The sequence below is a fragment of the Clostridium sp. genome, from assembly GCF_036781005.1.
Classification (GTDB): domain Bacteria; phylum Bacillota; class Clostridia; order Clostridiales; family Clostridiaceae; genus Clostridium_B.
Map to the genome: position 1 here is coordinate 1 of NZ_DAIQBT010000017.1, position 57,671 is coordinate 57,671.

Annotated in this window: 44 protein-coding genes, 1 pseudogene, 1 riboswitch and 2 other annotated features (1 of these 48 running past the window's edge); of the genes and pseudogenes, 29 read left to right on the top strand and 16 right to left on the bottom strand. The window is 32.5% G+C overall.

Going from position 1 to position 57,671, the window contains the following annotated elements:
- Window positions 1-324 precede the first annotated feature (324 nt).
- The 7 genes and pseudogenes from V7Q02_RS08535 to V7Q02_RS08565 all read left to right on the top strand — a co-directional run.
- Window positions 325-917 (top strand): annotated as a pseudogene (locus tag V7Q02_RS08535) (amino acid permease); the annotation flags it as partial.
- Between the two features lie 180 nt (window positions 918-1,097).
- Window positions 1,098-1,297, top strand: a binding site (T-box leader).
- 108 nt (window positions 1,298-1,405) lie between these two features.
- Entirely contained in the window at window positions 1,406-2,407 is a 1,002-nt protein-coding gene (gene ilvC / locus V7Q02_RS08540; RefSeq protein ID WP_333860589.1) for a ketol-acid reductoisomerase, read from the top strand.
- 58 nt (window positions 2,408-2,465) lie between these two features.
- Window positions 2,466-4,115 carry a biosynthetic-type acetolactate synthase large subunit gene (gene ilvB, locus V7Q02_RS08545; protein ID WP_333860590.1) on the top strand — a complete coding sequence of 550 codons (1,650 nt, stop codon included), beginning with the start codon at window positions 2,466-2,468 and terminating at the stop codon, window positions 4,113-4,115.
- Between the two features lie 168 nt (window positions 4,116-4,283).
- Window positions 4,284-4,655 carry a metal-dependent transcriptional regulator gene (locus V7Q02_RS08550; protein ID WP_333860591.1) on the top strand — a complete coding sequence of 124 codons (372 nt, stop codon included), beginning with the start codon at window positions 4,284-4,286 and terminating at the stop codon, window positions 4,653-4,655.
- Window positions 4,656-4,921: 266 nt separating this feature from the next.
- On the top strand, window positions 4,922-5,578 hold the full coding sequence (locus V7Q02_RS08555) for a cell wall-binding repeat-containing protein (protein WP_333860637.1): 657 nt from the start codon (window positions 4,922-4,924) through the stop codon (window positions 5,576-5,578).
- Window positions 5,579-5,651: 73 nt separating this feature from the next.
- A complete protein-coding gene (locus V7Q02_RS08560) occupies window positions 5,652-7,100 on the top strand; it encodes a GLUG motif-containing protein (RefSeq protein WP_333860638.1) in 1,449 nt (482 codons plus the stop codon).
- A 135-nt stretch (window positions 7,101-7,235) separates the two neighbouring features.
- On the top strand, window positions 7,236-7,376 hold the full coding sequence (locus V7Q02_RS08565; RefSeq protein WP_333860592.1) for a hypothetical protein: 141 nt from the start codon (window positions 7,236-7,238) through the stop codon (window positions 7,374-7,376).
- A 333-nt stretch (window positions 7,377-7,709) separates the two neighbouring features.
- Here the strand turns inward: V7Q02_RS08565 and V7Q02_RS08570 are convergent, their stop codons facing one another.
- Together V7Q02_RS08570 and V7Q02_RS08575 are read right to left on the bottom strand one after the other, a co-directional pair.
- Window positions 7,710-8,672: an AraC family transcriptional regulator gene (locus V7Q02_RS08570; protein ID WP_333860593.1), complete on the bottom strand. Its 963-nt coding sequence runs from the start codon at window positions 8,670-8,672 to the stop codon at window positions 7,710-7,712.
- Window positions 8,673-8,886: 214 nt separating this feature from the next.
- Window positions 8,887-9,108, bottom strand: a complete 222-nt coding sequence (locus tag V7Q02_RS08575; protein WP_333860594.1) for a hypothetical protein — start codon at window positions 9,106-9,108, stop codon at window positions 8,887-8,889.
- Window positions 9,109-9,477: 369 nt separating this feature from the next.
- Between V7Q02_RS08575 and nifS the strand changes: the two genes are divergently transcribed.
- The 4 genes from nifS to V7Q02_RS08595 all read left to right on the top strand — a co-directional run bounded on the left by nifS (window position 9,478) and on the right by V7Q02_RS08595 (window position 15,873).
- Entirely contained in the window at window positions 9,478-10,647 is a 1,170-nt protein-coding gene (nifS, locus tag V7Q02_RS08580; protein WP_333860595.1) for a cysteine desulfurase NifS, read from the top strand.
- A gap of 18 nt (window positions 10,648-10,665) precedes the next feature.
- Window positions 10,666-11,736, top strand: a complete 1,071-nt coding sequence (gene mnmA, locus V7Q02_RS08585; protein ID WP_333860596.1) for a tRNA 2-thiouridine(34) synthase MnmA — start codon at window positions 10,666-10,668, stop codon at window positions 11,734-11,736.
- 96 nt (window positions 11,737-11,832) lie between these two features.
- Window positions 11,833-12,030, top strand: a binding site (T-box leader).
- Window positions 12,031-12,087: 57 nt separating this feature from the next.
- On the top strand, window positions 12,088-13,089 hold the full coding sequence (gene ilvC / locus V7Q02_RS08590) for a ketol-acid reductoisomerase (protein ID WP_333860589.1): 1,002 nt from the start codon (window positions 12,088-12,090) through the stop codon (window positions 13,087-13,089).
- Window positions 13,090-13,452: 363 nt separating this feature from the next.
- The gene (locus V7Q02_RS08595; RefSeq protein ID WP_333860597.1) at window positions 13,453-15,873 is read left to right on the top strand and encodes a VIT and vWA domain-containing protein; all 2,421 of its coding nucleotides are present in this window, start codon (window positions 13,453-13,455) and stop codon (window positions 15,871-15,873) included.
- 77 nt (window positions 15,874-15,950) lie between these two features.
- Here the strand turns inward: V7Q02_RS08595 and V7Q02_RS08600 are convergent, their stop codons facing one another.
- The 5 genes from V7Q02_RS08600 to V7Q02_RS08620 all read right to left on the bottom strand — a co-directional run bounded on the left by V7Q02_RS08600 (window position 15,951) and on the right by V7Q02_RS08620 (window position 23,646).
- Window positions 15,951-17,228: an efflux RND transporter periplasmic adaptor subunit gene (locus V7Q02_RS08600; RefSeq protein ID WP_333860598.1), complete on the bottom strand. Its 1,278-nt coding sequence runs from the start codon at window positions 17,226-17,228 to the stop codon at window positions 15,951-15,953.
- A 2-nt stretch (window positions 17,229-17,230) separates the two neighbouring features.
- Complete coding sequence (locus tag V7Q02_RS08605; RefSeq protein ID WP_333860599.1) at window positions 17,231-20,365, bottom strand: efflux RND transporter permease subunit; 3,135 nt, start codon at window positions 20,363-20,365, stop codon at window positions 17,231-17,233.
- Window positions 20,362-20,853: a MarR family winged helix-turn-helix transcriptional regulator gene (locus V7Q02_RS08610; protein ID WP_333860600.1), complete on the bottom strand. Its 492-nt coding sequence runs from the start codon at window positions 20,851-20,853 to the stop codon at window positions 20,362-20,364. Before V7Q02_RS08610 ends, V7Q02_RS08605 begins: the two co-directional genes overlap by 4 nt.
- 261 nt (window positions 20,854-21,114) lie before the next feature.
- Window positions 21,115-22,455 (bottom strand): D-glucuronyl C5-epimerase family protein, encoded by a 1,341-nt coding sequence (locus tag V7Q02_RS08615; protein WP_333860601.1) that lies wholly within the window; start codon window positions 22,453-22,455, stop codon window positions 21,115-21,117.
- A gap of 195 nt (window positions 22,456-22,650) precedes the next feature.
- On the bottom strand, window positions 22,651-23,646 hold the full coding sequence (locus V7Q02_RS08620) for a 3D domain-containing protein (RefSeq protein ID WP_333860602.1): 996 nt from the start codon (window positions 23,644-23,646) through the stop codon (window positions 22,651-22,653).
- Window positions 23,647-23,900: 254 nt separating this feature from the next.
- Between V7Q02_RS08620 and V7Q02_RS08625 the strand changes: the two genes are divergently transcribed.
- From V7Q02_RS08625 to V7Q02_RS08655, 7 genes are all read left to right on the top strand, one after another.
- Window positions 23,901-24,083, top strand: coding sequence for a hypothetical protein (locus tag V7Q02_RS08625; RefSeq protein ID WP_333860604.1), 183 nt, complete (start codon window positions 23,901-23,903; stop codon window positions 24,081-24,083).
- A 39-nt stretch (window positions 24,084-24,122) separates the two neighbouring features.
- A complete protein-coding gene (locus V7Q02_RS08630; protein ID WP_333860605.1) occupies window positions 24,123-25,178 on the top strand; it encodes a glycosyltransferase in 1,056 nt (351 codons plus the stop codon).
- A 216-nt stretch (window positions 25,179-25,394) separates the two neighbouring features.
- The gene (locus V7Q02_RS08635; RefSeq protein ID WP_333860606.1) at window positions 25,395-28,148 is read left to right on the top strand and encodes a cell wall-binding repeat-containing protein; all 2,754 of its coding nucleotides are present in this window, start codon (window positions 25,395-25,397) and stop codon (window positions 28,146-28,148) included.
- Between the two features lie 23 nt (window positions 28,149-28,171).
- Entirely contained in the window at window positions 28,172-30,418 is a 2,247-nt protein-coding gene (locus V7Q02_RS08640; RefSeq protein ID WP_333860607.1) for a cell wall-binding repeat-containing protein, read from the top strand.
- 186 nt (window positions 30,419-30,604) lie between these two features.
- Window positions 30,605-35,431, top strand: coding sequence for a DUF5050 domain-containing protein (locus V7Q02_RS08645; RefSeq protein ID WP_333860608.1), 4,827 nt, complete (start codon window positions 30,605-30,607; stop codon window positions 35,429-35,431).
- Window positions 35,432-35,523: 92 nt separating this feature from the next.
- Window positions 35,524-36,204 carry an Ig-like domain-containing protein gene (locus V7Q02_RS08650; protein ID WP_333860609.1) on the top strand — a complete coding sequence of 227 codons (681 nt, stop codon included), beginning with the start codon at window positions 35,524-35,526 and terminating at the stop codon, window positions 36,202-36,204.
- Between the two features lie 213 nt (window positions 36,205-36,417).
- Window positions 36,418-37,719 (top strand): homoserine dehydrogenase, encoded by a 1,302-nt coding sequence (locus V7Q02_RS08655; RefSeq protein ID WP_333860610.1) that lies wholly within the window; start codon window positions 36,418-36,420, stop codon window positions 37,717-37,719.
- Between the two features lie 62 nt (window positions 37,720-37,781).
- On the opposite strand, the gene pflA is transcribed toward V7Q02_RS08655, so the two are convergent.
- From pflA to V7Q02_RS08675, 4 genes are all read right to left on the bottom strand, one after another.
- Entirely contained in the window at window positions 37,782-38,516 is a 735-nt protein-coding gene (pflA, locus tag V7Q02_RS08660) for a pyruvate formate-lyase-activating protein (RefSeq protein WP_333860611.1), read from the bottom strand.
- A gap of 11 nt (window positions 38,517-38,527) precedes the next feature.
- Window positions 38,528-40,762 (bottom strand): formate C-acetyltransferase, encoded by a 2,235-nt coding sequence (gene pflB / locus V7Q02_RS08665; protein WP_333860612.1) that lies wholly within the window; start codon window positions 40,760-40,762, stop codon window positions 38,528-38,530.
- 94 nt (window positions 40,763-40,856) lie between these two features.
- A riboswitch (ZMP/ZTP riboswitch) is annotated at window positions 40,857-40,936 on the bottom strand.
- A gap of 526 nt (window positions 40,937-41,462) precedes the next feature.
- Window positions 41,463-41,981 carry an ATP-binding protein gene (locus V7Q02_RS08670; RefSeq protein WP_333860639.1) on the bottom strand — a complete coding sequence of 173 codons (519 nt, stop codon included), beginning with the start codon at window positions 41,979-41,981 and terminating at the stop codon, window positions 41,463-41,465.
- 92 nt (window positions 41,982-42,073) lie between these two features.
- Complete coding sequence (locus V7Q02_RS08675; protein WP_333860614.1) at window positions 42,074-42,382, bottom strand: PAS domain S-box protein; 309 nt, start codon at window positions 42,380-42,382, stop codon at window positions 42,074-42,076.
- Window positions 42,383-42,719: 337 nt separating this feature from the next.
- On the opposite strand from V7Q02_RS08675, the gene V7Q02_RS08680 reads away from it, so the two are divergent.
- The 6 genes from V7Q02_RS08680 (at window position 42,720) to V7Q02_RS08705 (ending at window position 49,359) form a co-directional block, all read left to right on the top strand.
- The gene (locus tag V7Q02_RS08680) at window positions 42,720-43,472 is read left to right on the top strand and encodes a prepilin peptidase (protein ID WP_333860615.1); all 753 of its coding nucleotides are present in this window, start codon (window positions 42,720-42,722) and stop codon (window positions 43,470-43,472) included.
- A gap of 293 nt (window positions 43,473-43,765) precedes the next feature.
- The gene (locus V7Q02_RS08685) at window positions 43,766-44,635 is read left to right on the top strand and encodes a radical SAM protein (protein WP_333860617.1); all 870 of its coding nucleotides are present in this window, start codon (window positions 43,766-43,768) and stop codon (window positions 44,633-44,635) included.
- A gap of 214 nt (window positions 44,636-44,849) precedes the next feature.
- Window positions 44,850-45,212, top strand: coding sequence for a response regulator (locus V7Q02_RS08690; protein WP_333860618.1), 363 nt, complete (start codon window positions 44,850-44,852; stop codon window positions 45,210-45,212).
- Between the two features lie 24 nt (window positions 45,213-45,236).
- Complete coding sequence (locus V7Q02_RS08695) at window positions 45,237-47,237, top strand: chemotaxis protein CheA (RefSeq protein ID WP_333860619.1); 2,001 nt, start codon at window positions 45,237-45,239, stop codon at window positions 47,235-47,237.
- Between the two features lie 61 nt (window positions 47,238-47,298).
- Window positions 47,299-47,793: a chemotaxis protein CheW gene (locus V7Q02_RS08700; RefSeq protein WP_333860620.1), complete on the top strand. Its 495-nt coding sequence runs from the start codon at window positions 47,299-47,301 to the stop codon at window positions 47,791-47,793.
- An 18-nt stretch (window positions 47,794-47,811) separates the two neighbouring features.
- Window positions 47,812-49,359, top strand: coding sequence for a methyl-accepting chemotaxis protein (locus V7Q02_RS08705; protein ID WP_333860621.1), 1,548 nt, complete (start codon window positions 47,812-47,814; stop codon window positions 49,357-49,359).
- 98 nt (window positions 49,360-49,457) lie between these two features.
- Here V7Q02_RS08705 and V7Q02_RS08710 read toward each other — a convergent pair whose 3' ends face one another.
- From V7Q02_RS08710 to V7Q02_RS08720, 3 genes are all read right to left on the bottom strand, one after another.
- Window positions 49,458-49,871 (bottom strand): universal stress protein, encoded by a 414-nt coding sequence (locus V7Q02_RS08710; RefSeq protein WP_333860622.1) that lies wholly within the window; start codon window positions 49,869-49,871, stop codon window positions 49,458-49,460.
- 99 nt (window positions 49,872-49,970) lie between these two features.
- A complete protein-coding gene (locus tag V7Q02_RS08715) occupies window positions 49,971-50,381 on the bottom strand; it encodes a universal stress protein (RefSeq protein ID WP_333860623.1) in 411 nt (136 codons plus the stop codon).
- 162 nt (window positions 50,382-50,543) lie between these two features.
- The gene (locus V7Q02_RS08720) at window positions 50,544-51,008 is read right to left on the bottom strand and encodes a DUF441 domain-containing protein (RefSeq protein WP_333860624.1); all 465 of its coding nucleotides are present in this window, start codon (window positions 51,006-51,008) and stop codon (window positions 50,544-50,546) included.
- Window positions 51,009-51,321: 313 nt separating this feature from the next.
- Between V7Q02_RS08720 and V7Q02_RS08725 the strand changes: the two genes are divergently transcribed.
- Window positions 51,322-51,888, top strand: coding sequence for a DUF3867 domain-containing protein (locus tag V7Q02_RS08725; protein WP_333860625.1), 567 nt, complete (start codon window positions 51,322-51,324; stop codon window positions 51,886-51,888).
- Between the two features lie 192 nt (window positions 51,889-52,080).
- On the opposite strand, the gene V7Q02_RS08730 is transcribed toward V7Q02_RS08725, so the two are convergent.
- The gene (locus V7Q02_RS08730) at window positions 52,081-52,338 is read right to left on the bottom strand and encodes a TIGR04076 family protein (protein ID WP_333860626.1); all 258 of its coding nucleotides are present in this window, start codon (window positions 52,336-52,338) and stop codon (window positions 52,081-52,083) included.
- Between the two features lie 439 nt (window positions 52,339-52,777).
- On the opposite strand from V7Q02_RS08730, the gene V7Q02_RS08735 reads away from it, so the two are divergent.
- Window positions 52,778-53,905, top strand: a complete 1,128-nt coding sequence (locus tag V7Q02_RS08735) for a hypothetical protein (RefSeq protein WP_333860627.1) — start codon at window positions 52,778-52,780, stop codon at window positions 53,903-53,905.
- 226 nt (window positions 53,906-54,131) lie between these two features.
- On the opposite strand, the gene V7Q02_RS08740 is transcribed toward V7Q02_RS08735, so the two are convergent.
- Window positions 54,132-54,515, bottom strand: a complete 384-nt coding sequence (locus tag V7Q02_RS08740; RefSeq protein WP_333860628.1) for a hypothetical protein — start codon at window positions 54,513-54,515, stop codon at window positions 54,132-54,134.
- 606 nt (window positions 54,516-55,121) lie between these two features.
- On the opposite strand from V7Q02_RS08740, the gene vanR reads away from it, so the two are divergent.
- The 3 genes from vanR to V7Q02_RS08755 form a co-directional block, all read left to right on the top strand.
- Window positions 55,122-55,820, top strand: coding sequence for a VanR-ABDEGLN family response regulator transcription factor (vanR, locus tag V7Q02_RS08745; protein WP_333860629.1), 699 nt, complete (start codon window positions 55,122-55,124; stop codon window positions 55,818-55,820).
- Window positions 55,798-56,949, top strand: a complete 1,152-nt coding sequence (gene vanS, locus V7Q02_RS08750) for a vancomycin resistance histidine kinase VanS (RefSeq protein ID WP_442882161.1) — start codon at window positions 55,798-55,800, stop codon at window positions 56,947-56,949. Before vanR ends, vanS begins: the two co-directional genes overlap by 23 nt.
- A 159-nt stretch (window positions 56,950-57,108) precedes the next feature.
- Window positions 57,109-57,671: the 5' portion of a D-alanyl-D-alanine carboxypeptidase family protein gene (locus V7Q02_RS08755; protein WP_333860631.1), read on the top strand. Its footprint extends 370 nt past the window's final position; the window shows 563 of its 933 coding nt (coding positions 1-563); the start codon lies at window positions 57,109-57,111; the stop codon falls past the right edge of the window.

Here is a 57,671-nt window from a genome sequence, read left to right on the forward strand (position 1 = left end):
AACTAAGGAAGACTTGATTGCAGTATTTAAAGAAGCTTATGGTGGATAGAATATAAATTTAATAGACATATTTTTATTAATATAATGCCGTGATAGATTTGTTTTCAAATTTATCACGGCATTTAGTTTTCAATTAAAATTACCTTGATTATCTCTTGGAGAGATTTAAAATAACTTTTTTTATTCATATTTTATTGTGTGAGATAAAATATAAATAAAAAACAGTAAAAAGAATGAAGTATATTATAAATATATAGTAAGATATAAAATACTACATATATTTTAATATACTGAATATTAAAATATATGTAGTATTTTACATCTGTAGTGTCAGCTATCTTAACAGGTATGGTTCCATATCTTAAATTTAAAAAAACAGCAACTCCTGTAGCTTTTGCACTTCAGCAAGTGGGAATAACTTGGGGCTTGGGGTTCTGCTTTGGTAGCAGTAGGTGCAATTTGTGGACTGACTTCAGTTTTACTTGTTATGATGTTTGGACAAACTCGTGTAATGTTTGCAATGGCAAGAGATGGACTTCTTCCAAAAGTATTTGCTCATGTGATTCAAAATTTCATACTTCTTTAAGAAGTACGTTACTTGTTGGAATTGTAACTATGATTATAGCTGGATTTACCCCTATTGCAGTGGTTTCAGAGCTTACTAACATAGGTACATTAACAGCTTTTGTTATAGTATCTGCATCAGTTATAGTTTTAAGGAAGAGAAAACCAGATAGACCAAGAGCTTTCAAAGTTCCATTTTCACCGGTTACTCCTATTCTTTCCATGGCAGCTTGTATATTTTTAATAATAAACCTTCAAAGTGTACTCTGATTAGATTTGTAGTATGGCTTATTTTAGGTTTAATACTTTATTTTGTATATGGATATAAGAATAGTGCTATTAATGAAGGATAGTAGATATAAAATCGATTTAATATGTAAACAGTATGTTATTTAATATAATAGTAAAAAATAATCGAATAAAAAAAATTAGTTTTAAAATTTAAAAAAAGTATTGACATTTAAAACAGAAGGTATTATTATCGTCACATACACTAAAAATGAAGTAACTTTAAGTAAATGAGTATTTCTATTATAAAAACTGTGATAGGGAAGAGTAAATGGCAAAATATTTTAAAGAGAGTGAGAGTAGGTGAAAGCTCATAAATTGAATGCTATTGAAAATCACCCTGGAGTTGTTAAACTGAACTTATAGTAGGTTTTTCCGGCAAAGCCGTTAATTAATCAAGTAAAAAAATTGGGTGGTACCGCGGACCAAACTTCTCGCCCCATAGGGCAAAAAGTTTGGTCTTTTTATATGCATATTTTTTAATTTAATAAGTAAATAAGTTTAACACAAGATGTTGAATATAAGATAAATAACGATATAGGAGGAAATACTAATGGAAAATTTAAAAATTTATTATGATGAAGATGGGAATCTGGATTTATTGAAGGATAAAACAGTGGCAGTTCTAGGCTATGGAAGTCAGGGCCATGCCCATGCACAGAATTTAAAAGACAGTGGAATAAATGTGGTAATTGGTCTTTATAAAGGGAGTAAATCCTGGAAAAAGGCAGAGGAAAATGGCTTTGAAGTAATGGAATCAAAAGATGCTGTAAAAAAAGCAGATATGATTATGACACTTATACCGGATGAAAAGCAAAAAGCTTTATATGAAGAGAGTATTAAAGATAACTTGACAGGGGAAAAAGTGCTAATGTTCGCCCATGGGTTCAATATACACTTCAACCAGATAACCCCTCCTGAAAATGTAGATGTAATCATGGTTGCACCAAAGGGACCGGGACATATTGTAAGAAGAGAGTACACAGAGGGAAAAGGAGTTCCATGTCTTTATGCAGTATATCAGGATTACAGCGGAAAAGCAAAGGATTATGCACTGGCTTATGCAAAGGGAATAGGAGGCACAAGAGGAGGAGTTCTTGAAACTACCTTTAAAGATGAAACAGAGACAGATTTATTTGGAGAACAGGTAGTACTTTGCGGGGGAATATCAGAACTTATAAAGGCAGGATTTGAAACATTGGTTGAGGCAGGATATGCACCTGAAAATGCATATTTTGAATGCATGCATGAGATGAAATTAATTGTGGATTTGATGAATGAAGGCGGACTAAGCTATATGAGATATTCCATAAGTGATACGGCAGAATATGGAGATTACAGCATAGGCAAGAGAATAATAACAGAAGATACAAGAAAAGAAATGAAAAAGGTACTTGGAGAAATTCAAGATGGTACCTTTGCAAAGAACTGGATACTTGAAAACCAGACAGGAAGACCTTCATTTATTGCAAAGAGGAAAAAAGAACAGAAACATCCTATTGAGATAGTTGGAAAAAAACTTAGGTCTATGATGTCCTGGATAAATAGTAAATAATAATAAATTTAGAAGAGATAAAGATGTGTGGAGAATAAACTAAAGGGGGGCTATTATTATGAGGATGAAAGGAGCCGAAGTATTATTAAAATGTATGATAGAACAAGGTGTTGATACCATATTTGGTTATCCGGGAGGAACTGTAATACCTATTTATGATGCATTATATAGTACCAAGGAAATAAAGCATATATTGACTGCTCATGAGCAAGGGGCTACTCATGCAGCTGATGGTTATGCAAGATCAACGGGAAAAATTGGAGTTGCTGTTGTAACTTCAGGGCCAGGGACGACTAATACTATAACAGGAATTGCTACGGCCTATGCGGATTCCATTCCAATAGTGGTGTTTACAGGGCAGGTTCCTTTGAATCTTCTTGGAAAGAATTCTTTTCAGGAAGTAAACACTAAAAGTATTACAGATTCTATAACTAAGAAAAATTATATTATAGATAAACCAGAGGATTTACCAGGTATAGTAAGAGAGGCTTTTAAAATGGCTGTTAGTGGAAGACCTGGACCTGTAGTAGTAGATATACCTAAGGATATGCAGACAGCGGAAATTGACTATGAAGTACAGCAAAAACCGTCTTTGGAACTGAAAAATTGTGAAGATGATTTAGATAAAGTAGCAGATATGATAAAAAGTAGTGAAAGACCTGTAGTATATTCTGGCGGAGGGACAATAATAGCTGGGGCACAAGAAGAACTTAAAGAGTTTATACAAAAAATAGATTCACCTGTTACTTGTTCTCTTATGGGCATAGGAGCTTTTCCAGGAAACAATGAGTATTATATGGGCATGGTAGGTATGCATGGTACTCCTTGTTCCAATCGTGCTGTGAGTAATTGTGACTTGCTTATAGCTGTAGGAGCTCGTTTCAGTGATAGGGTTACCAGTAAGGTTTCAGCTTTTGCACCAAAGGCAAAAATTATCCACATAGATATAGACCCAAAGGAATTTGGAAAAATTGTAGATGTGGATGTGCCTGTAACAGGAGATGTTAAAGATGTACTCCAAAGACTTAACAAAAAGTTGAATCGATTAAATCATGATAAGTGGATGAATCAGATAAGACAGTGGAAACAAAGTGAAAGAGATCCTTTTAAGGATAGATGTGAGTTAAGTCCTAAATTTATAATGGAGACACTTTATAATCTTACTAAAGGAGATTGTATAGTGACAACTGAAGTAGGACAACACCAGATGTGGGCTGCACAATATTTTAAATACTTGAAACCTAGAACTTTTATATCCTCTGGTGGACTGGGAACTATGGGATATGGACTTGGAGCTTCCATAGGAGCATTTATGGGAAATCCTGATAAAAAGGTAATAAATGTGGCAGGAGATGGAAGCTTCAAAATGAATTCTACAGAATTGGTTACCATATCCAGATACAGGCTTCCTATAGTTCAATTGCTTTTTAATAACCATGCTCTTGGTATGGTTCATCAGTGGCAGGATATGTTTTATGACAGAAGATTTTCACATACGGAATTTGGCCCTGAAGTAGATTTTATGAAGCTTGGAGCAGCCTATGGAATAAAAACATTTAAAATAGAATCCAACAGTGAAGTAGAGGAATGTCTGAAAGAGGCATTGGGTTTAAATGAACCTGTTATTATAGAATGTGTTATTGATACTAAGGCAAAAGTACACCCTATGGTTCCACCAGGTGCATCTATAGCGGAATTTATAGAATAGAAAGCAGAAAAAAGATTTTAAAACTAAGAGAGTATTTTTTAAGAGGTCAGTATAAGGCAGGGCTATACTGGCCTCCTCTTTATTTTTTAATGGATTGGAAAGTTTCAAAAATTGATTATAATTAGATTATAATTAATAGAAAAAGATTAAATTCTAGGAAGTGGTTAAATGAAGGTTCAAGAATCAGCAGAAAATTATTTGGAAACTATATTGGTGTTAAGCAAACGAAATGGTTCTGTAAGGTCAATTGATATTGTGAAAGAATTAGGGTTTACAAAGCCAAGCATAAGTGTGGCTATGAAAAATTTAAGACAAAATAATTATATAATTATGGATGAAGAGGGATATATTAAACTAACCTCAGATGGATTGAAAATAGCTTCTAAAGTGTATGAACGTCATATAATTATTTCAAAGGTGTTAGTTAAGCTAGGTGTATGTGAGAAACAGGCCGCAGAGGATGCATGCAGAATTGAGCATGTAATCAGTGAAGAAAGCTTTGAAGCTATAAAAAAAGTAGCAGCTAAAATGAATAAGTGATCTTTAAAATGGAAAATAATGACTATAAAAAGTTATTTGGATTATAACCGGCTTTTTTTATATCTATAATTTTTATGAAAAGGGAATTACAATAAAGAATTAATGTGTATTACTGGTGCAAATAGAAAACTAAAAGTCTATTTGGAGTGAAAAAAGTCTAAAAGGAGTAGTATTGTAAAATAATTTTTCATATAATAGTATTTGGTTAGGCATATCTAACTGAGTTGTATTCAAATAAAACATTAAGGGGGGAAATCTATTTGAAAGTGAAAAAGATCTTAGGATTAATAGTGGGTACAGTAATGTTATTTTCAACCACTGTTTTTCCGGAGTCTTCATATTCTTTGAACCAAAAAAGAATTTTTGGAAAAGACAGATATGAAACTTCATCACTTATAAGTAAAACTGGGTGGGAAACTGCATCTGATGTAGTAATATGTAATGGAGAAAATTTTCCAGATGCACTTTGTGCAGCACCTCTTGCAAAGAAATACAATGCACCAATTTTGCTTACTGGAAAATCAGCTTTAAGTGAAAGTGCAAAGGGAGAATTATCAAGGTTGAATCCTGATAGGGTCACAGTAATAGGTGGGAGCGGAGTTATATCAGACAAGGTAATATCTGAAATAAAAGCTGCATCACCTAAGGCAGGTAATGTAACAAGACTGGGGGGAGCCACAAGATACGAAGCTTCAAAAATCATTGCAGATAAAGTGGGAAAAAGTTCCTCAGTGGTGCTGGTCTCAGGAAAGGCTTTCTCAGATGCACTTTCCATAAGTTATATAGCAGCTAATAAGGGAATGCCTATTTTGTTGGCAGATAGGAAAGAAGATGTATCAGAGTATTCAAAGAATAATAGTGTAGAAAAGGCCTACATAATAGGGGGAGAATCCCTGGTATCAAAGGATATAGAGAGTATATAGAGAGTATATAGAGAGTATATTCAAAAATACTGAGAGAATATACGGAAAAGACAGATATGAGAGTAATGAAAAAATACTTGACAAATTTAAAGATGACATAAATTTTAGCAGTATATACCTGGCAGCTGCACAATATAATGGGGTAGATCAATTTGCAGATGCATTGTCTGTTTCTGCTCTGGCATCTAAAGATTGCAATCCTATAATATTGGTAAGTGCTACCATGAACGAGGATACAGTGAGTATAATAAAGTCCAAAGTTGATAAAGACAGCAAGGTAATAGCAATAGGGGGAACTTCACTTGTATCAGAAAATATAGTAACCAGTGTAGTGAATGTAAATTCTTCTGGTGAAAATGATAAACAGGATAATCCAAAGAAACCTAGCAGCGGCGGTGGAGGTGGAGGAGGTTCCTCCAGAAGCAATCCTTTTGCAGGAGGCAATGGTACCGTATCTTCTCCATATAAAATTGCAAATGCAGCACAGCTGAATAAAGTACGAAATTATTTAAGCAAAAACTTTATTCTTACAGCCGATATTGACTTGTCAAGTTATGCAAACTGGGAACCTATTGGTATATTTAATCCACAGGCTGGGGATGAAGCAGGATATTTTGTAAATGCGTTTAAAGGTAGCTTTGATGGAGATAATCATACTATTTCCAATCTAACTACAAATAAAAAAGATTCTGTAGGTGTAGGATTGATAGGTACTGCTTCAAGTTCTTCAATAGTAAAGGATGTGGAAATGAAGAATGTGACAGCTGAAGGTACGATGTCAGTTGGTGCTGTGGTAGGCTACAACAAAGGCATAGTTGAAAATCTTACATTGTCTGGAGATAACACAATAAGTGGATATAACTGCATTGGTGGTATTTTAGGAGGAAATGATGAGGGAACTATTAAAAATTGTACTGCTGTTGCAACAATAAATGTATTAGGCGACAATATATTTGAAGATGGTAAATATATTTTACCTGATAATGCAGAATGCGGTGGTATTATTGTGGGGGGATCTTTTGGAGGAACAATTGATGGTTGCTCTAGTGAGGGTGTAGTAAACTCCAAGGGAAGTAATGCTATGGGACTTGGTGGTGTAGGTGGCTGCCTTGAAAATATGACAAGCATTACAAATTGTAATGCAAATGTGACTATCAATGCTGGAGAATCAGCTCATGGTGTAGGTGGACTTTGTGGATTTTCTGGAACATTTGATAGAGAAAATCCAGCTAAAATTTCCAATTGCAAAATCATTGTAACAATAAATGGTAAAAATGCTACACATACTGCTGCCCTTGTTGGTACAGGATTATACATGAATAAGTACGATATGGAAAGTGTATTTACAATTTCTAATTGTGAAGTTCAAGGAAGTATAAACGATGCTGTTACTCCAGAAACAGTAGTTGGAAGAGCAGAAGGAAGTACTATTGAAAGTTGTACTGTAGATGTAACTATAGATGGTGTATCTGACGGAGCAGAAATTGGAACGACAGATAGACTTTTTGAAAGTGCAGAATAAAGTTAGTAATTCAATGAAAAGTTCTAAAATACTTTTTTAGTCACAGCGAAAATACTTTTTATCAGTGATTAATGACTTTTAAACAAAAGAGTGCTGTAAAGCTGCTTTAAAAGAGTAGTTTTACAGCACTCTATTATGCAAGCTGACAACATTATTGTGTTAGATCAGGGAGTCATCAGAGAGGCTGGAAATCATGAAGCATTATTAAAACAAGATGGCTGGTATGCACATGTTTATGTTGAACAACAGCGTGCAAAAAAGTGGATCATTAGTTGACTATGTATAAATATAAAAAGTAAGTATGGATGTAAAGAAAAAATATTTTCAATATTTAAATTTGCTTCAAAATTCAGATTTTTAATAATAACAATTTTCAAACCATAGGCAAAGGACAGATAAATTATATTATTGGAATTCTGTGTATTTTCAACTGTGTTATTCAAAAATTCTTTATTGGAATCAGGATTAAAAAGATTTCTATTTATTTTAGTATAATATTTTTCTAAATTTATCATATAAAACTCCTTTAATTAAAAATACCTGTGATTTATTATAAGAAGAGGGTATAAAGGTTTTTCTTAGATGATACTGTTTTTAGCTTGTCTAATTTCAAGTTCCATCCTTGAATTTTCGATATTCTAAAGGACACATACCAGTTATTTTCTTAAATGCTGCTGCAAACTTGCTTTGATTTTCATAGCCTACTTTGGCTGTTATGACGGCAATGCTGTCATAAGAATTTTGAAGCATAAATGTGGCAGTCTTAATTCTGTGATGGTTCATATAATTTCGAATGGTTGTTCCATAAAGGCCTTTAAAGCAATTTTTTAGTGTGGTTGCACCAATTTCATATTTTTTTGATATTTCTTCAATTGTAATGTGTTTATTTACATGTATAATCAAATACTCTCTTATCTGCTTGGTAATGGTTATCTGCTTTCTTGAATAGTAGGGTTTTTCTTGGTTTTGTTCTGAAACATTTGCACTGCTCAAAAAAAGCAATAGTTCAATTACTTTTATTTGATGATATGTGCGGCAGAGTTCTTCCTTTACTGGATAAAGTTCTGAAAAAATATGTTTTATTTGATTTTTGGCTCTCAGGATAAGGCAGTGGCCCTGTGTACATAGTCTTTTCATAAGTTTATATAAATCAATGGAATCAGGTAATTTCATTTCTTTAATGGATTTTACAGCTTCATCTAAATAAATCATAACAGATATATCTTTAAAATATCCCAATGGGAAATTGGATGAAATTTTTTTACATGAAAAATTGTTGATAGATAAATCACCTTCATTTAAATATATGTAATCATTTTTTTTAAACTGGCATTCGTATCTACCTTCCAGGCAATGATTGATTTCTATAATATTTGTATTTGTTATATTATTATTTGGATTTATATCTAGTTGAAACAAATTATATGTCAATTGAATTCCGGGAAGTACTTCATACTGTATAAGTTTTCCTGTACCGCTCTGATTTTCGATGTGATATTCGGTACAATAGCGGTGTTGTTTTATAGTTTTTAGATCTGAACCAAATACATTTTGCCACTGTATGGTTTGCATTAGTTTTTCTCCTTTCTATGGTATAGTATTTCATTTTAAGTCCATATTTTATACTGGAAAAGAAAAAGTGAGTACATTAGTACAATTTTACTTTTTATAGATATTTTAACCATTATAGTTTATTATACTTTAATTGATATTGATTATCAATATCTTTGCCTGCGATTATAGGGAAATTTATAGTAGAAAAATGACAGTTTTAAGAGTTATTTCATTATTCAAGGAGTTCTTTTATATCTTTGTAAATCAATATATTAGATATACCTGCATAGTATCTTATTATACCGTCAATTACAGTTATAGGAGGGGTAAATCCTTTATTAATAATATTATTTACCTGAATTTCTTCTTTATCTGATAAATTGATTTTTTCAAGTTCTATGAAATTTAGTAGTGTGTTTTTCCATACATCACTGTAGTTTGGAAAATTTTTCAAGACATCATATAGTTCTTCTGTTCTTATAAGGCTTATATTATTAATATATGATTTATTTGAAATTGTATTTTTGCAGTGATTATAATTTTTACATTTTGTTTTATTATGACAGCTGTAAGAAGGGGAGCCGTGGCTGTTATTACAGCAGCTTTTTAAAGACAGTACAGCATGTTCCCATATATGTTAACTTTGATTTTTAAGTTTATATAATATTAACCTCTTTTTTGTATAGTAACAATTATAATATCACAAAGTGAAGATTTTATACAATTAAAATGTGTTATGTTGACAAAAAGTATATTTAAAAATAAAATTAGTATAATAATTATCAGCTTTTCAAACATTACTTTTATGGGAGATGTAATCAAGGTGAATAGGGAAATTTATATGGATTATGCGGCTACAACTTTTGTAAAGTCGGAAGTTATAGAGGAAATGAAATTATATTTTGATGAATATTTTGGTAACCCTTCTTCTGTTTATCGTATATCCAGAAGGACAAAGATGGCTGTAATGAATGCTAGAGAAAAGATAGCAAAAATTATAAATGCAAACAGGGATGAAATATTTTTTACAAGTGGGGGATCAGAGTCGGATAATTGGGCTATAAAAGGAACAGCTTTTGCAAATAGGGAAAAAGGGAATCATATAATAACTACTGGAATAGAGCATCCTGCTGTAATGAATACCTGTAGGTATATGGAGGAGCAAGGCTTTAAGGTTACTTATGTTCCTGTGGATAAATTTGGAATAGTAGATATAAAAAAACTTGAAGGAGCCATAAGAGAAGATACATTGCTTGTATCTGTGATATTTGCCAATAATGAAATAGGTACCCTAGAACCCATAAAAGAAATAGGAGATATGTGCAGAAAAAGAGGGGTTTTACTACATACAGATGCGGTTCAGGCAGTGGGTATTGTTCCTGTTGATGTTAAGGAGATGAATATAGATCTTTTGTCCATGTCATCTCACAAATTTTATGGACCCAAGGGCATAGGTGCTCTCTATATAAGAAAAGGAGTAAAGATAGATAGTTTAATTCACGGAGGTTCCCAAGAGAGAGGAAAAAGAGCTGGAACGGAAAACATTTCTGGCATAGTTGGCATGGGAAAAGCTCTTGAGATTGCAGCTTCAAATATGGATAGAGAGAGTAAAAGACTAAGTTATCTTAGAGATAAGATGATAGAAGAACTTTTAAGCATACCAGGTACCAGTTTAAATGGACATAAAATAAACAGACTTCCAGGTAATGTGAATATTTCCTTTGATTCTGTGGGTGCAGAAATTTTGGTTATGGCTTTAGATAATAAGGGCATATGTGTTTCTGCGGGAAGTGCATGTTCTGCCGGAGCCATAGAGCCATCTCATGTATTAAAATGCATAGGACTTTCAGATGATGGGGCAAAGTCTTCTATTCGGATTAGTTTAGGGGCAGGTACTTCAGAGGAGGATATTTATTATGTGGCAGATATTATAAAAAATACTGTATTTAGATTAAGGAAAAATAATACAAAATGGAATTTAGGAAAATTTTAAATTAGAATAGGTGATGAAATGGCAAAAAAGGTAGTAGTAGGTATGAGTGGAGGAGTGGATAGTTCTGTTGCTGCATATCTTTTGAAAGAACAGGGTTATGAGGTTATTGGGGTAACCATGCAGGTCTGGCAGCAAGATGATTATTATGAAGATACGGAAAGTGGATGTTGTTCTTTAAGTGCTGTAGAAGATGCTAAAATGGTGGCATATAATCTTCATATACCTCATTATGTTATGAATTTTAAAGAGGTATTTAAAAAAAATGTAATAGATTATTTTGTTCAGGAGTATATGGAAGGAAAGACGCCAAATCCTTGTATAGCATGTAATAAACATATAAAATTTGATGAACTTTTAAAAAGAGCTATGGGTTTGGGAGCTGATTATGTGGCTACAGGGCATTACGCTACTGTAGAAAAAGTTAATGATAGATATACCCTTAAAAAATCAAAGGATTATAATAAGGATCAAACTTATGCTCTTTATAATTTAACTCAATTTCAGCTGGCACATACCTTAATGCCCTGTGGAATATACAAAAAAGAAGAAATAAGGGAAATAGCGAGAAAAATAGGTCTTATGGTTCATTCTAAGAGGGATAGTGAGGAAATATGCTTTATTCCAGATAACAATCATGGAGCTTATATAAAGAGAATTATGAAAAATAAGGTAAAAGTAGGAAATTTTATAGATAAAGAAGGAAATGTACTTGGGAAACACAAGGGGATAGTTTATTATACATTAGGTCAGAGAAAAGGACTGGGATTATCATTTGGTGTACCTATGTATGTCACAGATATAAGACCTTATACCAATGAAGTTGTACTTGGCAGTGAAGAGGATATATTTAAAACAGATTTAGTGGCAAAGGACGTAAATTTTCTTCCTTTTGAAAAATTGACATCCCCTATGAAGGTAGAAGCTAAAATAAGGTATTCCTCAAAACCAGCAGAGGCAACTATAAGTTATCTGGATGAGGAAAAAGTAAAAGTAAGATTTACAAATAAACAAAGGGCAATTACTAAAGGACAATCTGTGGTATTTTATAAGGATAATATTTTAATTGGAGGAGGAATTATTGACAGCTAATATTATAAATGATACAATTAAAAGAAATAATTTTTTTGACAGCTTGGCAGGCATATTGACATAAAATAACATATGTAATAGATTATAAAAATAACATTAAAAACTGAGACAGGGATCAAGTAGATGTGATTGACATTTTAAAGAGAGTGGTTGAAGCTGGGAATCCATAAATGTTGCATGTTGAAACTCCCCCTGGAGTTGTAAGCTGAACTATAGTAAGCTGTGCCGGTAAAAGCCGTTATAAAACATAAGTAACAAATTTGGGTGGTACCGCGGTAGACTTTCGCCCCAGGCAGAAGGTCTATTTTTTTGTGTTATTTTTAGAAAATAACAATATAGGAGGAAATACTAATGGAAAATTTAAAAATTTATTATGATGAAGATGGGAATCTGGATTTATTGAAGGATAAAACAGTGGCAGTTCTAGGCTATGGAAGTCAGGGCCATGCCCATGCACAGAATTTAAAAGACAGTGGAATAAATGTGGTAATTGGTCTTTATAAAGGGAGTAAATCCTGGAAAAAGGCAGAGGAAAATGGCTTTGAAGTAATGGAATCAAAAGATGCTGTAAAAAAAGCAGATATGATTATGACACTTATACCGGATGAAAAGCAAAAAGCTTTATATGAAGAGAGTATTAAAGATAACTTGACAGGGGAAAAAGTGCTAATGTTCGCCCATGGGTTCAATATACACTTCAACCAGATAACCCCTCCTGAAAATGTAGATGTAATCATGGTTGCACCAAAGGGACCGGGACATATTGTAAGAAGAGAGTACACAGAGGGAAAAGGAGTTCCATGTCTTTATGCAGTATATCAGGATTACAGCGGAAAAGCAAAGGATTATGCACTGGCTTATGCAAAGGGAATAGGAGGCACAAGAGGAGGAGTTCTTGAAACTACCTTTAAAGATGAAACAGAGACAGATTTATTTGGAGAACAGGTAGTACTTTGCGGGGGAATATCAGAACTTATAAAGGCAGGATTTGAAACATTGGTTGAGGCAGGATATGCACCTGAAAATGCATATTTTGAATGCATGCATGAGATGAAATTAATTGTGGATTTGATGAATGAAGGCGGACTAAGCTATATGAGATATTCCATAAGTGATACGGCAGAATATGGAGATTACAGCATAGGCAAGAGAATAATAACAGAAGATACAAGAAAAGAAATGAAAAAGGTACTTGGAGAAATTCAAGATGGTACCTTTGCAAAGAACTGGATACTTGAAAACCAGACAGGAAGACCTTCATTTATTGCAAAGAGGAAAAAAGAACAGAAACATCCTATTGAGATAGTTGGAAAAAAACTTAGGTCTATGATGTCCTGGATAAATAGTAAATAGAGTATAAATAAAAATTTGGAGGCCTTGAGCTTCCAAATTTTTATTTATACTTCTAATTTGTGTAAAAATAAATAAGAATAAATATGGTATAATAATATACATATTATAATGAAATATTAATAATAGTTTTAAATTAATAAAGTTAGACAGTTGACAACGTTAACACTTACAACGTATCATTTTTACATATTATATATCAAGTAATTCTTAGGTTCAGGTGGAGTCTGCCTATAAGGAATGCACATCGTAATCTGAATCTTAGAATCACTTATCCAGGGGTATAGCAGTGCTTATCCCCCACTTGAAGAAGATGGGGGTGTTAGCAATGGTAGCTTTCGGATAAATTGAGAAGGAGGCGAGATTATGTTGCCTTATGGCAAAATAAATAAGAGGATTGATGATGGAATATTATTGAAAAAAGTGAGTATTACAGGTAACCTTTGTGCAGGGTATGCAGAAGTATTTATAAATCAAGTTTATGAAAACTGCAGTGATGAAGATATAGAAGGAGTATATATTTTTCCTATACCAGCTACAGCAGTAATATCTGGATTTGAAGCAGAGATAGGTGGAAGAACCCTAAAAGCAATAGTGGAGGAAAAGGATAAGGCACTGCAAGTCTATGAGAATGCAAGAATTCGAGGAGACAGTATTTTTTCACTAGAGGAATTTAGTCCCCATTTCTTCAAAATAAGTATAGGTAAAATAATTTCTGGAGAAACTGTGAAAATAAAACTTTCTTATATAGATGAATTGGATTATAAAGATAGTACCTTTAAACTTACTGTACCTGCAATTTCAGAACCTAAAATAATAAGGAGCAAATCAAAAATTGAAGAGTTAAGGAGTAGTTTGGTTAATAGACTGGAAATAAAAAAGGGTAAGGATAAAGATTTTGAATTTAAAGTAAGTATAATAGTGGAATCTTTAAGTAGAGTTGACTTTAGATGTCCCTACCATAAGATAAAAGTGGAGAGGGAAGGAGACACAGTAGCCAAGATAACTTTGGAAGAAGATTATTATTTAATGGATAAGGAATTTATATTGTTCATAAAAGAGAAGGAAACTCTTGAAGCAGATGGAATGATATATGAATATAAAGAAAATGACAAAGAAAAGGGAATAGTATATATAAGGATGATTCCAAAGCTTGACCCTTATGAGGAAGAGGTTAAGGAAAATTATATATTTTTAATTGATATTTCAGATACTATGAAAGGTGAAAAGCTGGAACAGGCCAAAAATGCACTTCAGCTTTGTATAAGAAATCTGTCTAAGGGAGATACCTTTGATATAATAGCTATGGGAGTAAATTTAAGGGATTTTTCAAAAGATGGAATGATAGAATTTACCCAGGATTCTTTAAGAAAAGCTTCTAAATGGATAGATAATCTGGATACAGAAGAAGATGCGGATATATTTGAGGCAATAAGGTACAGTCTTGAAAAAGAAGGTGATAAAAATACCATACTTCTATTTACGGATGATCTGGTAGATGATGAGGAAGATATACTTGGCTATGTAAAAGAAAATATAGGTGAAAATAGAATATTTACTTTTGGAATAGATTCATCTGCCAATAACTACTTTTTAAATAAACTGGCTCATGAAAGCTGTGGAAAAGCGGAGTTTATAGATAGGGAGGAGAGAATAGAAGATGTAGTATTGAGACAATTTAATAGAATACAAAATCCCCAGGTTGATAACATAGAAATTGACTGGGGGGAACTTAAGGTTAAAAATTCTTATCCAAGAACCATAGAATACATGTATGACAGAGAACCTTTTTCCATATTTGCAAATGTACTTGGAGAAGTGGGAGGGCAGATAGTATTAAAGGGAAATGTAGCTGGAAAAGAATATATGCAAAAGGTGGATATAGATAACTTCAACACAGAAGAAAATGCCAATCTGTTAAAAAAAATATGGGCTAAAAAAAGAATAAAATCTCTGGAAATAAACATGAGAGCTCAAAGAGGAACAATAAGGGAAAGTATGAGAAAAAAGATAATAGAGCTTTCAAAGGACAACAAACTTATAAGTTCAGAGACCACATTTATATTGATGGAACTCAGGGAAGAACCTGTACTTGGGATACAACTCAGGGATATAATTCCTATAAAAGTAGAAGAAAATGTAGTAAATAATAAAAATAAGATAGGTGAAGATTCAGGAGGATTTTTATACAGAAGCTTTATATATGAAGATGATGTGGAAATAAGTCGTAGTGATAATAAGTATCTGGATAAAAAGTATCCAAGAGAAAAACTTTTAAGGATAATTGCAAAGAATCAGTTTGCCGATGGAGTCTTTGTGGACTATGAAGACAGTAGTATAGAGGATAAAATAGAAACCACAGCTATGGTTATGCTTGCTTTTATTATAGGCAAGGAAAATATAGATATATACACAAATCAGTTGAATAAAGCGGTAAATTTTATCTGTGAAAGCTATGATGAAGTAGAGTTTAATGTAAGATATGATATTTTAAAATTATCGATTTTAGTACTGAATAAGATAAAGAAGAAAAAATTACTAAAGGACAGATATATCTTAGAAGTGGATAGTACAATAGAAAAACTTTGTGAGAAACTTCACAGCAGGGAGGAAACAAGACCAGTACTTAAGAATTTGATGAATAATTCTTTTAATAGAAATGTAGCTTCTTTATTTGCACTGAGTGAGGATAAAAAATATATAAAAGAAAATATAACTATAGTTGAAGAGAGAAATTCCATATTTGACATGTCAAAATTAGCGGTGTTGAAGGGATTAAAAGATTAAAATCAGGTAGGTATTAATTTAAGTTTTTTAGTATAAGGCATAAGCCATAGATTGTAAAATCTATGGCTTCTTTAACTTTATTGTAAAATTTTAACCTTGTCACCATCATTTAAAAAGGTTTGACCTTCTGGTACTATAATATCTCCTTCATGTATTTTAGAAGATATTATCTGAATGTTCTTATCATTTGAAAGTCCGGTATTTACAGATATTTTTTTTATTCTATTGTTTTCCACCTTATACAGGTAGGAAACTCCATTTTCCATTTTTACAGCCTGGTTTGCTACGGTAAGTACATTATCTTCTGTTTCATCAGGTAAGGATACCTTAACAAACATACCTGATTTTAGTTCTCCTCCTTGGTTAGATACTTTTATTTTAATAAGATATTCTTTAGTTGTACTATCTGCATTGGGAGTTATAGTTTCTATAGAACCCGTAATTTCCTTATTAGACAGAGAAGGAATAATTATAGGTATGGATTGATTTACTTTAATTTTTGAAAGCATACTTCCTGGTACATTTACTTCTATTATAAGTGAACTCAAATCCAATATGGTTATGGAAGCTGTTGCGGCGGGAGAAATTTCTCCCTGATGTATATTTACAGCAGATACAGTACCAGAAATAGGAGCTTTGATTATGGTATCATTAATTTGCGATTGTATGGAATCCACAGCAGCTTGAGCCTGGGTCACTTGGGCCTGGGCTACAGCTACAGATTCGGGACCTATTTTCTGCTGAATTAAGCTTAAATTTTCTTGAGCAGAAGATAGGGCCACAGATGCACTGTCAAGTTTAGTCTTGGCTGTATCTAATTCTTGCTCTGATGCAGCACCAGCAGAGTGTAATAAGTTTATTCTATCATAGTTGGTTTTTGCATCATCATAGGTTATTTTGGCACTATCTACTGTTTGCTGGGCTTGTACAACCTGCTGTTCTACTCCTGAACTCTTTGTTTTATTTAAATTAGCTTTGGCAGAGTCTATACTTGCCTGTTGTTGTTTTAACTGAGCCTGAAGAGAGTCTGAATCAAGAGTAAACAATGTTTCTCCGCTTTTCACTGTACTTCCTACTTTTACATTTAAAGTTTTAACTTTTCCAGGTGACTTGGGAGATATTGAAACTTCTTCTTTGGCAGTTAATTTTCCTGAATAATTTACTTCTGTGGATAAGGAAGAAAGGTCTACTTTAATTACTTTTACATTTTTAATGGTATTTGTAGTTTCTGTATGTTTGTTTTTCATTATATTATGTACTATGCTGAAGACAATTAAAACCGCAAGTACAATTAATATTATTTTACCAATATTATTTTTTGATTTTAAAATAATATTTTTTATAACATTACTCATGATTACACCTCCTGGATTTTTGGATGTTTCTTTATTTTTCTAAGCATATAGTGTTTAAGGTCATCCAATAATGTATAAACTACAGGTAATATTATAGGAGTAAAAATAGTAGAAGCTATCATTCCACCTATAACTACGAGAGCCATGCTGGATTTTATTTCACTGCCTTCTCCAAGGGACAGGGCAGAGGGAAGCATACCCACAATCATAGTTGCCGAAGTCATTATAATAGGTCTCAGCCTTCTCTCTCCAGATTCAATAAGGGCTTCTCTTAAATTTTTTCCTCGCTTCATCAGGGTATTTGTATAGTCAATTAAAAGTGTACCATTTTTAGAAGCTAATCCATCTAGCATTATGAATCCTATAAGAGACATCATATTCAAAGTTTTGCCGGTAATGGCCAGTATTCCTATAGCTCCTATGAGAGCGCAAGGAAGAGATATCATCCTAATGAATGGTGTTAGGAAGGATTCATATAGTACAACTAATATCATGTAAATAAGGACCAGGGAAACAATTAATACTTGTATGAGAGAGGTAAAGTTAGTTGACATACTCTCCTGGTTTCCGCCAAATTTAATTTCATAGCCTTCTGGAACAGATATTGGTTTTAACTTTTCAGTTAAATCTTTGCTTACAGTTCCAAGGGGTCTTCCTTGAATATTTGCAGAGACAGTAGCTACATCCTGCCTATCTTTTCTTGATATAGATTTTGGACTATCAGATCTTACTATCTTTGCCACTTCATTTATAGGAACGGATTGGCCAGAACTGCTGGTTATTTTTATGGAGCCTATATCTGAAGCGGTTTTTACATATTTATCATCAAATTTTACTGTTATATCATAGTCGTCTCCCTTTGTGGTGTATATCCCTGCAGATGAACCTTGAATTGCAGTTCTAAGTACTGAAGATAGATCTGATATGGATACACCGTATTGTACTGCTGCTAATCTGTCTATCTGTACTTTTAATTCACTTTCACTTACCTTAGTGGAATTATCTACATCTGTAATACCTGGAATTGTTTTTATTGTCTGTTCCACCTTATTGGATATTTCGTTTATTGTATCAGAATCATCTCCTAGTATTTCGATAGATATAGGTTTACTGCTGCCACTGCTTACATCAGATTCAACCACAGAAAAGTCTGTTCCTGAAAGGGAAGCATTTCCCCAGTTTCGAATTTTTTTAGCTACTTCCGATTGGGAGAGGGTTCTCTCATCTTTAGGGTAAAGTTCTACATATATGCTTGCAGTATTTGAGGTACTGGAATTTACACTGTCACCACTGGATCCTACCATAGAATAATAGGTTTTCACTTCTTTAACCTTATGCAGGTAGTTTTCTACCTGGTTAACTTTATTGTCCATTTGATTTAAAGTTGCTCCTGAATCAAAAGTCATGTTTATATTAAAGGAACTTTGGTCTGTAGTAGGAATAAGTTCCGTACCTATGGCACCTGCAGGTATCAATAAAATAGTACCTATTAATGCAACTATACTAATAAGTAGCACTCTTTTTCTGTGATCCAGTGACCATATAAGGGCTTTTTTATAGGTTACTGTTATATTATCTAAGGATTTTGAAAGAGAACTAAAGGCTTTATAAAGTCTGGTATTTTTAATTTTACTAAACCTTCTAGAAGGTTTTTTTGGAGCCTCATCAGACCCTTTGAATACTCTAGATGCCAGCATAGGGGTAATGGTAAATGAAACAAATAGAGAAAATAATGCTGCAAAAGCTATGGTTAATCCAAATTCTTTAAAAAATTGTCCCGCCATGCCGGATATAAATGCAACTGGGGCAAATACCACCACATCGCAGAGAGTTATGGCAATAGCTGCAAGACCTATTTCATTACGTCCATCTATAGCCGCCTGGTGGGGATGTTTCTTCATGGATAGATGTTGTTTTATGTTATCAAGTACAACAATTGAATCATCCACAAGTATTCCTATACAAAGGGATAAACCCATAAGGGACATCATATTCAATGTAAATTTCATAACATACATCATAAAAAAAGTGGCAATAAGGGAAGTAGGTATTGCTACAAGTACTATTAATGAAGACTTCCAGCTTTTCAAAAATATAAATAGAACTAAAGCTGTGGTTATTATGCCTTCTATTAAGGTACGTTTTATTTCAGAAAGAGATGAAGTTATAAACTTGGTACTGTCATAGGCAGCTACTAAATCTATTCCTTTTGGCAGCTTTTTTTTGATCTTTTCAAGTTCTGCATTGATGTTAGTTACAGTTTCAATTACGTTTGCATCACTTTGTTTTTGTATGCTTATTCCTATGGTGTCTTTACCGTTTATTCTTATGTATTGATTTTCGTCAGGATATTCTAAATTTACATCAGCTATGTCAGATAAGCGAACGGTACCACCAGCGGAGGTGGGTATTAATAAATTCTTTACTTCGTCTACATTTTCCAGCTGGCTCATAATTCTTACAGTTTCGTTTAAATTATCTTGTTTTATCTGGCCTGCAGGAAAACTAACATTATCTGATTGCAGTTTGGAAATTAACAGGCTCGTATTTACTCCGTAAAATTCCACTGCTGCTTTATCCAGCTTTATAATGAGTTGTTTTTGATTTGTTCCAAGGAGAGATACATTTCCTACACCTTCTACCTTTTTGAGAGAGTCTGTTATATTGTCAGATTCATTATATAGTTCTTCGTGGGACACGTTTCCGGATACGGATAACATTAAAACAGGCATGGCGTTTGTGTCCATTTTAAACAAAAGAGGTTTGTCCGCATTTTTAGGAAGTTTAGCCTGTGCAGTGTCTACAGCTTTCTGTACATCTAAAAAGGCAGTGTTCATATTTGCATCGCTTTTAAATATTATGGTAGTTTGTCCATATCCTTCACTTGCTGTAGATTGCAGGGTGTCGATACCGCTTATACCAGCTACAGAATCTTCGATAGGTTTCACTATGTCTTTTTTTATGTCTTCAGCACTGGCACCGGAATATGTGGTGGATATAGAAATTACAGGTACATTTATAGATGGCATAAGATCAGCACCTAAATTACTATATCCGAATATCCCAAGACCTAACAAGAATAACAGTAACATGGTTATTGCTGCCGGTTTTCGAACAGATAGTTCAGTTAAGTTCATTTTTTACCCTCCTTAGTCATAGATATAATAGTTTTATTTTTATAGTTTTTAAGAGCATAATTTAATTTTGAAAAACCATAAACTATGTTTCTTAGATCTTCTTTATTTAAAACAGAAACAGCTTCTTCTAGAAAATCATATTTTATCTTGTTTAGCTTTTCCAGGTAATCAATGCCCTCAGGAGTAAGAGAAAGCATAACAATTCTTCTATTATTATCTGGTCTATATCTCTGTACAAAGCCTTTATTCACAAATTTGTTACTTAAATTTGTAACAGCACTAGGAGTTATTCCAAGATCTTTTGCAAGTTCACTTACTTTATATTCCCCCTGATCGTTAAGTTGCTGAAGGAAAAATAGTTGAGCAATAGGAAGTTTTTCTTTATATCTGAAACTATTACTCATTATATATTTAATAAGTAAAAAAAAATCATCAAAACTTTTTTTTATATCTTCAATAACGAATAAATTATTATTTTCATTGTTCATTTCAATACCTCCCTTGCCAATTAGTACATAAGTAAAATGTTTAATAGTTAAATATTTTATAACTATATAATTCATAGATTAAATTATATAGTTATAGAAATGAGATTTCAAGAATTAGTAACAAGTTTTACATAATATTTACATATCTTAAATTTATCTTAAATTGTAAATTGAAAAAACTATACAGCATAATTAAGTTGAAATAATAACTAGAGTCCATAAAATTTTATGGACTCTAATTATTATTGGGGAGATATTTCATTAGTATTTTTGTACATAGGAAGTCCAGAGATTTCTGTAGTATTTAAAATCACTGTCTCCTGTTATGATATTTAGAGCATCTAGTAAAGTCAAATGGACTCCATAGTAGTCAAAATTAACTGTGGGAGTTGTACCTGGTTTGGTTACGTAACCTAAATCGTAACATACAAAACCTCCTATGTCATAATAGGGGAGTATGTACTTTAATGTAAGCAATCCTTTTTTAAAATATTCAGATGCTTTGTCACTATACTCTTTGTTATTTGTAATATTTGACCAATCATATAGCCCTATTAAAGTAAACATATGTCCATTTAAAGTATATGAGGGTGGATTTGTTACATATAATTGAAAAAATATATAATCTGCCATCTGCTTTCCCAGGAAACTTAAATTATCCATAGGACCTCCCTGAGAAGTCTTTGTAGTCAGAAAATCAAGGGACAAATTTCCGGCGGAAATATATTTTTTATCTCCTGTAAGGTGATATGCTCTGGCAAATACGCTAAGAGCTTGTCCTTGAGCCATTGCAGATATCCAGCCAGGCTTAAATTCAGTATCATCTAGATAATGTTTATAATTGAAATGGTATCTAATGGCTCCAGTGCTGTCCATATTATCTATGAGCCACTCTGCAGCATTTAAAAATTCCTGCTTCATGTATAAGTTTTCTTTATTTGTTTTTTTAGAATTAAGATATATATTATAGTAGGATAGAGCATATTGATCTATGGTGACAGGGTTATAATAATAATTGCCGCTATAATTTACCATAGGTATTCCTGTTACATCAAATTTTATTATGCTGTCATCTGTATAACTCACTGCATTTTCTATAGACAGATAGTTGTCAAAGGTATCATAATATCCTATGTCCTGGTATTGGTATCCAGAATCCATATAATATTTCTGGTATTGTTCTACTAAATTGAAGTTGTCTGGCTGGGTTAATACATTTTTAATAGAACTGTTTTGTTGTTTTGCAATTAGGTATAGTATATTTGCTTTATCTTTTATGTATTCAGATACTCCCTGGGTATTTAGTATGGTATTATAGCCCTGACGGGCATCTGCATAGTTTCCTTTTAAATTGGTTCCTCTGCTCCAATTCAGTATAATTTCCGCCTTTTCATTCAAACCATTTATAAATCTTTCATCATCAGGGTAAATACTGTGAGCTTTTGAAAGTAACTCCAATGCAGTATAGGGATCTGAATAAGATATGTTGCTTATTTCATTGTAGTAATCATCTGCATTTTGGTAGGCGTATACCCTACAGGGATTAGTACAGATAAAAAGTATTATAAGCAAAAAACTCATATATGATAGTTTTCTAAACATTTTTTAACCTCCTCTTATATGAATAGAATGTGCTAAAATTGTCAGTGGTTGGTGTGTTACTTGCATAGTGCTAAGTATAATACAATAAGTTGAGTTTAACAATCCATTATTTTACTTATAAGGATCATGTAAAATCTTTCAAAGTGTACATAAATTATTATAAAAAAACAACCTCCATTTTCAGGAGGTGAAATATTAGTTTAATATATATACATTTACGGATCTTCTTCCCCAACTCTGTGCCTCGGATTCTGAGGTTACAAAAATATCTATTCTGTTACCTTTAATAGCACCGCCTATGTCTTCTGCAATAGCATAACCATATCCTTCTACATAAACCTTTGAACCTAAAGGAATAACTCTGGGATCTACAGCTATAGTACTATAGCCATTTGGATTCCGTTTAGTGGGAGAACCAGATGCTGTAATGCCATCACCGCTGTATGCTGTTGCAACTACATTTAATACCTGGGAAAATGAAGAAGGCATTCCACCTCGGGATAGGGTTTGACCACTTAAATCACTGCTGCCATAGGCAAGAGAAGTCTGTGCATATAAGGTTTTTGATTCTTCTAATTGTTGTTCTTTTAACTGTTGTTCTTTCTCAGTAGTTTTGGCCAGTAGTTCTTTTTGTGCCTTTATATCATCATTTAATTTAGATAGAGTAACTTCATTATTTGCTTTTAAGGCTTGTAATTTACTATTCTCGTAATATAATGATTGTTTCTGTTTTTCTATGTCCTGTTCATTTTGCTTTAATTTGGCAATAATTTTGTTGTCAAATTGCATTACCCGGGTTATAGTATCCATTCGAGAGATAAAATCACTTAAACTTTCTGAGGATAACAGTACCTCAAGATAAGCATCGTTGCCATTTATGTACATGGCTTTTACTCTATCTCTGAATAGGTTGTTTTGAATTTTGGAATTGTTTTTTGCATCTTCTAATTTAGCTTGGGTACTTTTTATATTTTGAGCAATTTTATTCATGGCATCTTTATTATTTGAAATGTCACTTATAACTTTGTCAATTTGCGTATTTAAAGTATCTATTTTTAATTGCAATTGATTTTTGTCATTTTGAGTTTGAGTTAATTCCTCAGATGTGGAATTTGATGCAGCAGTAATGTTACCACAGGGGATTATCATAAGTGCCAGCGTCATAATAACACATAGGGTTTTTTTATTCAATGTTATTCCTCCTTAAAATAATTATCAAGTCTTAAAAGCCTACTAATGTTTTCTATTATAACATCAATATGTATGAAAACTCAAGTTCTCATATTTTCTGTGTTAAATTTTGGAATAATTATAGGATAATTTTATGGTATAAGAAGCATATGATAAATTACCAATATCTGGAATAGAAAATATTATTACTAAAATTTAAATGGATTTGGTATAATTAAGTTAGAAAATATAGTTAAAAGATAATAGGAGGAAGTATGATATATAATTTGGAAAAAATAATGGATGATGTAATGGAAAAAGATGAAGAAGAAATGGAGATAACTCCTATAAAAGAAGCAGAAAATCTTATAAAATTAGGAATGGATTTATTGACAGTTATAAGGATAACAGGACTTCAATGGGAAGAAATAAACAATATAAAAAAATATATGAATTGACAAATATAACTTTTAATAAATGTTTCAGAGGTGAAATATATGCTGACTTTATGTATGATAGTAAAAAATGAAGAAAATACTCTTAAAGAGAGCTTATCTAGAGCATCTTCCTTTGTAGATGAAATAATCATAGTAGATACAGGATCTACAGATAATACAAAGGATATAGCTTTGGAGTTTACAGATAAAATATATGATTTTAAATGGTGCAGTGATTTTTCAAAGGCCAGAAATTATTCCATAGAAAAGGCATCTAATGACTGGATACTCGTTCTGGATGCAGATGAATTTATTGTGGATTTTTCAAGGAGTAGTGTGGAAAAATTCATAGAAAATCCTTCAAATAGAAACAAGGTGGGCAGGATAAAAAGAATAAATTTTATGGAAGATTCCTATGTAAACAGTAAATACATAGAAAGAATAAACAGACTTTTTAATAGGAACTATTTTAATTATGAAGGTATAATTCATGAACAGGTTGTGGCACTGGATGGAAAGCCCTATGAAACGGAAATGGTGGATATAACAGCAGACCATGTAGGATATACCCTGGAGGCATTAAATAAGACAGGGAAAATTAAAAGAAATATGGATTTGTTAAAAATGGCATTAAAGGATAATTTCGAAGATCCTTATCTTTATTTTCAGCTTGGTAAATCTTATTATATGCTAAAAAATTATAATGATGCAGTAATGCATTTTGAAAAGGCGTTATCTTTCCCGCTGGATTTTAATCTGGAATATGTAGAAGATCTTGTGGAGACTTATGGATATGCCTTGATTAATAGTGGAAGATACCAAGAAGCACTTATACTTGAAAATTGTATTGAAGTTTATTCAAATTTTGCTGATTTTCATTTTATTCTGGGACTGATATATATGAATAATGCTAAATTTACCCAGGCTGTGGAGAGTTTTTTAAAGTGTACCGAGTTTTCTTATGCCAGGGTAGAAGGGGTAAACACCTATGTTGCCTACTATAATATAGGTGTTATATATGATGTGCTGGGATTTAGGGAAGATGCTTTAAAATATTATAGAAAATGTGGTGATTATGAACCTGCACTAAAAAGGCTGAGAGCTCAGTTGAATTAGAATGTAACTATAAAGTATGGAGGTATGTTATACGATAATTAAACAATATACGTATTTTGATATTTAATTTACGCCATGATTTTAATACAGTATTTTTATAAAAAGGTATTAATTTTTTGGATTCTTAAAATGGATAATCCTATGTGGCTGAATTCCCATAGGATTTAAGTTTTAAGGGATAAATTAAAATATTAATAAAAATTTTGGAGGGAAAAATTGCTTAGGAAAAGAAAACAAATACTAACCTTAATATTAGCTTCTGTAATCAGTTCTACCTTGTGCTATAAGGTAAATGCTTCCTATCCTACCCGAAAAAGGCTGGCAGGAGAGGATAGATATATAACTTCTTTGAAAGTGGCACAGGATGGGTGGGATTCTTCCTATTATGCTGTTTTAGCCTGTGGTGAAGATTATCCGGATGCCCTAAGTTCTGTACCTCTGGCAAAAAAGTATGATGCCCCTATACTCTTAACCCATAGAACCTATATAGAGCCTTCCACAGTTGAAGAACTTAAAAGTCTTAAAGTGGGAAAAGTGTTTATAATAGGAGGAACAGCTTCTATAAGCGATACTATATTAAGTCAGCTGAATTCTCTTAATATACAGACGGAGAGAATAGGAGGGGTAGACAGGTATGATACTTCTGTGAAAATTGCAGAGAAATTTGGAAAGGTAAATACACTTACAGTGGCTACAGGAGAGGATTATGCAGATGCCATATCCATAGGCTCTGCAGCTGGAGCAATGGGGGTTCCGGTGCTTCTGGTACCTAAAAATATTATGCCGGAGAGTACTAAAAGTTATATAGAAGAATTAAATACTGTAATAAATTCAGAGTATAATAACAAGCAAAAAGGGCAGACCACAAACAGCAGCAATGAAGGGGAATTTAGAAATATAAAAGTTTTTGTGGTAGGAGACAACAGTGTAGTAAGTGATAATGTAACAAGAGAATTTGAAAACACCTTTAAAGATGATGTAAATAATGAACAGTTCGGATATGTGGAGAGAATAATAGGCAGCGATAAATATGAGAGAAATATAAATGTAATAGCCAGATTTCTTGAAAAATCCACTGGAACAGATGTGAAGTATGATGATGACGACGATGATTATACAAAAACTGACTATTCTACCAAATATGATTTGTTTAGCTTAAACAATATATTTGTGGCATCAGGAGAGGGTTTTGCAGATGCACTGGCAGGTGCTGCAGAAGCAGCTAAAAATAGAGCACCTGTCATACTTTCAGGTGATTCAAACTCAAGTCTTATAAAGGATCTTATTTTAACTAAAATACCCAATTATGATTATGACAGTACCAATCCTGAATACATTACAGTTTTAGGGGGAGAGGGAGTACTGCCAGACTCCAGAATAAGAGAGATTTTTGGGTATATAATTGGAGACAAAAGTGCAAGTACGGGAGATTCATCTGTTACTACCTTTGAGGATTCCAAACTGGAAAAGCTTATAAGGGATAAAGTTGGAAAACCTACTGGAACTCTTACCTATTCGGATTTGAAAAATATCACATCTTTAAATCTAAGCAATGAAGGCATAACAGATATAAGTGGTCTGGAAAATTGTGTAAACCTAAAGAGCCTGGATTTAAGTTATAATCAAATAAAAGATGTAAAGTCTCTTTTGAAGTTATATGATCTTAAAGACCTTAATCTAAGTCATAATAGAATATCAGATGTTTCCTATTTATCCAATCTTACAAGTTTGGAGCAGTTGAATTTAAGTGATAATAATATAAGTGACCTTGGCCATTCAAGGGAAAATAGCAAAGATGATGATGACGATGATTATGATAAAACTAGTGACAGTGTATTTAAAAATATGGCTCATTTGGCATTTTTGGATTTAAGCAATTCAAATGTAAAGTATATCTCTAAAAATTCTATAGACAGCTCCGATTTGGATGAATTGGAGTATTTAATAAGGCTTACCTCTTTAAATTTAAAAGGGACAAGTGTAGGCAGTCTCACACACTTAGAGGAACTTACAACTTTAACTACTTTAAATTTAAGTGATACCAGTGTAAGTAATCTGGATCCTCTAGAAGAATTGGTAAATTTGACTTATCTTGATTTAAGTAGCAATAGCAGTATAGATGGAGATGATTTGGAACCACTGCAGTATTTGACCAAGTTAAAATATCTCAATTTAAGTAATAATAGAATTGATGATTTAACTTATTTAAAAGGACTCAAAAATTTAAATACATTATATTTAGAGGATAATCCAATACAGGATTATACTCCAATACTTTCTTATAAAAATTCTCTTTATTATAGAGACTTTGATATAAGTTCTATAAGTGGAGATATCACATACTCCCAAGATTCTACTATAGATGGGCTAATAAAAACACAGATAAGTGATTTTGAGGATGTTTATAAATATAGTGATTATGACAAGCTGAGATTCAGGGTACTCTATCGTCCCTATGATATAGGTGCTTATAGTGATATACTGGAAAATCTTAAAAGAGAAATGGATTGGCTTAAGAGGCAGATAACTTTAGGGGGAATGTCTTCTTTGGAACTTAAAAATGTAAATGACGATTTGACAAGTATAGAAAATGAAATATCAGATATCAGTAAAAAAGATGCTATGAATTCACAAGTGGCAAATTTGGAAAACCAGCTTTCCTCATCCTATGATGCAAAAGATATGGAGAAGGCAATCAATAAGATTAACTACCAATATGCAGATTACAGGTATGATTATTACAGAACTTTGGTAGAGAGATGTACAGATGATATACAAAATATAAAAGCCCAAATTCAATTAATCGGCCTTCAAGGAACCGGCTACAGCAGCTTAAATACTATTGACAGCCTTCAGAACATGCTGGAGGAAAAACAGAAAGATAAGGATTTTGCAGAAGAAAAAATAGATATGTATGATAGATACAGAAATTTTTTTAATGCTGTAAATTCAGTGTTGGAACAAAATTAAAGGAGGGAGGAACTTACATATTTATGTATAATTTAAAACCAAAAGGCATATTTAAAAGTAAAAAGCTGGCTTTCTTTGTTACATCTATTGCAATTTTAGGCGTTTTGGGTACTAAAGAAGTACATGCTTCACCACAGGTAGAAAGATACAGTGGCATAAACAGATATGAAACAGCAGCCAAGGTTTGTGATGCAGGATGGGACAGTTCAGATTATGCTGTAATAGTAAATGGGGAAAACTACCCTGATGCCCTTGCAGCTGCGCCCCTTGCAGCAAAATATGATGCACCTATACTTTTAACCGGTGCGGATACTTTAAATGCCTATACATCCTCTGAAATAAGCAGATTGAATGTAAAAAATGTTTTTATAGTGGGAGGAAAAGGCGTAGTATCCCAAAGTGTGGAGGATTCACTAAAGTCAAAAGATGTAAAAGTTACAAGACTTTCAGGAGATGACAGATATGAAACAGCCTTGGCAGTAGCTAAAAAAGTAGGTAAGTCCAAGGAAGTAATTCTTGTAAATGGAAATGATTTTAGAGACGGGATGACTATAGCTTCAATAGCTGCCTTAAAAGAAATACCTATAATATTGACAGATGGAGCGTATATGCCAGCGGATGTTAAAAAATATTTAAATAATACCTCCAAAATGGATCAGGTGTATGTAGTAGGAGATGCAAATACCATAAGTGATGAGGCTATAAGCAGTCTTTTCAATGTGAAGAGGATAGGTACAGGTAATGCCTATGGAAAAAATGTAAGTGTTATAGAAGCCTTTGCAGGGGAAATAGATACAAGCACTCTTTACATAGCCTCTGCTAAGGATTTTCCTGATTCTCTGGGAGCATCGGCATTGGCATATAAAACCTCATCACCAGTATTGTTTGTAGATAGTCCCATGGACCAGGCTACTTCAACTTTTCTTAAAAGCCATATAGTGAATAATTTAAAAGTACTTGGAGGGTCAGGTTCTATAAGTTATGATCTAGAAACTATTGCTAAAAATTTGCCTTTGGATATAGGAAGTACAAATAATTTTACAGATACCATATGGCAGGATGAAAAATATACTCCAAGGTCCACTGTGGTAGTAACTGCTACAGATGGAAGCAGAAAGGAAGTTCCTGTGGAGTGGAATTTAACTAATATAGATACTACGAAACCTGGTATTTATACATTTAAAGGGACTTTAAGCGGCAGTGACAAGATTGTATATACTACCCTTACAGTTAAACCTCTTCCTTATAAAATTGAAAATTTAACTGAAACTGCAAGTAGTAAAGCAAGCTATAAGTTGCCATCTACTATTCCTGCCCAGATGACGGATGGTACTACCAGTGATGTGGCTGTAACCTGGGATTATGGTACACAATCTGGAAATAAGCCGGGGGTTTATATATTTAATGGTACAGTGGATAAATATAGTAAAAAGGTTAAACTTACGTTGACGATTACTACAGGGTCTGAAAAAACTATAAAGAGTATTTCAAATATAAAGGCAACTGTAGCTAAAAAGTCTGATTATACCCGACCAACTACAGTAAAAGCTCTAATGAGTGATGGCTCTACTGAAAGTGTGGCTGTAATATGGGGAAATGAAACCAAGTATGGTACCGGAGTATATACTTATGAAGGAACTGTAAGTGGATACAGTAAAAAGGTAGGTCTTATGCTTATAGTTACAGGAGAAGGAGGAACTGATCCAAATGATCCAGACTATCCAGATAATCCTGATAACCCAGATGATTCGAAAGATTTAGGAGAATTGGATGCTATAATGCAGGACGAGTCTTATCCGACTACAGTAAAAGATCCTTCTACTGGAAAACAGGTGGCAGTTACTTGGACAGAGGCCGTTAGTATTGATTCTAATTTTGAGGATAGCGGTGAATATATAGATGATTGTAGAATTGCCAAATTTACTTTAAAGGGTACTTTAAAGGATGGCACGGAGGTAAAAGCTACCATAGGAATTATACCGAGAATTATTACACTTAATGTGGATAACGGCACAAGTAATGTACCGGCTATAGTTATAAATGTCAGAAGAAGTGATTATCCGGGTGGTGCATTTAACATGAGTGATTTATCAGATAGGATAAATGCAGTTATAAAGAAACCGGATGGGATCAGAGAGGCAAAGAAGGTACACATTCTTTTATGGAATCCGCCAGTTATAGATATAAGTGATTCAAATACTTATTATGTTACGGCAACTATAAAATATTATAGTTCACCGGTAACAGTTACAATTAGAGTCACCGATTAACTATTATTGGATTAGGATAGTGTAATGTTGAATTTAACATATAATTTGTCAGATTGGCTATTATAAGTTTTTCTAGGGGTAGGTGGAGATAAGTATTTATCATAAGTAAACTCCATCTAAACCTTTAAATCATTTGATAAAAGAGATATTTTGTTAATTTTCTTTTATATACATGGAGGTGGGAAAATGAATAAGGTAAAAATGTTGGTAATTACTTCAGCTGTTATACTTGGAACAAGTTGTACAGTTAAAGCTGTATTACCGGCAAATTCTATTGTAGTTGGAAGTAATGTTTATAATTTAACATATTTAACTACACATTCAGGTGTTATGCAGACAGTAAATGATGAGATAATGAATAATTTAGGTTCTATATATTACGTGGGTTCAGATGGAAATGCAATGGATATATTTACTGGCTCTACGGTAAGTGACAGCCAAATAGCCGCTAAATCAGGAAATACGTTGACTTATACCACTCAATATGGAACAACACAGAAAATACTTGAAGATGCCAGTGGAGAGTTTCAAACTCCAACAGATCAAAATTCTACTATGTATGCTATAGCTAATATAAATTATAAACAGCTTTCAGCAGGGTTTTATGTGTTTAATTTTAAAGTAAATCAACTTACAGGGGTGAGTAATGCGGCATATTTTAGGGCATCAAATAGTGGATTGGTATCTTTAACAGATACGGCAACTTATGTAGGTGCACTTTCTTCAGGAGATCAAATTCATATATATGCCAGTGATGGAATTACTGAACTGGCCTTTGGCACAATAGGCTTAAGTACAAGTGGCGATACAACAGGACAGCAGAATCTTAATATTACACTTACTTCCACTGCAGCAGCAGATCCAGATGATGATTCAATCAAAGGCAATACTGCTGTGAATATAGTTAACACTGGATTTGCAGCAGTAGATGAAAACAATCAGTGGATTTATTACAGCAATACAGCGGATAAGAATAAGCTTTACAAGCAGAATGTAACAGGCGTAGATAATTATGTTATAAGCGATGACAATGTAAAATACATTAATGTAGTTGGAGACTGGGTATATTATAGTAATTATGATGATAATGGGGCAATTTACAAGGTGAGAACAGATGGTACCCAGAGGCAAAAATTAAATGATAATATGGCATCTTATATTAATGTAATCGGCAGTAAAATTTACTATATAAATAACTCTGACAGGGCGAGGATATATGTTCTTGATTCACAGGGGGAAAGACAGCTTATTGGGGATTCAGCATCTGCATTAAGTGTTACGGGAAATTTCTTATTTTATATAAATCAATCAGATTCAAATAAATTGTATAGTTATAATATATCAAATGCTACAAAGTCCAAAATAAGTGATGTAAAGACTAAATTTATAAATGCTACATCAGATTATCTTATATTTTACACCGGATTAGATGGAGTTTTGTATAGATCCACTAATTCTGCGGGACAAACTGCCATTCCAATGTCTGTGGTTACAAATATAGCTCAGAAGGCTTCAAGTACCGGTACCAGTTACAAATCCACCAGTGATATACTAACTATACTGTGTGCTTTAGATGATGATAATATTTATTACACAAGTAATGCGGATAAAGGTAAAATATACAGATTAGATCAAACTGGCAATGGATATAAGCTGGTGGACGATTCTGCAGATTATATGAATATAATAAACAGCACTCTTTATTATATAAAAAATGGAAAAGCATATACTGCATCTTTAAATGGCAGCAGCAGTAAAAAGGGAACAGCTGTGAAAAAGCCTAAGCTTACTGTGAAAGTGTCTTCTATAGAGCCACTACCTTCATTTACAACATCAGATATAAATACTTTTAGTTTCCCAGATAGAGTTTCCTGTATAATGAGTGACGGAAATATACAAGAAATTGTAGTTAATTGGGATAAAACTATACCAAGTCCTAAAAAAGGAGTGTATACTTTTAAAGGAACTTTATTGGGATACGGAAACAAGGTTAATATATCTGTGGTGCTGGATTCTGGTACTATAGATGTTACAAATAATAATGTTGTAGTTACAAATAATGTAGGAAGTACTGATACAGTAGCTGTATCTAACTTAACTCCGGGAGATATTATTGGCGTATATAATGATTATACAGCTACAAAGGCACTGAAATCAGCAACTGCCGATGCCAATGGCAATGTTAATATTACTGGATTGAATTTAGATTCAAGCGGAGGATATTTATATTTAACTATAACTAAAAGTGGAAAAGCTGAAGGACAAAAGATTACAGTACCTTATGGTCCGGAAGCTCCAACAAACTTTACAATAGATGCACAGAATGGTAAAATTACAGGACTAAAATCAGGGTACAAATATAAAGTTTATCTAGATAGCAAAGATAGTAGTGGAAAACTGCCTAGCATAAGTTCAGCCAACCTTTTGAATAGTACACCACTTTCTGTAGATCCCAGCGGAACTATAAGTATAGATTTGAAAACACCGATAGGAAATTCTACAAGTCTGATGCTGAGGCTTGTTGCCGTTAGCGATACTACATCGGCTTCCAGCAATCCATCAGCTGCAGTAGAAGTAGGAAAGCAAGTTGTTCCAGATTATGTATCCACAGATTTGAATCTTGGAAGAATCACTGGAACTACCAATTCCATGCAGTACAGTTATGATGGCAATACTGCATGGGCTGACTGTACAAATGGTACTACTCCTATTTCTATGACCAGATCATTACAGGTATTTGTTAAAATGAAGGCTAATGGAGCTTATCTAGAAAGTGATGTTAAACAATTACCATTGTTCCCGGCACCTGTAATAACAGGAATTACAGATGGAAGTACTTATGCTACAGCACCTACCATAGGCTGGCCTGTGGATGATTCTGATAAGAGTGATTTAGTAACTACTAAATATAGTTTAAAATTAGAAAAAGTAACAGTTGATTCTAGTGGAAATAATGTTTATTCAACAATAAGTCTTGGAACTTTATCAGGTAATTCCCTTGATTTATCAACTATTGCAGCTTTGAACAATCCATCTTTAACTGGAGATAATTACAGGCTAACGGCAACTGCTACCAGGAATATTTATAGCACTAGTAGTGATACTTCTCCTGCACAGACAGCAGATGCAAATACAATTATAAGTTTTACATTAAGTTCTGCTAAACCGGCACCTGTTGATATAACATTTACTGAAACTCCAGGAACTAAGGATAATAGTGACAATCCTGTGACTACAGATCCATTTACTTACTATCAGGCAACACCAACATGGAGTGATTTAGCAGGAACCTATAGTTCATCCACTATTACAATGACAAAAACTGCATCAGGTACGGCTGGAATTGTAACCTATACAGATGTATCTTCACCGGCTGAAGTAGCTTTTGTTAAAGGAACTACCATAACTCAAAATGGTCAATATAAACTTAAGATTATAACTACAAATAGAGAAAATGGGGCAACTACTGAAACTACAAAAATATTTAATGTTGAAAGTATTGATAAGGCACTTTCTCCAACGGTGACAAGTATAACTGAAGGAGGAGTTTATACGGCTCTTACATCTAGTACTGGCAATGCAATAAAAATAAAAGATGTAGCAAAGTGTGTAACTAAGGCAACTATAATGAGGGATGGATATACAACTGATTATATAATACCAGCTTCTGGTTATATTGGTGGAGGTACTCAAACAGGAGGAGATTTAACAGTTAATGGAAATTATGTGTTGATTTTGAATACAACCAATAATATAAATGGAGCTACCACTGAGAAAAAAATTACCTTTACAATAAATAGTGGGACTACAATACCAACAGGAGTCAATTTTGATTTTGGTACCGGTATTCTCAGTGGAGTTACTACAGATGAAGAATACAGCTTAAATGGAGGAGGGGCATGGACTTCAGTAACGTCATCAGGAAGTCAGACACTTACATCAACTGAAATAAATATATTAAATAATGATCCTAACAATAAAATTTTAGTTAGATATAGGGCTAATGGAAGTACACCAGCTTCAGCTCCTCAAATTATTACTTTAACTAAACCAAATGCACCAAGTGGAGTTACATTCTCCTTTGATGGAACAGATGTAGGTAAATTGAAGAATGCAACAACTGATATGGAGTACTCATTGGACGCAGGAAACAGTTGGACAGCTATTACTGTTGATAGCCCAGATTTATCATCAGAAATATCCAGTATCACAGCTTCTAATGATATAAGGGTACGTACGAAAGCAGCAGGAACAAATAAAGCATCAGATCCACAGATTATTGACATTGTTCAGGCTTCACCGCCAAGTGTAACATCTTCTATAGATCTTACTGGAGATATATCAATAACTGGGACAACATCGGCAATGGAATACAGCAACGATGGAGGAAGTAGTTGGACAGATGCTTCATCAACAATATCCATTACTTCTATGTCAGCAGGAAGTACTATTCAGATAAGAAATAAAGCATCAGGTACGGCAATGGCAGGAAATCCTACTGCTATAACTGTACAGGCAGCACCAGCAGCTGGTATAGATTATTCGGCAGAAACCATAACAGGTGTTACCAATGCTATGGAGTGGTCAGAAGATGGAGGAAGCACATGGACAGATGTCAGTGGAACTTCAATTGACTTAAGTGGCATTATACCAGCTAGTGGTTCAACAACTGTATATGTAAGAAATAAAGCAACTTCCACAACATTAGGATTGAGTAAAACTGTAATTGTTTCTGCAAAACCAGCGGAGCCAGTGGCATCAGATGTAATAATTCAAGCAGGTCCCTTAGGAAAAACATCAATAAATGTTGGCAGTACTTTAGAATATAGAATAGTAGACAGTACTGGAAACACTGTAAAACAGGATTGGACAGCTGGTACAAGTATTTTAGTAGAGAGTACAGCAACAGTTATTGCAGGCGACAAGGTTCAAGTAAGAGTTAAAGCTACAGGAAGTTCTTTTGTAAGTGATTACTATGAGCATGAATTGGTATCAGGAGAGATAGGGAGTTAATGCATCACAACAGGTAAGGAATAAGGTTATTATAAAGAGGAAGGTATACCTTCCTCCTTGAATTAATACCCCAAAAAGGAGGAAAAGAAAAATTGAACAAGTTTATAAAAAAAGCTGCTTTTATTTTGATATGTGCAGTGATTTACTCTATTTCTTACGGCATCTTCAGTGTTTCAGCAGAAGAAGATGTTAACGATATGGGAAACAGGGTTATAAGTAATGTGAACAAAATATGGACGGTGAAATTTAAATCGCCGGTAGATATGGATTCTTTAAATAATAGTGTGGGTATAAAAGATATTACAGATGGAGGTGACGTTGACATAAGTATTTCTGCAGGGGATGATGAAAATTCTGCAAGTATCAATCCACCTTCCGGAGGATATAAATTATCACATAACTATAAGCTTACTATAAATAAAAATGCTAAATCTAAAAGTGGACAGAACCTGCCAAAATCTGCTGTATTGAATTTCAGCGTAGCTTCCAAGGATAATAATGGATATACTGCTTCGGCCAATGTAACAGTTTCTCCAGTTCTTCCTATATTTAAGCAGATAAGTATATCCACTGATTTACCTTCTGCTGTCAAGTATAAAATAGAAGGTAATAGCAACTTATTTGATGTTGGAAGCAATATGGTTTTATTTGCATCACAGGACACAGTAAAAGTTTATCTATACGATAATAAACAGAATCTGCTTGGTACTTCTACACTGGATGTGAGTACCACCAAAGATAATATTACCACAAATATAACTCTGGCAGATTAAACCTATAATAAGCTATAAAAGAAATATAAACGGGAATAAAACGAAAAAGACATATAGAAAAAGACATATAAATGACAGGATTAACCTTAACTTGTCATTTATATGTTTTTATATGGCTAATAAGCTGGAAATATGCTATAATAATCCTGTTTAAAGGAAGCATAAAATGTTTTGTAAATATAGATATTAAAATGTAGGAGGGAGAATAGAAATATGAAAAAAGTGAAAATAGCTTTAATGGGACTTGGCAATGTAGGAACGGGAGTTTGGATGATTTTAAATTCCAATAAAAAAGAGATAATGAAAAGATCCGGCTATGATGTGGAAGTGGCAAAAATTCTTGTGAGAAATAAAGATAAGAAAAGAGATGTGGAAGTTCCAGATGAAATTGTAACCACGGATTTTAAGGATATACTAGAAGATGATTCAATTAAAATTGTAATTGAAGTTATGGGCGGAATAGAACCTGCTAAAGAATATATGTTAAAGTGCATGGATAAGAATAAACATATAGTAACTGCCAATAAAATGCTTATTGCAACAGAGGGAGATGAGCTTTTTCAAAAAGCTCATGAAAAAGGTATAGTATTTAACTATGAAGCCAGTGTGGCAGGAGGTATTCCTATAATAAAGGGAATAGAAGAGAGTCTTACTGCCAACAAAATTGAAGAATTCTATGGAATAGTAAATGGTACCACAAACTATATTTTGAGCAAAATGCAGCTGGAAAGGCTGGATTTTAATGTGGCTTTAAAGCAGGCCCAGGACATGGGATATGCAGAAGCTGATCCTACTTCTGATATTGAAGGATTTGATGCCCAGTATAAGCTTGCTATACTCTCATCCCTGGCATTTGGAACAAAGGTGGATGTAAATAGTGTGTACAGGGAAGGTATTACAAAAATTAAATCCATAGATATGAAATATGCCAAAAAGTTTGATATGGTAATCAAGCTCCTTGCCATTGCAAAAGAAAATAATGGAAAGCTTGAACTTAAGGCTCAGCCTACAATGATTCCAAAAGAACACCCTCTTGCAAATGTATATGACTCTTTTAACGCCATATTTATAAAAGGAAATGCAGTGGGAGATCTAATGTTTTATGGAAGAGGAGCAGGAAGTCTTCCTACAGGCAGTGCTGTGGTAAGTGACATTGTTGCCATACTGAGAAGCAATGTAGATGTAGCAAATTATAGTCATATAGCACAAAATGATCTATGGCACAGGGAAGTGCAAAATATTAGTGAAAGCCAGAGTAAATTCTATATAAGAATTACTGTAACAGATCAGCCAGGAGTGCTGGGGGAAATAACAACAACTTTAGGAAAATACAATGTAAGTCTCCGTTCTGTAATACAAAAAGGAGAGGAAAACTCAAAAGGTGAAGTGACAATAGTGTTGTTTACCCACAAGAGCAGTGAGGCAGATGTGAATAATGCCAAGAAAGAACTTATGAGTTTAAAATCAGTAATTACAATAGATAATGTTATAAGAATAGAAGATTTTAAAAATTAGGTATAATTTAAAAGAGTTAAGTTAAGCCCCTGGTAAAAATTTAGTTTTTATAGGGGCTTAATTTACTTTGTGATTTTTAATTTTAATTTATCTATAAGGTAGTTTTCAAAGATTTTTCCCCGGGCTATATCCATACTGTTTATACCTTTTAGCCTATAGGGTATTTTTAAATTATCATATTTATTTACCCCCAGTGTGTGGTAGGGAAGAATCTCGAAATTATCTATTCTATCTAGGGGTATATTACTTTGAATTATATCTGCAAGTTTATCCATGGCTTGAAAGCTGTCTGTAATTCCAGGTACCATTACATGTCTTAACCACAGAGGGCAATTTGTATGGTTCACATATTCAAGAAAGTGATAAAATTCCTCCATGGAACATCCCGTCAAATCTCTATAGCCTTTTTCATCTACATGTTTTATATCCAGAATTACAAGGTCTGTATATTTTAAAATTTCTTCATAGTTTCCCTTTCCAAAGCCTGAGGTGTCCAAGGCCGTGTTTATGTTGTTTTCTTTGCACAGTTTGAAAAATTCAAGCAGGAATTCAGGTTGCATAAGAGGTTCTCCTCCAGAGCAGGTAACCCCTCCGCCGGATTTTTCAAAGTACACCTTGAATTTTGATATTTTTTTTATAAGTTCATCAGCTGTTATTTCCTTGCCATCATCCATAATCCAGGTGTCTGGATTATGGCAGAAGGCACATCTTAATCTGCATCCTTGAAAAAATACCACCACTCTTATTCCAGGACCGTCTACCAGTCCCATGGTTTCTATGGAATGAATTTTCCCCATAAAATCACCTTTTAAACTCTTTCATGGAAAGTTCTTTTGATTACTTCTTCCTGCTGCTCTTTTGTAAGTTTTATAAAATGAACTGCATATCCTGAAACACGTATAGTTAAAGTTGGATATTTTTCAGGATTTTCTACAGCATCCAACAGGGTTTCACGGTGCATTACATTTACATTTAAATGGTGTGCCCCCTTTGAGAAATATCCATCTAAAATGGAGACTAAGTTATTTGTTCTTGTATTCAAGTCTTTTCCAAGGGCCTCTGGTACAATGGAAAAGGTGTTTGAAACACCATCCTGACATACAGAACGGTAAGGTATCTTAGCCACGGAATTTAAAGATGCAAGAGCACCTTCTTTGTCTCTTCCGTGCATTGGGTTGGCACCTGGGGCAAAAGGTTCTCCTGATTTTCTCCTATCTGGTGTGGACCCTGTCTTTTTACCGTACATTACATTTGAAGTTATGGTAAGTACGGAGAGGGTATGTTCTGCATTTCTATAGGTTTGGGTTTTTCTGAGTTCATTTATGAATTTATTTACAATTTCAACAGCTATATCATCTACCCTGTCATCGTCATTGCCATACTTTGGAAAATCTCCTTCTGTTTTAAAAGCCACTGCTATGCCTTTTTGGTTTCTGATTGGGGTAACTTTTCCATATTTTATGGCACTTAGTGAATCTGCTGCTACTGAAAGGCCGGCTATACCGCAAGCCAGGAATCTGTGGACTTTGGTATCGTGAAGAGCCATAAGTCCTGCTTCATAAGCATATTTATCATGCATATAATGAATTGTGTTAAGGGCATTTACATATAATTTTGCCACATATTCAAGTACCTTAAAATAATTTTTCTTTACCTTTTCATAATCTAGAATTTCATCTTCCATTTTTTCTATATGAGGTACTATTTTTTCAAAGGTTTTTTCATCTGAACCCTGGTTTATGGCATATAAAAGGGATTTTGCAATATTGCATCTAGCACCGAAAAATTGCATTTCTTTTCCAAGAGCCATGGCAGATACGCAGCAGGCTATACCATAGTCATCTCCATACACAGGTCTCATAAGGTCATCATTTTCGTATTGCAGTGCGTCTGTTTCAATAGACATTCTGCTGCAGTATTTCTTAAAAGGTTCCGGCAGATTTTGTGACCATAGTATTGTTATATTTGGTTCAGGGGCAGATCCTAGATTTGTAAGGGTATTTAAAAATCTATATGAGTTCTTGGTAACCAGTGTCCTTCCATCTATGGACATACCACCTATACATTCAGTTACCCAATTAGGGTCTCCGGCAAATAGTTCATTGTAGTCTGGAGTTCTTAAATGTCTTTCAAGTCTTAATTTTATTACAAATTGATCTATAAGTTCCTGAGCTTCCTGTTCAGTTAAAGTTCCTTCAGCAAGATCCTTTTCAATATATATATCCAAAAATGTGGAAACTCTTCCAAGAGACATTGCAGCTCCATTATTTTCTTTTATGCCTGCAAGATAGCCAAAATAAGTAAATTGCACTGCTTCCTTTGCATTTTTAGCTGGATTTGATATGTCTATTCCATAACTTGCAGCCATATTTTTAATTTTGTAAAGAGCTTTTATCTGCTCTGATACTTCTTCTCTCTGTCTTAATATATCCTCCAGCATATTATCACTTTTTAAGGACTTTAAATCTTTTTTCTTCTCTTCAATTAAATAATCTATTCCATAGAGTGCGACTCGTCTAAAGTCACCTATTATTCTTCCTCTTCCGTAGGCATCTGGAAGTCCTGTTATAAGACCCACATGTCTTGCGGCTCTTATCTCTTCTGTATATGCATCAAATACACCTTCATTGTGGGTTTTTCTATACTTTGTAAATATAGTATTCATATTTTCATCAATTTTGTATCCATAATCCGTAAGGGCATCTTTAGCCATTTTTATTCCACCAAAGGGATTTACTATTCTCTTAAGTGGGGCATCTGTCTGCAGTCCTACAATAACTTCATTTTCCCTGTCTATATAACCAGGCTTGAAATTATCAATTCCAGATACAGTATTTGTATCTACATTTAATACACCGCCATTTTTAATTTCCTCTAAAATAAGTTTTTCAGATTTTTTCCACACTTTTTTAGTTTTTTCCGTAGGAGAGGTTAAAAAACTTTCATCTCCATTATAAGGAGTATAATTTTTTTGTATGAAATTTCTTACATTAATATTTTCCATCCAATTTCCTGAATTAAAATTTTTCCATTCTTTTTTCATAAAAGCCCCTCTTTTCAATAATATTCTGGTAATTTGTAACAGGTTAAATTGCAAATTATCTTAAATTTTGTAATCAAAAAGACCCCCTGGACTTTTTGATTGCCCAGGCGGTCGGCTTTTAAAAAATCGTACTCCTTGTGGTTAATTCCACTGCCGCCGGTTATACGATTCCTTCAAATCAATTTTGTGCATCTTGTGCAACATAAAATTATCATATTTATATTATTGTGTCAATACAAATAAGAAAAATTTTTTAGTTCTTTATTGTAGAAATCGCTGTAGAATATTTTTTAGTATATATATCGAAAGGTTTTGAGATATAATCATCCATTCACCCTTCGATACAGAGTTCTCTATCACCAGGCATGGCATATACAGTTAGTGCAATTATAGGTATGCGATGTTTTTCGTAAAGTTCATTTTTCCTTATTATTCTTGTGGTTTCAAGACCATTTAACTCTGGCATTTTGTATATCCATGAGTATTAAATCCACAGACATGGTTTCCAATATTTTTAGTGCTTGATTCCCCATTATAGGCACTTAAAAAATTGTAGCCTAGTTTTTTTAACATACTGCAGGCTATTTGCATGTTTATTTCATTGTTTTCTACTATTAAAATATTTTTATTTACAGCAGTAGAATTGATGGATGCAGGTGTTAGTTTGTTGTTTTCATATTTATTGAAATACAGTAAAAATTTAGCAGTTGAAGGTGCTTCCTATATTTTCAGTACTTTCAAACCATATATCTCCATTCATGATTTTTGCAAGTTCTTTGGATACTAAAAGTCCAAGACCGGTGGAGGAATAATAATTCTCCAAAGACGTATTTTGATAAACAAATTTTTTAAAAATCTGCTTTTTAAATTTATCTTTAATACCTGTACCCGTATCCTCTATAGAAAACTCTAAAATTACCTTTTCATTTACTTGAGATATTTTCTTGATTTTAAATAATATATGTCCTTTTTCTGTATATTTAAGTGAATTGTTAAATAGGTTTATGAGAACCTGTCTTAATTTTAATTCATCTGCTGCATTTGCATTTTCGGCTACTATTTTTGCATTTTCTAGTTCAATGTAATTACTTCTTAGTTCTTCCTCAGCAGCAGCCAGTTCTTCGTATATGGCGGAAAGTTCCTCATATTTTTCTTTTAGCTTTTGTTCTTTTGATCTTTTATCTGTTATGTCTCTTGCAATTGCAAAGGCTCCTACAATTTTTTTTCTCTATTGTAAATAGGGGAAATGCATATTGATACCTGTATTTTTTTCCTACTTTTTGTTAGGCGTGTAGTTTCATGATGATATATTTATATGCCTTTTTTTGTTTTATCCAGAATTATCTCCACATCTCTTATAATTTCATCAGGTATAAGTTTGGATATATGTTTTCCTATAATTTCATCTTTTCTATAGCCATAGAGTTTTTCAGCACCTCTGTTCCAGCTTGTAATAATATCATTTAAGTCTTTATTTAAGATGGCATCTTCTGAATATTCTACAATAGAAGCCAGAATTTCTATGTTTTCTTCCTGTTGCAGTTGTGATGTGATATCTTTTGCAAAATTTAAAATTACCTTATTTGAGTTTAATTCCATTGGAATAAAGGACACTTCCACAGGAAATTTTGAGTTGTTTTTTTACAGTAGAAGGTATTAAAATGAAACTCTTCGTAGGATGAATTTTTTAACATGTGAACTACAGAGTTTCTTTCATCTTGGCATATTATATTAAATACATTCATTATAATAAAATGTCATATTATGCAATAAATTATTTTTCAAAGTTTATTGAAATTGGAGTACTTTTATGTTAAAATTAAACAAATAAGGAGAAATTATAAGACGTATACTTTAATTTGGATGATCTTATGTGTATTGGAGTTAGTGCTGCAACCAACCCTGTATTTATATTTTATGGATACAGGGTTTTGTTTTTAAAAAATGGAGAATAATTATGGATATTTATTATGGAATTTTGTTTTTTATTTTTGGGACTATCCTGGGAAGCTTTTTAAATGTTTGCATATATAGAATACCTAGGGGTGAGTCTATTTTGTATCCACCTTCCCACTGTGTAAATTGTAATAGAAAAATTAAGCCCTATGATCTGATTCCTATAGTAAGTTATATCATTTTAAGGGGAAAATGCAGGTATTGCAGTGAAAAAATACAGCCGAGATACTGTATACTGGAATTTGCAACAGGTTTTTTATATTTTCTTATTTACATTAATTTGGGAATAGGTATAGAATTTATAAAGTATATGGTATTTGTCAGTATTATGATTGTAATAGGAGTGATAGATTTTGACACTACGGATGTTTATTTTAAAACTACAGCTGTGGGCATAATTTTTGCACTAATGTTTTTGGGAATATATGTTTACATGGGTTTTCCCGTAAAAACATATATCTATGGAGGGTTATTCGCAGGATTATTCTTAGCTTTAATTATCTTTGCAACAAGAGGAGGCATGGGCTGGGGAGATGTAGAGATTGTAGTTGTATGTGGATTGTTTTTAGGATTTAAGTATACTGTGTTTATGATGTTTTTGGCTTTTATTATGGGAGCAGTTATAGGATTTTTCCTTATTTTACTTGGGAAAAAATCCAGAAAGGATTATATACCCTTTGGTCCATTTATTGTTATGTCTTCTTTTATTACAGTATTTTTAGGACAAAGTATTATAAACTGGTACTTATTTTAAATATTTAAAATTGATTTATTTCTAATTTTTTAAAATCAATTCTTCAGGTAATTATGTTTCCCGAGACGGAGGTATAGTTACTCAGGTATCCAATATATGAGTATTTACATCATACTCTGGGAAGCTGGAAAGTCTATGGAACTTTAGATGTCAAATAATAAGTTCACACTTTCCTAGTTTATAGTATATAATAAAAATGCTATAATTAGCAGTATAATTTAAAATTTAAAGGGAGAAAAATATTCTTCATGAATAAATTTTATTAATATGTTTATAAAAAGGGAGGAGATTATATGAAGTATGAGGGTATTATTTACAGACCACCTAGCGAAGCCTATAGCCTGATAATTCAGATTAGTGTGGGATGTGCACATAATAAGTGTACTTTTTGTAATATGTATAAAGCTAAAAAATTCAGAATAAAAAGCTTGGAAGAGGTATATGGAGATCTGTATGAAGCAAGACAAATGTATGGACATGTAGAACGTATATTTTTGGCAGATGGCGATTCCATTGTACTGCCTATGGAAAAATTAACACAAATATTGCTTAAAATAAAAGAGTTGTTTCCAGAATGTAAAAGAGTATCTGCCTATGCTACACCTAAAGATATATTGAGAAAGTCTCTTGAGGATCTTAAAGAATTGAAGAGTTTAGGCATGGGCATATTTTACATGGGAATAGAAAGTGGAAGTGATTTAATATTAAAGGAAATACAAAAAGGAGTTACCTCAGAGGAAATAATAGAGGCAGGACAAAAAATTAAAAAAAGCGGCATTAAAATCTCTGCAACATTTATTTCAGGTATAGGCGGAAAGGAAAAATGGCAGGAAAATGCCAGAGAATCTGCCAGGGTTATAACTGCTATCAACCCTGATTATGTAGGACTTTTAACTCTTATGGTAGAACCTGGAACAAAAATGTATGATGATATTAATAGTGGAAAATTCAAGCTTTTAAGCCCTGAAGAAATTATGCTGGAAACAAGGGAATTAATTAAAAATATTCATACCAACAATTGTGTTTTTAGAAGTAACCATGCATCAAATTATGTAGCTTTAAGTGGAACTTTATCGGAGGATAAGGAAAAGCTTATTTCACTTATTGATGATGTTTTAAGTGGCAAATATGGATATAAGCCTGAAAAATTTAGAAGATTATAAACAATTGAAAAGAGTCTGGAGTGCACTTTAAAGAGCAGGACTCTTATTTTTTTTGTTCCAAATATCATAAAAATAAAGGAAAAACGTGAGAAATGTAGAACATATATATTTATTGTAATTATATTTAATTATTTTTATAATTAAATTCATTTTTATCATAAAATAAATTTTTACAACAAATTGAATGGAAAAATACAATATAAGGAGGATTTTTATGACAAAGGTACTTATTGTGGATGATGCATCTTTTATGAGAATTTCTTTAAGGACTATGCTGCAGAGTAATGATTTTGAGGTTGTTGGGGAGGCTGGAAATGGAAAAACTGCAATTTCTAAATATAAGCAGTTTAATCCTGATATTGTTACTTTGGATATTACTATGCCTGATATGGATGGTATTGAAGTACTTAAAGAAATTAAGAAATTTGATAGGGAAGCCAAAATTGTAATGATAACTGCTATGGGGCAAGAATCTATGGTAAAAAAATCTATATTAAATGGGGCCAAATCATTTATTGTTAAACCATTTAAAGAGGAACAGTTGATTGAAACACTTAATAAAGTGATGTTTATTTAGATATTATTTAAGAGGTAAAAAGGTATGACAAATAAATACTCAAAGGATCCTATACTTGAATCCTATATATTTGAAACTTGTGATTTAATAAATAAGCTTGAAACTTTAGCACTGAATAATGAAAATTCAAATTGTTACAGTAAGGAATCTATTGACGAAATCTTTCGTATTGTGCATACAATTAAAGGTTCTTCTGCTATGATGTCCTATGATTATATTTCAATGCTGGCACATTCCATAGAAGATCTATTGTATTTTATAAGAGAAAATAAATCTGAATATCTGGATTATAAGGAACTATCCGATCTTATACTAAACTCTGTAGACTTTATAAAAGGGGAAATTGATAAAATAAAGGCTGGAGATACAGTACAGGCAATGTGTGATGATATGATAAGTGAAAATGTAAAATTCCTTGAAAAATTAAGTAAGTGTGATTTATCAATAGAAAATAAAGGTGAAAATATTCAGGATAAAAATATTTTCTATAAAGCTGTAATATTTTTTGAAGATAACTGTCAGATGGAAAATTTAAGGGCCTATACTGTAGTGGAAACTTTTAAAGAATTTTGCAGGGAAATATATTATGTTCCTGAAAATATAATTGAGGATGACAATACTTGTAATTTAATACGCAGGGAAGGATTCAAATTATTTGTAAAATGTAATAAGTCCTATGAGGAAGTAGAGGAGATCTTAAAACATACAATTTTTTTAAAAAGCTTTGAACTTATGCATATGGAGAAAGGATTTTGTGGTGTTTCCACCTCAGAAGAAAATTCGGATTTAGGTGAACATGTTGTCCATGCTGTTTTGGATAGAAAGCAGAAAAAAATACTGGATAAATCTGGTGTGCAGAATTTTATAAGTGTAAGGGTGGAAAAACTTGATAAACTTATGGATTTAGTGGAGGAAATGGTTATTGCAGAATCTATGGTAACTGAGAATCCAGATTTAAAGGGATTGAAACTGGATAACTTCGGGAAATCTGTAAGACAACTTCGTAAAATTACTAAGGAAATTCAGGATACAGTAATGTCTGTGAGGATGGTACCTGTATATGGAACTTTCCACAAGATGAATCGTATAGTACATGACATGAATAAAAAGTTGAATAAGAAGGTTAAGTTGAAATTTATTGGAGAAGATACAGAAGTAGATAAAAATATAATAGAGCACATATCAGATCCTCTTATGCACCTGGTGCGTAATTCCATTGATCATGGAATAGAATCTGTAGAATGTAGAAAAGCTCTTGGTAAAAGTGAAGAGGGAACTATCGTTTTAGAGGCAAAGAATGAGGATAACTATGTTGTAGTGATTATAAAAGATGACGGGGCAGGATTTAATAAAGAAAGAATTTTAAAAAAGGCCGCTGAAAAAGGAATTTTAAAAAAACCTGCGGATGAAATGAGTGACAAGGAAATTTATGATTTAATATTTATTCCGGGTTTTTCTGTAAAGGAAAATGTAACAGAATTTAGTGGCCGTGGGGTAGGAATGGATGTAGTAGTAAAAAATATTAAAGATATTGGGGGTATGATTACAGCCCAAAGTAAAGAGAATGAGGGAACCATAATAACTATAAAGATACCAAGTACTCTTGCAATTATAGATGGAATAAATGTGAGGGTGGGTAATTATTATTATACTATTCCTATTGCTGCAATAACTGAGTTTTTTAGACCAAAATCTGATGATATTTTTCATATTGAAAAAGATGAAATGATAATGGTAAGAGAGAAATGCTATCCTGTAATTCGTATACATAAGGTATATGGAATTGAAAAGGGTATCAAAAAGTTAACAGATGGAATAATTGTTATGGCAAAAAATGAAGATAAGCTTGTATGTATATTTGCAGATGAATTGTTGGGACAACAGCAGGTGGTAGTAAAACCTCTCCCCGATTATGTAAAAAAGATCAAAAATATCAAGGGTATATCTGGTTGTACAGTATTAGGGGGTGGAAATATTAGTTTAATACTTAATGTAGGTGAATTGATAAGTATAATTGATGGATAGTGTCAGGTGAAAAACTTGTTTCGATAAAATAATTTGTTTTATAGGGAGGATATTTGTAGATATGACTAAGGCTGTATATGATATTTTTATGGAAAATGGAGAAGATACTCAAAAAGACAAGTATCTTATATTTATACTGGCTAATGAATTCTATGGCATAGATATTAAATATGTTATTGAAATAATAGGGATTCAACCTATAAGTAAGATACCAGAGCTGCCCGAATATATAAAAGGTATAATAAATTTGAGAGGTAAAATTATACCTATAATGGATGTAAGGCTGAGATTTAAAGAGGAGTATAGGGAATATAACAATAGGACATGTATTGTAGTGATAGAAGTGGAGGATGTAACTATAGGTTTAGTTGTGGACAGTGTATTGGAGGTAGTGGATATACCTGATTTTGAAATTGTAGAGCCGCCAGAAATAGGAAATCATAAAAATAGGTTTATAAAAGGTATTGGAAAATCTCCAAATAGTATAAAATTGCTTTTGGATTGTAACAAGCTGTTAAGTGATGAAGAGGTAAATATATTCTCAGACAATATTTAATATTAAAGGAGATAAGATATGAAATGGTTTAATAATTTAAAAATAGGAAGTAGATTATTAATTGGTTTTGGTATGATAATGGCAATTGCACTGGTGATTGGTCTTATAGGCATAAATGGTATAAGTAAGGTTGATAAGTTGGATACTGAATTATATGAAAATATGACAGTACCCTTAGGACAATTAGTAACAATTACTAGTTCCTATAATAATATAAAAGCCGATTTAAGAGATGTGACTTTATCACGAGATGGAGTTAACATTACCAAATATTCAGATAATGTAAGAGCAGATAGTGATAATTTTGATAAGGAACTAGAAGAATTTTCACAAACTATTGTAACTGATATGGAGAAGCAAAAAATTCGAACTCTTAAGGAGAACAAATCCAAGTATATGGATGTAGCTAACAAGGTTATGGAATTATCAAAAAATAATAAAAAAGATGAAGCTGTTAATTTGATTTACAGTGAACTTGCAAAAATTCAAGGGAATGTGGAAAATGATCTAAAAACTATTGTAAATCTTAAAGAAAGCAATGCTAAAAGTTTTTCACATAGTAATGATGAAACTGCTGGTATAGTAAAGACATTAGTTACAGTTTTAATGGTTATAGGAATAATTGTTGCGGTATTACTTGGTATATTCATATCATCATCTGTAAGTAAACCTATAACAGAAATTATGTATTCTGCAAATAAAATTGCAGAAGGAGATTTAAATATTGAGATCAAGGTTGATTCTAGGGATGAAATAGGAATACTTAAAAATAGTTTTAAAAAGATGGCAATTCACTTGAATGAAGTGATAAAAAGTATCAATTTTGCGGCAGATCAGGTGGCCATAGGCTCTAAGCAAATAGCAGATTCGGGTATAATTCTTTCTCAAGGAGCTTCTGAGCAGGCTAGTTCCATAGAACAGCTCACGGCCTCTTTAGAAGAAATTTCTTCAAATACAAAATTTAATGCAGATAACTCAAATACAGCAAATAAACTCACGGAAGAAGTTAAAAACAATGCAAAAGAAGGCAGTTCACATATGAGAGAAATGCTTGAAAGTATGGATGAGATAAATGCTGCATCGGAAAATATACATAAAATTATAAAAGTCATAGATGAAATTGCTTTCCAGACAAATATTTTGGCGTTAAATGCCGCTGTAGAAGCTGCAAGGGCAGGACAATATGGAAAGGGCTTTGCAGTAGTGGCAGAAGAGGTGAGAAATTTGGCTGCCAAATCAGCAAATGCGGCAAAGGAAACCACTTCTCTCATAGAAAATTCAATTAAGAAGTCAGAAAGAGGCACCAGGATTGTGCATGAAACGGCGGAAGCCTTTGATAAAATTGTAAAGGGTGTTGTAGAAGTGGACAATATAGTAAGAGAAATAGCTGCTGCTTCCAGTGAACAAGCTGCAGGTCTTGAACAGATTAAGGGAGGAATAATGCAAGTATCAGAAGTGGTACAGCAAAATTCTACTGCATCTGAAGAAAGTGCCTCTGCCAGTGAAGAACTTTCAAGTCAGGCAGAACTTATGAGGGAACAGGTTAAGAAGTTTAAAGTGAAATGATTTAAAGGATAAATATATTTGGAAAAAGTTAAAAATGTATTCGGGTCATAATACTTTGAAGGTGTTATGACCCTAAAGATGATAAGCATAGCGAGCCTTTATTCTGGAACAACTATAACTAATGTATGGGCATTTTTCAATACCTTGTTAGTTACAGAACCAATAATTCTAGCCAGTCCTTTTTTATTGGATTTAGTCATAATTATTACATCATAATTATCCAATTTTGATTTTAACAGTATTTTATCAGCAGCGGAGCCAAAATCACTATATTTTTCTACGTCATAGCCTTCAAGTTTTTTCTCAGCTTTGTCTAATATTTCATCCATATCCTTTTGAGCTTGTTCTATAGTGGTGTTTGTTATGGTCATATCGTTTGCCATAACGATCTCTCTAATAGTCATAAGGGTTATTGTAACTCTGTCTTCTTTGAATAACTTTTTTAGCCAGTCAATAGAATGCATACTTCGTTCAGTTCCATCCAAAGGCACCAAAATTTTTTTCTTTGTCATGTAAAACACATCCTTTTCAATAATATGTTAAATAAAAGTTCCTATATTATAATTACCATAATATAAATATATATTTTTAGTAAAATTTTATAATTAGTTTTATTCTGGAATGATAGCAACCAGGGTATTAGCATTTTTTATAACTTTGCTGGTTACAGAGCCAATCATTCTATCCAAAGCTGTTTTTGTGGATCTTGTCATAACTATCATGTCAAATTTATCCTGTTCCGCTTTTTTGAGGATTTTATCATCTGCATATCCGAAAGTAAGATATTTTTCCACATCATAACCTTCAAGTTCTTTTTCAGCTTTTTCTAAAACTCTATGGCTTGATTGCTTGGCTCTAAACATTTTGTCTTTTATCATGGTATCTTTTGCCATAAACATTTCTACAACATTCATAAGAGTTACTTGTATTTCATCCTTTGCAAATAATTTTTTTATCCAATTAAGAGAGTGCATACTTCGCTCGGTGCCATCTACCGGTATTAAAATTTTTCTTTTTGTCATGTGAAACACATCCTTTTCAATTATTTATTTTAAGTTTACAGCAGTTGCAAACCTATGTCCATTATAACGTTTTCTATATAAAAGTATAATCCTTTCAATTTTATAATACAAGTAAATATTTTTAACAAAGTACTTTAGTATAAGATAGTGATACAGTTATATTTACAAGCCTATTTTATTAAATAGTTTTAAACCTAATGCTATCAGACCAGATGTTATCATGGGACCTACAGGAACGCCACCTAGGAAAGCAGCTGCAATTACAGAGCCTAAAATTAAAGCAGGCATAATTTCGCTGTGACCTTGAATGGTTAGGTAGTTTACACCAAGTCCGCTTAAATAAGTTGTAAAAAGAGAAACTAAGAGGGCAAATATTCCAAGCCATGAGGTGAATACACTTTTAATATTTATATAGGACACTTCTCCTTGGGCAATAGGTATTAAAATAGATGCTATAAGTATTACTAATCCCAGAAATAATCCCTTTTCCTCCAAGTAGGGAAATATAAATTTATCTGCATTTAAAAGCTTCAGAATTAAGAGAAAACAGGTGGCTACTGCTACAGAATTAGCTTTTCCAAGAACAGAAGCAGTTAATATTATTATTAATATAATAGTAGATTCCAATTTAAATCATCTCCTAACTGATAAATATAAGGGTTAATAGAGATATACATTTGAGAAAATATATGATTTTAAACATTTAAATATGACATAACCCTTTATTTTAATTCTTCCATAGAGAATAATAATGAATCTTTTACGTATAATTAATAAATAAGGGAATTAGATATTTTGTAGTTGTGATAAAAATATCAAGTATATTTCACTTACAACTTCCAATCTACGATAAAGCAGGAAATTTACTGTGATTTATAGTATTATAATAATTGAAGGTATTCAAATATATCTTATAGTATATTATTGAGGAGGAATTTTTGTGGATGATGAGAGAGTTGTGGATTTTAATGTTCTTAAAAATAAGGCCAGAGAAAAAGACGTGGAAAAATTTGAAGATTATGTATATGGACTAAGTTATGATATGTCTCAAGGCAAATTGACTATGGGAGATTTTTCTGAGAAGATTCAAAAATACATGGAGAAAAATAATATATCCCATGAAAAACTATTTAATATTCAAAAAGAACTTATGAAAAGGTATGGATTTAATATAGAAGATGTGGAAAAGCAAATGAAGAGTATGGGAATTGATATATCATCTTTAGAAAAGGGAAATGATTATGAAACCATTAGAAAAACATTGAGTTTTCAGGAAAAATATAAAAAAGACATAGGAAATGTGTTAATGACTACATATAGTATAAATAATTCTGTAAATAATCTATCCATATTTATAAACGAAGAAAAAGTAATTTTAGAAAGTACAGGAAAGATAAATCTGCAGGATACGGAATTAAATGAATTTTTATGTTCTTATAAAAAAATACTAAAGGATAAAAAACTTATGATTTACTTATGTGAAAATATGGGAGTATTTGAATATTAAATTATAAAATATAAATTGTTTTGTGTACATATAATAAAAAAGTAAAAGTCTATAATAACTGTTTAAATTAAACTTTACAATTTTATAATAAAAAACACTCTTTTTTATAAATAATTATAAATTTATCATTTAAAATTATTGCCTTGAAAGGGTGTTTTTTATTTATAAAGAATAATTTTTAAAAATACTTGATTAAATTTTTTTGATTTGAAAAATAACTTCATCACAGTAATCAGGACATTGAACTATAAGTTTTTCTCCAAATCCCATTTGTTGTGGAGTGACACCTTTTCTAGTAGCAAATACAAAAGGAAAAAAGGATTGTAGAGCCATTACGCATACATTATCTGTGTTTTCCATATCTATAAGTGTATTTTTTATAGATATTTTGTCCCCCTTTTTATAACAACTACATTTAGATTCTATAACTTCTATTATAACTTGTTCCATAATATAATTACCTCCTAAGTAAAAGTTTATAATGGTGAATTTTTTATATTTTAATATAAAAAATCTAAAAAAACAAGTGATTTTTTAATATATTATTAATATAACGAGGATAATATAAATAATATATCAATAATGAGTTAAAGATAATTAATGTATGTAAAATTATTATGGAAATTTAAGATAAATTTTTAAAATACGATAAACTATATAGAATTATTTGTGGCGTATTTTAATATACTGTGTGTAATAATTCAAAAGCTAACAGGGAAGTGGCTTTAATATTATCTTAAGGCTATAATTTTTGTTCTCCATATTTTTAAAATAAGGAGCAAATATTAATAGGTCTTGGATAGACCATTCTGAGGTTCAGACGGACAAGAGGCTTTTATACTATACTCTATTTGGATTTAAGAATGGATTAATAACAGGGAGGTAAGTTATGAAAATTCAAGATTCAAGTATTAAAATGTCTAGTCAGCACAGTTTAGCAAAAATTTATGGCAAAGTAGAAAATTTAAATTTATGGGAAAATTATGGGGACAATATGTCGCAACAGCTTAAAGAGTTTGAGGAAAGCTTGGTGGATGGAGATAAACTAGAACTGTCAGATGAAGCAAAGGATTTTATGGAAAAAGAAAAAGAACTTTCAAAGGGAATGGAATATATGGGAAAAGCTTTACAGTTTAGCGGAGTAACTACTAGTGTAGATATGAGTTATATGATTACAACAGAAGATGATTTAAAAATTAAGATTTTACAGGATCTTTTAAGGTCTATTTTTAATAGGAATATTAGATTTTGGTCTCCTGTGGAATTGAATATTCAAATGCCAGAGAGTATCAGTTTTGATTCATATATGAATTTTCCGGCGTTAAACATAAATTCTAACAGAAGTCCTCAAATAGGAAGGGGCTTTCAGTACAACCTAAATGAATCCTATTTAGAAAAGGAGAGAACATCTTTTAAATCGTCCGGTTTAATTCATACTGCAGATGGAAAAGAAATAAATTTTGATATAAGCCTTAGCATGAGTAGGTCTTTTTATACAGAAACTAATTTATCTATTCAAACGGAGAATAGGATTGATCCTTTAGTAATCAATTTTGATGGAAAGGCAGCAGAGCTTACTTCTACGAAATTCAGCTTTGATTTGGATTCAGATGGGAAAGAAGATCAAATTTCTTCTCTGAAAAGTGGAAGTGGATTTCTTTCACTGGATTTAAATGGTGACGGAGTTATAAATAATGGGGGAGAATTGTTTGGTCCTAACTCCGGAAATGGATTTGAAGATTTAGCTAAATATGATAGTGATCATAACAATTGGATTGATGAAAACGATGATATTTTTAATAAATTGAGAATATGGACTAAAGATGAAGAAGGAAATGATAAGCTTTTTGCTTTGGGAGAAAAGAGCATAGGAGCTATTTATTTAGGAAATATAGGTAGTGAATTTTCAATGAAAAATAGTCAAAATAAAAGTATGGCAGAAGTAAAAAGTTCTGGAATATTTATGGAAGAAAATGGTACCGTAGGTACTGTTCAGCAAGTGGATTTTATAGTATAAAACTTTAAAGAGTAGGGTTATTTTGTCAAGTGATTCTTAGACAGGTGAAGTTTGCTTTCAGGGAATACCTTCTCCGACGGTAGCCTTTCAGATAAAGGGATGAAGCATTAAATAACTTATATGGATATAGAATAATAGTTATTTTTGGTGCCACATCCCCATTTTTGCTCAGATTAATAGGTATTTTCTAAAAATATAATAATTTAATTTAAGGTTTGTACCCATTTTATTTTTTATCTGCAGTGTTTTTATTGTGGCTGTCAGTATCGTCTTTAGTGACTCCCTGTAATTCATCAAATCTCCTCATAACCTCCGTACAGGTGTCCTTGCAGATTTGTGGTAAATCACTGTCAGTTGCGTTATTAAAATCCAATCCTGCCTGGGAAAATCCCTTCTCTACAGCTTCTCTCATCTGTTGTAATTTATCAGGATCGTCTCCTGCCATAAATTTTGCCATGGTCATAATACGGTCTGCCACTGCATCTATAGAGTATGATCCGCCCTCTGATATAGCTTTTTGAGCATCTTCTTGTGTTGTTGCAAGTGGAGGATATGCATTTTCTAGGGAACCAAATATTTTAGTAAGTAAATCTTTGGTTTCCTCTGACATTCCGGTAATTGTATTTCCAGTTGATTTTTCCAGTAGAGTATTTTGTGCGCTTATGGTATCATTTATAAACTTTTTTATAAGATCTGTTTTAAGATTTTCTTGTTCCTCTTTTAAGAATGCAATTTCTTCTGTGGAGAGTTTCTTTTTTTTAGGTTCATATGATAATTTTTCTGTATCTTCTTCTTTAGATTTAATAAATATGTCAGTTCCTAAATTTTGTTTTCCTACTTGAACATTTGAAGTGTTATCATTTAATTTGACATTATCATATGATTTTTTTGTTTTGTCAGTAGTATAATTTGAAATATTAATGTTATTATTTATAGTTCCAATAGAATTAATATTTATAAAAATTACCTCCTTTTTTGAATTTAAGCTACTATAATATTTATCGTGTAATTGGTATGTCAGTTTAATGTTTTTTACAGGTAGTAATTCTTCTTAATTAATAATGAAATAATTGAGAAATCCAAAGTAGTGTGAGAAAGGTTAAAGCTATCTTAATAAAACCTTAAGATTTTATTAAGAAAATTATTATGATGTGAATTTTTATTTTGCAGTATTATAATAATAATGAGTGTTTAATCGGAAGAAAGGATAGAACTTATGAGTATGAATATTTTGGTTGTAGATGATGAACAGCCCATAGCGGATTTAATTGAAGTGTATTTAAAAAATGAAGGCTTTACGATATATAAATTTTATACCGGTGAAGATGCGTTACGGTGTGTTGAGTCAGAACAGTTAGAGCTTGCCATACTTGATGTTATGCTACCGGATATTGATGGATTTACTATCTGTCAGAAAATTAGGGAAAATCATAATTTTCCTGTTATCATGCTGACTGCTAAAGAAGAAGAAATTGATAAAATTACAGGGTTGACACTAGGGGCAGATGATTACATAACAAAACCCTTTCGACCTTTAGAGCTTGTTGCCCGTGTTAAGGCACAACTTAGGAGATTTACCAGATATAATTCCGTGGAGCTAAACCAGGAAGAACACTTGATTGCCTTTTCTAGCTTGGTATTGGATATGGATACCCATGAATGTACTCTGAATGAAAAAAAATTATATCTTACTCCCACGGAGTTTTCAATTCTTTGGGTTCTTTGCTCCAATCGTGGAAGAGTGGTAAGTTCGGAAGAATTGTTCCGTGAAGTATGGGGAGATAAGTATTATACTAACAGCAACAATACTGTAATGGTTCATATACGACATCTGAGAGGAAAAATGCAGGACAGTGCGGAACATCCTAAATATATCAAGACGGTGTGGGGGGTTGGTTATAAGATTGAAAAGTAAAATAGATAAACGAAAAAATGATTATTCCAAATTGAAGAGGAAAGTATTTATTGAAATGCTCCTTATTGTTTTTGCTGCAGCTGCAATTGTTATCTTCCTGCGTTTTACAATTCAAGAATGCTTTAGTTTTGGAGATAGCATTGTAAGTTTTTTAATGAATAGGCTGCATTTACGTGACAGGGAGGCCCTGGCCATTTATCACTATGCATTTCTTAATAATGTTGAATTTATTACATTGATTGCAATTTTCATATTTTTTATTGTTTTACTTAAATTTTCAGTTTCTTGGTTTACTAAATATTTCGATGAGATCAGTATGGGAATGGATAAACTTGCAGAGGAATCTCATGATAAAATTACATTATCACCTGAATTGGATTTTATGGAAAATAAAATTAATCAGATAAAAGATAACTTGGAAAAACAAAAGAAAGTTGCCCTTGATGCCGAGCAGCGCAAAAATGATCTGGTAGTTTACTTGGCTCACGATATAAAGACACCCCTGACCTCCATTATAGGATACTTAAGTCTTCTGGATGAAGCTCCTGATATGCCTCCTGAACAGAAGGCAAAATATGTGGGTATTACTTTGGAAAAGTCTTATCGATTAGAGCAGCTTATAAATGAATTTTTTGAGATTACACGATTTAATCTTCAAACTATTGTTTTGAATAAAGAAAAAATTAATTTACTGTTGATGCTCCAGCAGATGGCAGATGAATTTTATCCAATGTTAACTCCACAGGAAAAGAAGGTGGCGGTCAATGTGCCTGAGGGTGTCACTTTGTGGGGAGATGCAGATAAACTGGCCCGTGTATTCAATAACATCCTGAAAAACGCCATAGTCTACAGTTATGAAAACAGCATCATTGATATTTCTGCTTGGCAGCAAGATAAAAATATTATTATAACTTTTACGAATCAAGGTAATCCTATTCCAAGAGAAAGACTGGAAACCATATTTGAGAAATTTTTTAGGTTGGACACATCTCGTTCCACCAATACAGGCGGTGCGGGGCTTGGGCTGGCTATCGCAAGAGAGATTGTAAAGGCACATGGAGGCAATATTTTCGTACAGAGTAATACAGAAAAAACATTCTTTACTGTGGTTCTTCCACAAAAGCAATAAAAGGGCAAATTATCTGTTTAAGTAAGATAGTTTGTCCTTTTATTAATTAAAATAAGAAAATCTTAAGAAAATCTTAAGAAGTTCATAAGATGAAATTTCAATACAGCTCTTTTTTCTATGGTTAAATAATATCAGTACAGAATAAGGAGCTGTTTTATTATGGTAACAAAAGTAGAAAAGAAAAACTCAGGAATACGTATATTTTTAACATCTTTACTGATAGTTGTTATTGCCGTTAGTGTTTATAAATTTATAATTACTCAACAAAATCAACATGTCTTTAAGATAGAACCAGATTCAACTAGCTCTATAGCTCTCTATAAGCTTAACAGCCACAATGTGATTCTGATCCGATTGAAAGATAATGTTATATTAATGCAAAAAAACAGTGAAGAAAAAATCTATCCTGCTTCTTTGACTAAAATTATGACGGCTATTGTTGCAATAGAAAATTTACCTAATCTGAAGGAAGAAATAAAACTTACCACTTCTACATTTCAGGGGCTGTATGAAGCAGATGCATCAATGACAGGTTTTCAGCCTGGTGAAAAGGTCAGGGCAATTGATCTTTTATATGGAGTAATGCTGCCAAGTGGTGCGGAGTCTTGTATTGGGCTTTCAGATCAAATTGCTGGTTCGGAGCAGGAATTCGTAAAGATGATGAATCAAAAGGGAGCAGCTCTTGATATGGACAATACCCATTTTGAAAATGCAACTGGGCT

Coding starts and splice junctions, on each gene's coding strand:
- ilvC (WP_333860589.1), top strand. CDS start 1,406: ATGGAAAATTTAAAAATTTATTATGATGAAGATGGGAATCTGGATTTA.
- ilvB (WP_333860590.1), top strand. CDS start 2,466: ATGAGGATGAAAGGAGCCGAAGTATTATTAAAATGTATGATAGAACAA.
- V7Q02_RS08550 (WP_333860591.1), top strand. CDS start 4,284: ATGAAGGTTCAAGAATCAGCAGAAAATTATTTGGAAACTATATTGGTG.
- V7Q02_RS08565 (WP_333860592.1), top strand. CDS start 7,236: ATGCAAGCTGACAACATTATTGTGTTAGATCAGGGAGTCATCAGAGAG.
- V7Q02_RS08570 (WP_333860593.1), bottom strand. CDS start 8,672: ATGCAAACCATACAGTGGCAAAATGTATTTGGTTCAGATCTAAAAACT.
- mnmA (WP_333860596.1), top strand. CDS start 10,666: ATGGCAAAAAAGGTAGTAGTAGGTATGAGTGGAGGAGTGGATAGTTCT.
- ilvC (WP_333860589.1), top strand. CDS start 12,088: ATGGAAAATTTAAAAATTTATTATGATGAAGATGGGAATCTGGATTTA.
- V7Q02_RS08595 (WP_333860597.1), top strand. CDS start 13,453: ATGTTGCCTTATGGCAAAATAAATAAGAGGATTGATGATGGAATATTA.
- V7Q02_RS08600 (WP_333860598.1), bottom strand. CDS start 17,228: ATGAGTAATGTTATAAAAAATATTATTTTAAAATCAAAAAATAATATT.
- V7Q02_RS08605 (WP_333860599.1), bottom strand. CDS start 20,365: ATGAACTTAACTGAACTATCTGTTCGAAAACCGGCAGCAATAACCATG.
- V7Q02_RS08610 (WP_333860600.1), bottom strand. CDS start 20,853: ATGAACAATGAAAATAATAATTTATTCGTTATTGAAGATATAAAAAAA.
- V7Q02_RS08615 (WP_333860601.1), bottom strand. CDS start 22,455: ATGTTTAGAAAACTATCATATATGAGTTTTTTGCTTATAATACTTTTT.
- V7Q02_RS08625 (WP_333860604.1), top strand. CDS start 23,901: ATGATATATAATTTGGAAAAAATAATGGATGATGTAATGGAAAAAGAT.
- V7Q02_RS08630 (WP_333860605.1), top strand. CDS start 24,123: ATGCTGACTTTATGTATGATAGTAAAAAATGAAGAAAATACTCTTAAA.
- V7Q02_RS08640 (WP_333860607.1), top strand. CDS start 28,172: ATGTATAATTTAAAACCAAAAGGCATATTTAAAAGTAAAAAGCTGGCT.
- V7Q02_RS08645 (WP_333860608.1), top strand. CDS start 30,605: ATGAATAAGGTAAAAATGTTGGTAATTACTTCAGCTGTTATACTTGGA.
- V7Q02_RS08655 (WP_333860610.1), top strand. CDS start 36,418: ATGAAAAAAGTGAAAATAGCTTTAATGGGACTTGGCAATGTAGGAACG.
- pflA (WP_333860611.1), bottom strand. CDS start 38,516: ATGGGGAAAATTCATTCCATAGAAACCATGGGACTGGTAGACGGTCCT.
- pflB (WP_333860612.1), bottom strand. CDS start 40,762: ATGAAAAAAGAATGGAAAAATTTTAATTCAGGAAATTGGATGGAAAAT.
- V7Q02_RS08680 (WP_333860615.1), top strand. CDS start 42,720: ATGGATATTTATTATGGAATTTTGTTTTTTATTTTTGGGACTATCCTG.
- V7Q02_RS08685 (WP_333860617.1), top strand. CDS start 43,766: ATGAAGTATGAGGGTATTATTTACAGACCACCTAGCGAAGCCTATAGC.
- V7Q02_RS08690 (WP_333860618.1), top strand. CDS start 44,850: ATGACAAAGGTACTTATTGTGGATGATGCATCTTTTATGAGAATTTCT.
- V7Q02_RS08695 (WP_333860619.1), top strand. CDS start 45,237: ATGACAAATAAATACTCAAAGGATCCTATACTTGAATCCTATATATTT.
- V7Q02_RS08700 (WP_333860620.1), top strand. CDS start 47,299: ATGACTAAGGCTGTATATGATATTTTTATGGAAAATGGAGAAGATACT.
- V7Q02_RS08705 (WP_333860621.1), top strand. CDS start 47,812: ATGAAATGGTTTAATAATTTAAAAATAGGAAGTAGATTATTAATTGGT.
- V7Q02_RS08710 (WP_333860622.1), bottom strand. CDS start 49,871: ATGACAAAGAAAAAAATTTTGGTGCCTTTGGATGGAACTGAACGAAGT.
- V7Q02_RS08715 (WP_333860623.1), bottom strand. CDS start 50,381: ATGACAAAAAGAAAAATTTTAATACCGGTAGATGGCACCGAGCGAAGT.
- V7Q02_RS08730 (WP_333860626.1), bottom strand. CDS start 52,338: ATGGAACAAGTTATAATAGAAGTTATAGAATCTAAATGTAGTTGTTAT.
- V7Q02_RS08735 (WP_333860627.1), top strand. CDS start 52,778: ATGAAAATTCAAGATTCAAGTATTAAAATGTCTAGTCAGCACAGTTTA.
- V7Q02_RS08740 (WP_333860628.1), bottom strand. CDS start 54,515: ATGTCAGAGGAAACCAAAGATTTACTTACTAAAATATTTGGTTCCCTA.
- vanR (WP_333860629.1), top strand. CDS start 55,122: ATGAGTATGAATATTTTGGTTGTAGATGATGAACAGCCCATAGCGGAT.